The sequence below is a fragment of the Enterovibrio sp. FF113 genome (assembly GCF_041439165.1).
In the GTDB taxonomy this organism is placed as follows: Bacteria; Pseudomonadota; Gammaproteobacteria; order Enterobacterales; family Vibrionaceae; genus Enterovibrio; species Enterovibrio norvegicus_A.
Map to the genome: position 1 here is coordinate 1,372 of NZ_JBGONO010000028.1, position 56,621 is coordinate 57,992.

Here is a 56,621-nt window from a genome sequence, read left to right on the forward strand (position 1 = left end):
GCGGATGGAGCTAGAGGCAGTCGCAGATACCAGGTGGCTGCAACTGTTTATTAAAAACATAGCACTGTGCAAAATCGAAAGATGACGTATACGGTGTGACGCCTGCCCGGTGCCGGAAGGTTAATTGATGGGGTTATCTTCGGAGAAGCTCTTGATCGAAGCCCCGGTAAACGGCGGCCGTAACTATAACGGTCCTAAGGTAGCGAAATTCCTTGTCGGGTAAGTTCCGACCTGCACGAATGGCGTAATGATGGCCACGCTGTCTCCACCCGAGACTCAGTGAAATTGAAATCGCAGTGAAGATGCTGTGTACCCGCGGCTAGACGGAAAGACCCCGTGAACCTTTACTACAGCTTGGCACTGAACATTGACCCTACATGTGTAGGATAGGTGGGAGCCTTTGAAGCATCGTCGCTAGATGGTGTGGAGGCAATCTTGAAATACCACCCTTGTATGCTTGATGTTCTAACGTTGGCCCCTAATCGGGGTTGCGGACAGTGCCTGGTGGGTAGTTTGACTGGGGCGGTCTCCTCCCAAAGAGTAACGGAGGAGCACGAAGGTGGGCTAATCACGGTCGGACATCGTGAGGTTAGTGCAATGGCATAAGCCCGCTTGACTGCGAGAATGACAATTCGAGCAGGTACGAAAGTAGGTCATAGTGATCCGGTGGTTCTGAATGGAAGGGCCATCGCTCAACGGATAAAAGGTACTCCGGGGATAACAGGCTGATACCGCCCAAGAGTTCATATCGACGGCGGTGTTTGGCACCTCGATGTCGGCTCATCACATCCTGGGGCTGAAGTCGGTCCCAAGGGTATGGCTGTTCGCCATTTAAAGTGGTACGCGAGCTGGGTTTAGAACGTCGTGAGACAGTTCGGTCCCTATCTGCCGTGGGCGTTGGATGATTGAGAGGGGCTGCTCCTAGTACGAGAGGACCGGAGTGGACGAACCTCTGGTGTTCGGGTTGTCACGCCAGTGGCATTGCCCGGTAGCTAAGTTCGGAATTGATAAGCGCTGAAAGCATCTAAGCGCGAAGCGAGCCTCGAGATGAGTCATCCCTGACACTATAAGTGTCCTAAAGGGTTGTTGGAGACTACGACGTAGATAGGCAGGGTGTGTAAGTGCTGCGAGGCATTGAGCTAACCTGTACTAATTGCCCGTGAGGCTTAACCATACAACACCCAAGGGGTTTTAGCGGACTCAGATAAGAACGTTGAATGTGTATTGAGAGCATATAGCTAGTCAGAATTTTCCCAGATTTAGTATCTTGCCGTTATCCATAGCGATAGCGTAGGCAGGGTTTATTCTGGCAAAGCCGCCCACGAGCTGAGCGAGGAAGTGTACGACTGTACATGACCGAGTGAAGGAGGCAGGCAATGCAGCCAGAGTGAAGCCTGACAAGCGGGATACAACAACAGAATTTGCTTGGCGACCATAGCATTATGGACCCACCTGATCCCATGCCGAACTCAGTAGTGAAACGTAATAGCGCCGATGGTAGTGTGGGGTCTCCCCATGTGAGAGTAGGACATCGCCAGGCTTCAAATTCGTTTTCATCTTTAATAAAAAGATGAAGGCAAAAAGTGTAGATACACGCATTGAACGGTGTGTATCGGATAGACACTCAGGTGTTTATCCCCGTGTGGAGCGGTAGTTCAGTTGGTTAGAATACCGGCCTGTCACGCCGGGGGTCGCGGGTTCGAGTCCCGTCCGCTCCGCCACTTATTTAGACAAAGTTAAGTCTTTAAAACAACTACAGGGGTGTAGCTCCAATTGGCAGAGCAGCGGATTCCAAATCCGCGTGTTGGGAGTTCGAATCTCTCCACCCCTGCCACTTTTGAAAGCCTCGACAGAAATGTCGGGGCTTTTTCGTATTTGTCGCTTTTTCAAAGCGATGTTGGGAGCTGGAACGCCAGCCCGGTCGAATCTCTCCACCCCTGCCACTTTTGAAAGCCTCGACAGAAATGTCGGGGCTTTTTCGTATTTGTCGCTTTTTCAAAGCGATGTTGGGAGCTGGAACGCCAGCCCGGTCGAATCTCTCCACCCCTGCCACTTTCGAAAGCCTCGACAGCAATGTCGGGGCTTTTTTGTATTTTTCGCTTTTCAAAGCGATGTTGGGAGCTGGAACATCAGCCCGGTCGAATCTCTACACCCCTGCCAGTTCTATTTGCTCATGCCAAAACTAAAGCCTTACACTGGGCGTTCCTGAAACAATGCTGAGGTTTCATTCGTCTAGTTGAAGCTCAACAAGTCATAGTGGGATGTATAGCGTATTAAAGTGTCAGGCTTTATCAACAAGCTGAAGTGGTGATGAGATTTTGCAATAAGGACAAGCTCTACACTCAGTGTTTGGGCTAAATGATCGATGGCTTTTCCAACTGGGCCATCGACGACGTACACATGCTCTTTTGATAGTTCGGTTCCCAATAGCAATGCTTCCAGCTTATTTTCGAGCTCTTTTTTTTTGCTATCAACGACCTTGTCGCCATCTGCCTTGCCGAAATAAATCTCGTCATCTGTGTAGTCTTCACCCATGTAGGTAGCATATCCGACGTAAAGTTCCGCGTTGAGTTGCACCGCAATAGCGAGAGCTTTGTGTAAATGGGGTTTAGAGTCCAGATCAAGTGCGTAAAGTATTTTGCTGTACATAGCCTATGCCTTCTTCGGTTTGTTGACCCATGCATACTCTAATCGCGATACAAAACCGTGATAAATCAGAGCAACAATCACGATGACACATGCACCTGCTAGCACAGGGTAAAGCGCAAACGTGAAACTTGTGTGTCCACCCAACATGATAAGCAACGGATTACCGCCGGCAGGAGGATGAGTGACATTAAACAGAATCATAAAGAAAATCCCTGTACCTACAGCTAACCCGAGTGACCAAAATTCAGGAGGAAAGAGATTGGCAAAAATGACGCCGACGATGGCTGTTGTTAGGTGGCCTAAGATGACATTGGGAGGTTGTGCTAGGGGGCTTTGGGGCAATCCAAAAACCAGAACCATGGTTGCTCCGAAAGGTGCCATTAGGACATAATCACCTTTCGCACTTTCATCAATTAATGCCAGCAAGGCGATACAAATGGAAGAGCCAATCGCTGCAACGAAGGCAATCATCCAAGGTTTTTGAGCTGGGTGTAAAATACGGTAATAGATGCCTTTCGATTCATTAACCATTTTTTGCTCCTGAATGTGCGAGTCGAGAGAGTATAGGGGCAATTGAATGTTGCACATGTGAATTAGAGCGCCGTGTCCCGCTATTGAAACGACTGTTATGAGTTCATCGACAATATTGATCAGGGGAGAGCGAAATACCCTTGCTCTTAGATAGATCGATCGAATGTTAAACTAATAAATAAGGTGCCGCTTTTTATGAGACAACTTAGATCCCGATGGGCAATCCTTGGCGTATTATTATTAATCAGCGGCATTCTAACGGTCTATATGGTTGTTGATGTACCGGCGGAGGCGAGTTTGGCATCAGGAGAGGCAAGCGTTCGCTGTCGTGACTATTCAGAGGCCGAAACGATTGATGTGACCAAACCACTAAATATCGCGGTATGGAATATCTTCAAACAACAATTAGATGGTTGGGAGGCTGAGCTTTCGGATTTATCGAAAAAAAATTCACTGATATTACTTCAAGAAGCTCAATCTAAACCTCAGCTTCTCAGCTACATTGAGCGAGAAGGGTGGCACAGTAATCAGGCATACGCATTCGCGATCAATGGTGAAATTGCTGGCGTGATGACTTTGTCTGAAGTGAAGCCATCAAAAGTCTGCGCCTATACCAAAGTTGAGCCATACCTGCGCTTACCGAAAAGTGCTCTTTACAGTGCATTCTCCTTGTCTGATGGAAATACTCTGTCTGTTATTAACCTACACAGTATTAACTTTACTTTTGGAGTGGAAGAATACCGAGAGCAGCTTCAGTCGCTGGTTGATGCGGTGAGCGATATCAGTGGTTCACTCATCATTGCTGGAGACTTTAATACTTGGAGCGATGAACGTCTGAATGTGGTTAAAAAAGAACTTGATGAGCTTGGACTGAAAGAGGCTCAATATAGCAGCGACGATCGACTGACAGTTTTTGGTCATCCACTTGATCATTTGTTCTACCGAGATCTTGAACTTAATGTATCTTTGTCAAAAAAGACAACGGCGTCTGACCACGCATTCATTGAAGCGTCACTGACATTTCTTTCTCAATAACAAAAGGGCAGTATTGCTACTGCCCTTCATGTCTTTAAATGGCTTTTGCTACTTCAACTAACGGCTCGTTTTCATAAAGTGGTCTTAATGCCTGCAGCACATCAGATCTTGAAATCACACCGACTAAGCGGCCATTAGTGATAACCGGCAAAATATGCGGTTTACTTATTTTAGCCTCTTTAACTCGCTCTTTTAGCGATAAATTGGAGAAGCTTGTTGCGATACCCATCGGAGATACAGGGAAAACCTTTTCTTTGTCCATGACTAAGAATTCAGCGACGTCAACTAAGCTTTCTTCTGCATTTAACGCCGTCACATCATCACACATCAACTCGCCAACGACTTGTTTCGCATCAGGTAGATAGTCCTCACACCAAAGATTAACCATCGCATCATGTACTGAGAAAAAACCTACAACCTGCATTTGACTGTCGCAAACTGGCGCACCAGTTATGCCATTAGAAAGCAAGGTGTCAATGGCTTGAGCCGTGCGGTCACTTGCTTTCAAGACGATAGGGTTTGTATTCATTAGATCTTTTACTTTCACGGAGTTAATCATGGCAGAGTCCTTACTGGCTTTAGCGATAGTCACTGGCGTGTTAATGCTCAGCATGTCGGGTTGTTGCATTTGTTTTCGGTAGATCCCCCAGTTAGCTAGACCGACAAGCACGGCGCCGCCAACAATATTGCCTAAGGTAACGGGGATCAGGTTGTTGATGATGAAGTTGTTGAAGGTGAGGTCAGCATAGTTTGCTGCATTAGCGCCAAGTCCAAGCCAAAAGGTATCTGGAGAAAAATTGGCGATGACGATGCCTAATGGCACCATGAACATATTGGCAATACTGTGTTCAAAACCGCTAGATACAAACATTGCGACAGGCAACATTGTCATTACAGCTTTGACAATGGGGTTGGCAGAACAAAAAGTGAGCCAAATAGCAGTACAAACTAAAATGTTACACAAAACGCCTAAAGTGAAGGCTTCGAGCCAAGTGTGGTGAAGTTTATGCTGGGCAATATTAAGCGCATTTAAGCCCCATTGACCGCCATCAAGCTGGTATAAGCCTGCCGCGGTTACCATGATGACAAGGAGTGTTGCCCCTAAGAAATTGCCAAGGTAGACCTTTCCCCAGGTTGAAAGCAGCTTGCTGATGCTTACCTGATTATTGGCCCATGAAATACTCGACAGCACTGTGCTGGTAAATAGCTCGCCTTCAAAAATAACAATCAAGATCAGTCCCATGCTAAAAGCGAAACCGCCGATCAGTCGATTAACGCCCCAGTTTGTGCTGTCATTGCCTGTAGTTACTGTGATGTAAAACAGAAAGGCGAGACCGATAAAGGCACCAGCCAGAATGGCTAAACTGAGTGTGGCACCGCTGCGTTTGCTAATTTTCTTTAGCGCATAACGTTCCGCTTCATTCATCATTTCTGATGCAGAAAAACCTTTGACTGAAACGAATTCGTGATCAGAGTAGGCCGTCGTCATCGCAATGCCTCCCATATGTATTCATGTCATTCTCCTTGTGATTTAGCTTGGCGATTGCCTTGCTTCTTAATCAGCGTAATGGGGAATGGTTGATCAAGTACAATTGATAATTCTTTGAATTATATTCAGATTTATTGATGATTTTTCCGTGGTAGGTACAATGGAGACATGATGTCTTTAGGGTTATTTCAGTGACTCTTTTTAGGGAAGAAAAGCGATGCGATATTCACTCAAACAGTTAGCAGTATTTGACACTGTGGCAGATACTGGCAGTGTTAGTCAGGCCGCTGAAGTGCTGTCTCTGACACAGTCGGCAACCAGTATGTCACTGGCACAGTTAGAAAAAATGCTTGGTAGGCCATTATTTGAACGTAAGGGGAAACGGTTACTCCTTACGCACTGGGGAAGTTGGTTGAGACCTAAAGCCAAACGTCTTTTGAGAGATGCTCAACACATTGAAATGGGGTTTTATGATCAGCACTTACTGAGTGGTGAAATTCGCTTAGGAGCAAGTCAAACCCCCGCAGAGCACCTAGTTCCGGACCTTATCAGTATTATTGATAATGACTTTCCGGAAATTCGCATTTCGCTTGGTGTTCATAGTACCAGTTCAGTTATATCTGGTGTCCTCGATTACCGCTATGATTTGGGTATTATTGAGGGGCGATGCGATGACAATCGCCTTCATCAAGAATCTTTGTGTACAGATCACCTGAAAATCGTCGCCTCTGCTCATCACCCTTTTTCGCGTTACGATCGCGTTAGTATTGCGCAATTAGAACAAGCGAAATGGGTATTGCGAGAACATGGTTCAGGCACGCGAACCGCGTTTGAAAGTGCGATTTCCAATCACATTGCAGACTTGGATGTTTGGCGGGAATACGAACATGTCCCCGTCATTCGGAGCCTTGTCGCGAATGGCTCATATTTAACCTGCTTGCCATATCTAGATGTGGAACGTTACATTGAAAACGGTAAATTGGTTGCGCTGAATGTACCTGAACTCGATATTTCACGTTCATTATCGTTTGTTTGGCGAGTCGATATGGCAGAGAACCCGTTAGTCGATTGTTTCAAGCGGGAAGGGATAAGAATGATGAAACGTCACCCTATGGTGATGTGATATAAAAAACGCGTTGTATCAATACAACGCGTTTTTTATATTTTTCAATGTAGATGCCAGACGTGTTATGCGCTGACTTTAGTCACATCGATATGCAGCTTCAGTTTTTGCCCTGGCTTGATATAAGCGCTCTTTTTCAGAGCGTTCCATTTAACAAGGTCCGTCACTGACACGCCATAGCGTGAAGCAATACTGCTCAATGAATCACCTTCGCGGATTTTGTAAAAAATAGTGCGGATACGTGCTCCATCTTCCCCTTTCTTCCAAACCACCAGGTCTTGGCCGATACGTAATGGATCTTTCGGGCTCATGCCATTCCAACGTGCGAGTTCTCCATGAGAGACACCATGCTTACGCGATATGGTCCAAAAGCTGTCACCTCTGGCAACGGTGTGTGTGAGTTTGTAATCTCCGCGTTTTTTACTGGTCATTTTGGCTAGACGTTGCGGTGCGCTTAGGGCGTATTGGCTTTCGTCTTGAAGTGCGACAGGGATTATAAGGTGTTGTCCAACACGAATACTGGTTCCTTTAATGCTGTTGGCACGTTGTATCAATTTTACTGTTGTATTGTGACGCTGTGCGACCAGACCTAAAGAATCACCACTTTTAACTTTGTAACGGGTAACTTTGATACCTTGGTTATTATTCTCTGCTAGCTGAGCATTAAAGCGAGCTATGTTTTCTTTTGGCAACAGAAGATGAGTCACACCATCAGGCGCTGTAGCCCAATGGTTGTATGCAGGGTTTAAGCTCTGAAGTTCAGAAAGAGACAGTCCCGCATAATTCGCAGCAAGGGCTAAATCCATTTGAACGTTAGGCTCTACCAATTCAACCACTGGTTTGTTGGCAACCTCAGTTATAGACAAGCCGTATTTGTCTTTGTTTTTAATCACGTCAGCGACAGCAATCAGCTTAGGAACATACCCTCGGGTTTCTTTCGGTAGCGACAGTGACCAAAAATCAGTCGGCAGGCCTTTGGCTTTATTGTTTCTAATGGCGCGAAATACTCGCCCTTCGCCGGTGTTGTATGCCGCTAGTGCGTGTAGCCAATCACCATCAAATTTTTTGTGAAGATATTCCAATAAATCTAACGCTGCGTCAGTCGATGCGACCACATCTCGACGACCGTCATACCACCAGTTTTGCTCTAGTCCAAATCGACGACCTGTATCCGGCACAAATTGCCACAAACCTGCCGCACGACCATGTGAGTATGCAAACTGATCGAATGAGCTTTCCACGACTGGAAGCAAAGCAATCTCGAGCGGGATTCCGCGCTCTTCGACTTTTTCTGTGATGAGGTGGAGGAAAGGTTCTGCGCGTTTAGCGACTGTTTGTAGATGCAGAGGGTTTTTCAAATACCAGTTGCGGTAATATTGCACCCGCTTGTTTTCTGGTACGGGCATTTCCAACTGCATGGTAATCCGATCCCAGACATCCTCCTGACTTTGCGGGGTGATGACAGGTGTTACGACCACCGCTTCAACCTGAGTGTTTTCAGCTTTCTCGTGGGTCAGCAACGCTTCCTGCTGTTCTGGCGTATTAGTCGTTGTCGCGACGTCATCTTGCCCAGTCAATTGGCATCCTGCGAGGAACATCGATCCCACTAATACATAACGGAACTTCATTAATAACCTAACCTTTCAAAAATTGGCCGATGATAGTAATCGGCCTTCAATGCTGCTTACAAGTGACTTGCGTCAAAATTCATCTTTCCAGCGTCTGAGCGCTGCAAACGTTTCTGTTTCTGAGCTATCCGTTGCACGATGTTGAACTGCCGATTTTATTGAGGCTTGGTCAACGCGCAAAAATGGATTGATATTTTTTTCTTTTCCAATCGTTGATGGCAACGTGATCTTGTTGTTAGATCTCAACACATCAACGCTCAAAGAATAATCCTTAAGCGCAGTATTGCTGGGTTCAACGGCTTGAGCAAATTTTAGGTTTGATTGTGTGTATTCGTGCGCGCAGAACACCAATGTATCGTCAGGCAGAGACGACAGGAGTGATAACGACTTGTGCATCTGAGCCGGGCTGCCCTCGAACAATCGGCCACAACCGCCTGAAAAGAGAGTGTCACCGCAAAACAGCATATCCTCAGAATAATAGACAATATGATCAAGGGTATGCCCTGGCACTTCGCGCACAACGAACTCACTACCGAAAAGGGTAAATGTTGATTTGTCCTTCAGGGGGTGAGTAACTTGAGGGAAGCGAGCGGTCGCTGGGCCATAAACCGTGGTGTTCGGGTAATGCGATGTGAGCTCAGGCACACCACCAACATGATCGTCATGGTGGTGGGTAATCAATATTGCGTCTAAGATAAGGCCGTGGTTCTCTAAGAACGCAAAAACGGGCGTGGCATCTCCTGGGTCGACAACAACACAATGATTGTCATCATTTTTTATCAGCCAGATGTAATTGTCATTTAATGCGGGTATGCTTGATACAGATAGCATTTAAACTCTCCAGCTATAACTCAAATACACTATGAAACCAGCACGCAGTCAACGTCCACTGGAATACCCTTATACATGGGATCAATTCGCTCATGGCGAGTGGGCGTGCTCACACATACAGACACGGCTGGATGAATGGCTCCCTCGCTTCTTCGGCTATCACATGCTCAAACTGGGTGGCTTAAGCATCGAATTAACCAGTGGGCATTGTAACATTCATCATCAGGTCTGCATTGATAAGTTAAATCCTCTGCGAAATGTTGAATCTGAAAGTTACGAATTGCCGTTTGTTGATAAAGCTTTCGATGTTTGCATTCTCGCCAATCAACTCGATTATTCGGATGATCCCCACCGGCTTCTGCGCGAAATCGATAGGGTAATGATAGATGATGGCTATTTAGTCATATCGGGAGTGAATCCTAGCAGTTTGATGGGGATCGGCCGCATAATACCGTGGCGGAAGAATCAACTGCCGTGGAATGGGCGAATGTTTTCTCCGCTTCGAGTGCGAGATTGGTTAGGGCTGCTGAATTATGAGTTGGTCGAAATGTCCTGTTTCGGGCTTATTCCGGTTACAAAGCATCGTACTTGCGGGGTTTGGTTTGAAAATGCATGCTCTGGGTTGTTGCCAGCGATGGGGTCGCTGTATTTCATCGTGGCACGAAAACGCACTTACCCTTTAAAACTGATAAAAGCAAAGTTGAAACTAAAGAAGCAACTATCGCCAGTGGGTATCAATTACCGAACTGGCGGCGCGTAAGACGCTATTCGCTAGGTTGATAGCCTGTGTCCGGGCCTGTTGGGTTCTCTGCCCCCGTTCTTGCTAGTTCATCACAACGTTCATTTTCTGGGTGCCCAGTATGGCCTTTCACCCATTGCCAATCAATCGTATGACGTTGTGCTTCCAAGTCCAATTTCTGCCAAAGGTCAGCATTTTTCACTGGTTTTTTATCGGCTGTTTTCCATCCGCGCTTTTTCCAGTTATGTATCCATTGTGTAATGCCCTGACGAACGTATTGGCTGTCGGTGGTGAGTACCACCGTGCAGTGCTCTTTCAGACTGGCTAGCCCCACGATGGCAGCGAGCAACTCCATGCGGTTATTGGTGGTCAGGTCAAAGCCTTCGCTTAGTTCTTTTTCGTGCTGTTTGTAGCGTAAAACGACCCCATAACCACCCGGGCCCGGATTACCGAGACAAGAACCATCCGTGAAAATTTCTACCTGCTTGACCATATTTGTTAGTATCTACTTAAATTAATCAATAAGTCTGACACAAGTGACGTCATGAAAGCCAGTTACGACAGAATAATCGTTCTCGATACAGAAACCACGGGTATGAACCGTGAAGGTGGCCCTGTTTATGAAGGGCACAAAATCATTGAAATTGGCGCCGTGGAAATCGTTAACCGTAAGTTAACGGGGAGACATTTCCACGTCTACATCAAACCCGATCGTCAAATAGATCCTGAGGCAATTTCTGTCCACGGTATTACTGATGAATTTTTGGTTGATAAACCTGACTATGCAAAGATCCATCAAGACTTTCTTGAGTTCATTAAAGGCGCCGAATTGGTAGCACACAATGCGCCCTTTGATGTCAGCTTTATGGACAATGAATTCCAGACATTAAACCCCAAAATTGGCAAAACCACGGACTACTGTAAGGTCACGGATACCCTTGCCATGGCAAGGAAAATCTTCCCTGGGAAACGCAATAACCTTGATGTGCTTTGTGATCGTTATGGCATAGACAACTCACACCGAACGCTGCACGGCGCATTGTTGGATGCTGAGATCCTTGCTGACGTTTATTTGCTGATGACAGGCGGCCAGACAACCTTGGCATTCAGTGGAAGAGACTCAAATGATCAAGATGCCAATGGCGAATCCATTCGTCGTGTCGAAGCCGGTACGAAAAAGCTAAAGATCATCCATGCATCTGCCGATGAACTAAAAGAACATGAAGCGCAGCTAGACGTTATTGCGAAAAACGGTAGTTGTCTCTGGCGGTGACAGGAGAAGGTATGAAAACTGGGTGGATTGGCGTGCTGCTTGCGCTGTTGACGGTATTTAACGTCGCAGCGGAACAGACATCTGATCGTGATATTCGTTTGCTCAACAACCGTTTTCGGATCGACTCCACCATCACTCAGGTCGCCTTTGTTATCTATCGGCAGAATCCAAGCCAACCTGTTGTGCTGGTTCAGCCTGATGGCACTAAGTTATATGCGTGGAGACACCCAGACAGTGTCTCTTGGCATCAAGAATCAGATATGGATATTGTGTCTGTTCTTAATCCGATGCCCGGCCCTTGGCAGGCCATTGGAAAAGTCACGCCCGAGAACAAGATCCGCATACTTTCCGAACTCAGCATGAAAGTAGACACTTTCCCTAGTCGGCTCTATCAGGGAGAAACCCTCAAATTTACTGCCCGTCTGATGCAAGCAAATGAACCCCTAAATCTGCGGGATTTCCTTGATCGTGTTGAGTTGACGGTCACCTTTACTGAATACATAGAAAGCGTTGATGACATTCCGGTTGACCAACGTCCTCAGGAAATGTCTCTTGGGCTATTTGTGGATGACGGATCAGGACTTGATGAAACTGCGGGTGATGGCATTTTCACTGTTGAATTGCCCGTTAACGCGCCTCCAGGGAAATACCGTGCTCGGGTGACATCGGGCAACGGCGTGTTCTTCCGCACCCTTGAACAGGAAGTGCTGGTTTACCCAACGCCGCTGATGGCTACTTTTACGCAAAGTCGTAAAAAAGCCCTGCCACATCATTTGCTGGTGGAATCTGACAGCGCCAGCATTGAAACTGGCACCATCGCAGCGCACGCTGAATTTACGGATACCAACGGTAAACTTTCGGTTTATCAGGGTGTATCCGGTGAAGAATACACCGCGCTGAATGTTGAGATAGATAACTTTGGCGAACCTGGACGACACAAATGGTTTGCTTGGCTTTACGGAACGGACAAATTATCAGGGCGTCCTCTTGTCTTCCATTTACCAGAGCAGACTTTTGCGGTAGCGGATTATGAAGCGATAGAGCAGGCGAAGCTTGAGCGCGAAGAGCGTGAGGCTGAGCGTGCGCGTATCGAAGAAGAAAAACGCCAAGCCATACAGCGTGAAGAAGACCGCAAGATGGCGATGATCACCATCATTGGCGGCAATATTTTGCTGTTGATACTGGCGATATTGACGTGGTTCATCATTCGTAAGATTAAAGCCAAGAAGCTAGCCGCCGAAACGGAAGAAGAGTTAGAAGCGCCGCCACCTGAAGAGCCTGACAAAGCAGCGTAGTACGGTGGGTGCTCTGCGTTAGTCACACAGCTAGCGACAACGGTTAACTACAGATACGACACGTTGAGGGGAGACAAAAAAGGAGAAGCGAGGCTTCTCCTTTTTGGTTTTTGCTTGTGTGGCCGGTTATGCCGCGTGAGTCACTTTATCTAATGCTTTGCTTGCCGCTGCAAGTTCATCAGACTCAAAATCATCGACGTTGATGGTTTCCAATCGACCTTCTTCTGCGATGCGCAGAATATCAGCTTCTTTTTCAGTGATAACACCTTCACTCAAACCCACATCCGCCACTTTATCCAAGAACATGAACGGTAGTTTTTTACCGGTTGCGTCACAGACCTTTTTGTAAACAGGTTCGGCCGCCAAGATATCGAGGAGCGCTTTCTCAATCTTACCGACGGGATTGTGCTCTGAGGCCTCAAGGAACTGACCACGACCGATACGGCTTCGTGTGTCGCATGGTGTTTGCAGGATTTGAGCAACTTTGCCATCGAGCTTGTCACTTGGTTTGGTGCGACGTGTACCAAATGGGAACAACAAGACACGCAGTGGTGCAGCTATCCAACGGCTTGGGAAGTTTGCTAGAAACTCGATGAGCGCTTCTTCGGTTTGGTACAGAGCGTCTTGCATACCCCAATGAACCAAAGGAAGGTCGGCTTTTTGGTAGCCTTCATCGGCATAACGCTTCATGGTAGACGATGCCATGTAAAGCTGACTCAACACATCTCCAAGGCGTGCAGAAAGGCGCTCTTTACGCTTGAGGTTTCCGCCCAGCACTGCCATCGAAATATCGGCTAGAAGCGCGAGGTTTGACGCATAGCGGTTCATTTGCTGATAGTAACGAGCCGTTTCGTCTTTACGTGGTGCTTTCGAGGTACGACCGTCAGTCAGGCCTAACCATACTGAACGAACTAGATTGCTGATCACAAAGCCCACATGGCCAAACAAAGCTTGGTCAAATGCAGTGAGTGCTTCACGTTCGTTTTCATTGTATGCCGCTTCCATTTCCGTCAAGACGAAAGGATGACAGCGGATTGCGCCTTGACCGAAGATGATCATTGAGCGCGTTAGAATATTGGCACCTTCAACGGTAATCGCAATCGGCGAGCCTTGGTAGCCGCGAGCCAAGAAGTTCTTTGGCCCTAAACAGATACCTTTTCCGCCCACAATGTCCATGGCATCAATCACGGCACGTTGGCCGCGGTGAGTACAATGGTATTTCACAATGGCCGAAATGACGGAGGGCTTCTCACCCAAATCAATACCCGTCACGGTTAGCGCACTGGCTGCATCCATGACGTAAGCATTGCCGCCGATACGTGCTAAAGGCTCTTCAATCCCTTCCATTTTACCGATAGGTAATTTGAATTGACGACGGATACGTGCATACGCGCCTGTTGCCAATGCAACGGATTTAAGGCCACCTGTCGAGTTTGAAGGCAGCGTAATGCCACGACCCACTGACAGACATTCAACCAGCATGCGCCAGCCTTGTCCTGCCATATCAGGACCACCAATGATGAAGCTCAATGGGACAAAAATGTTGTTACCGCGCGTTGGGCCATTTTGGAACGGCAGATTCAGTGGGAAATGGCGACGACCAATTTCCACACCGTCAATATCGGTCGGGATCAGCGCACAGGTAATACCTAGATCTTCTTTGTCGCCGAGTAAGCTATCAGGGTCTTTCAGTTTAAATGCCAGACCAAGAACGGTGGCAACAGGTGCAAGGGTGATATAGCGCTTGTTCCAAGTAATTGACATACCCAGAACTTCTTCGCCTTGCCACATGCCTTTAGTGATAAAACCTTCATCAGGAATCGAGCCTGCGTCAGACCCTGCTTCTGGGCTAGTCAGTGCAAAGCACGGGATTTCCAGGCCTTTTGCTAAGCGTGGAAGGTAGTAGTCTTTTTGATCGCCAGTACCGTAGTGTTGCAGCAACTCACCAGGACCGAGACTGTTTGGTACGCCAACCGTTGAAGACAGTACGCTAGAAACGCCAGTCAGCTTTTGCAGCACTAAAGACTGCGCATAGGCGGAGAATTCCAGGCCGCCATATTCTTTTTTAATGATCATGGCGAAGAACTTGTGATCTTTCAGGAATTGCCAAACATCTTCAGGAAGATCAGCAAGCTCGTGTGTCACTTGGTAGTCATTCACCATTCGGCACACTTCGTTCACGGGGCCATCAAGAAAGGCTCGTTCTTCCGCACTCAGACGCGGTGCTGGGATATCGTGTAACTTATTCCAATCAGGGGCGCCTCGGAAAAGATCGGCTTCCCACCATACCGTGCCTGCATCAATCGCTTCTTTTTCGGTTTGTGACATTTCAGGCATCACGCCTTTAAACATCTTAAGTGCAGGTTTGCTTAACCAACTTTCGCGGAAAGAACGCACGTTTAGGGGGATTGCCACGGCAAAGAAAACTAGCCAACTAAGCTGGCCAATATTGCCCATTAGAGATCCAACGATTAACAAACTCGCGGCTGCAGCGGTGAACATCTTCAGTCCTGCGCGGTGATACGCCAAAAGCGCCAGTACTGCTAGGAACGTTGTAAGGTACAGGGTTGTTGCCATGTCAGGTTCTCCTTCTCCATCAACCCAATCTTTTAAATGGTAAGAGGTCATACCACTTAATTGTAAGCAGGTTTTTAATGGAATGTAAAATGATGACCAGCAAAAATGTGCACAATGCTTCACACTGAGAGACAATTAAACGCCGTGCAATTATTAGGCATCTGTTTTTATGAAGTAATCAGAAGGTGAGCCTGATTATCGACAGCTTCTGGCTTTTACAGGTACACTGCTTCGATAGGCCAGCGGCTTGCTCCGCAAACAGTCAACAATCAATAAAGAGAATTGCCCATGTACCAAGATCTGATTCGCTCCGAGCTCAATGAAGCAGCTCACGTGCTAAATGCGTTTCTTAGTGACGACAAAAATATTGCTGATATTGAAGCGGCGGCAACTTTGCTGGCAGATTCATTCAAAGCCGGCGGAAAAGTGTTGTCATGTGGTAACGGTGGCTCGCACTGTGACGCGATGCACTTTGCTGAAGAGTTGACCGGTCGTTACCGTGAAAATCGCCCAGGCTATCCTGCGATTGCGATTTCTGACCCAAGCCATATTTCTTGTGTGAGTAACGATTTTGGCTACGAATTTGTTTTTTCACGCTACCTAGAAGCTGTTGGTTCGAAGGGTGATGTGTTGTTTGGTCTATCGACGTCTGGTAATTCAGGTAACATCCTGAAAGCGATTGAAGCTGCAAAAACCAAAGGCATGAAAACCATTATGCTAACGGGTAAAGACGGCGGCAAAATGGCGGGTTTGGCGGACATTGAAATCCGCGTCCCTCACTTTGGTTATGCTGATCGTATCCAAGAGGTACATATCAAGATTATTCATATCTTGATCCAGTTAGTTGAAAAAGAAATGGAAAAATAATCCAAGGAAAGCGTGACGGAATATGTGTGAACTTCTTGGTATGAGTGCCAATGTACCCACCGATATATGTTTTAGTTTTACGGGTCTAATTCAGCGAGGGGGCAATACAGGCCCTCATCGTGATGGCTGGGGTATCGTCTTTTATGAAGGCAAAGGCTTTCGTACGTTTAAAGATCCCAACCCAAGCTGTAATTCGAAGATTGCTGAGTTGGTGCAGAGTTATCCGATCAAAAGCTGTGCGGTGATTAGTCATATTCGTCAAGCGAACCGTGGTGATGTGAATTTGGTGAACACTCACCCATTTACTCGCGAAATCTGGGGCAGTTATTGGACCTACGCGCACAATGGGCAGCTGACAGGATATGAAGATTTACCGACAGGCCATTTCAAACCTGTTGGTGAAACGGACAGTGAAAAGGCATTTTGTTGGCTGCTGTGTGAGATCGAAAAGCACTATCCGGACAAGCCTGAAGACATGACGGAAGTGTTTCGCTTTATCGCGAGCCGTTGTGACACACTCCGTGAACTGGGGGTATTCAACATGCTGTTCAGTGATGGTGATTATGTCATGGCGTATTGCACCAATAATCTGCACTCGATAACGCGCCGCGCACCCTTTGGCAAAGCCAGTTTAATTGACGAAGAAGTGACGGTGGATTTTCAGCAAGAAACCACGCCGAATGATGTCGTCACGGTGATCGCCACTCAACCACTGACCAACAATGAAACCTGGCATAAAATGCAGCCGGGTGAATATTGTGTGTTTCATTTGGGTGAGGTGATTACCTGTAATCAGGCAGAAATCGCGCAGAAGATGAGAGCAGTACAAAACGCTTAGGGAACTTTGATAGAAAACCTGAGATATAAAAAAACGCGCCACTGAATGGGCGCGTTTTTTTATTCGCTAATTTTCGCTGAGCACGGCGTTATTGAAGAATAAAATAGCTTCAGTTACTCAAACGCATAGCCATGCAGGCCGAGCGTTGCACTGTCTAACACTGCATTACCTTCGGTCATTTCAAGCCTACCTTGGCAGAACCATTCAATGACAAGAGGGTAGATGCGATGCTCTTGCTCTTGAATACGAGCAAAGACATTGTCTGCATTGTCGTCTTCAAAGATAGGTACACGCGCCTGAAGAATAACAGGGCCACCATCTAGCTCTTCGGTAACAAAGTGTACTGACGTGCCATGTTCGGTATCGCCTGCATCAATCGCGCGCTGGTGGGTATTTAACCCCGGGTATTTGGGTAACAGTGAAGGGTGGATGTTTAACATCTTGCCTTCATAGTGACGAACAAACTCCGGTGTCAAAATACGCATAAAGCCCGCAAGTACGATTAAATCAGGCGCGTACTCATCAATGGTCGCCATTAACTGGTTGTCGTATTGACTGCGATCAGTCATGCCTTTACTGGCAACCACGACTGCATCAATACCCGCATCCGTTGCGCGTGTTAGCCCATAGACCTCTTCTTTGTTCGCAAGCACCGCCGCGATATGCATGTCATTTCTGTCATGACAGCGATCGATAATTGCTTGAAGGTTAGAACCATTCCCTGAAACCAGAACAACCAGCTTTTTCATGGTTACCCCTTGATCTCTACCTGTTCTTCACCAGCGGCAGCGTTTTCAATGTTGCCTAACAACCACGCGTTTTCGCCTTCTTGATTCAGAATATCGATCGCTTGTTGAGCTTGTTCTGCTGGTAGAGCAACAATCAGGCCTACACCACAGTTGAAGGTGCGGTACATTTCATGATCCGTTACGTTGCCGTTTTCTTGTAGCCACGTGAAGATCGCTGGCCATTCCCAGCTGTTGCCGTCGATAACGGCTTTAGTGCCTTGCGGCAATACGCGAGGGATATTTTCCCAGAAACCACCACCGGTGATGTGAGAAATCGCATGCGCATCGCAGGTTTCCAACATCTTCAAAACAGGCTTCACATAAATGCGGGTAGGCTCTAGCAGATGCTCACCTAGCGTTTTACCGTCCAGCTCTGCATTGACATCGGCGTTAGACACTTCGATGATTTTGCGAACCAAGCTGTAACCGTTTGAGTGAGGGCCTGATGAAGCGATAGCAATGATGGCATCGCCAGCGCTGACTTTCGTCCCATCAATAATGTCTTCTTTTTCCACAACGCCGACGCAGAAACCTGCCACGTCGTAATCTTCACCTTCGTACATACCTGGCATTTCAGCGGTTTCACCACCGATCAGTGCACAGCCTGATTGCAAGCAACCTTCACCAATACCCGTAACAACACTTGCTGCGGTATCAATATCCAGCTTACCTGTTGCGTAATAATCAAGGAAAAATAGCGGTTCTGCACCTTGAACAATCAGGTCGTTGACACACATCGCGACCAAATCAATACCAATGGTGTCGTGTTTTTTCAGATCCATCGCTAGGCGAAGTTTGGTGCCTACACCGTCAGTACCTGATACCAGTACCGGATGTTTGTATTTCGTAGGCAGTTCACAAAGTGCGCCGAAGCCACCGATACCACCCATCACTTCAGGACGACGAGTGCGCTTAACTACGCCTTTGATTCTGTCGACCAGGGCGTTGCCTGCATCGATATCTACACCTGCATCTTTGTAGCTTAGAGAAGACTTATTATCGCTCACTGGGGATCCTTACCGAGTTGTGGACTTAAAAGCCGCGCCATTTTAACAGCGACATTCTAAAAAGGAAAACGTTTGCGTAAGGCAAATTGCAGCAAAAAACCGCAACTGGTTGTATGTAACTATTCCACCCATTTTTCTTGTGTATAATGCGGGGAATTTGTTTTTTTCAGGAGTCTGTCATGAAAGTCGTTGAGGTTAAGCACCCACTGGTTAAGCATAAAATCGGTTTGATGCGTGAAGGTGATATCAGCACCAAACGTTTCCGTGAATTAGCGACCGAAGTTGGCAGCCTGCTAACGTACGAAGCAACATCAGATTTCGAAACGGAAAAAGTCACTATTGAAGGCTGGAACGGCCCGGTTGAAGTTGACCAGATCAAAGGTAAGAAAGTGACGGTTGTGCCAATCCTGCGTGCAGGTCTGGGCATGATGGACGGCGTATTGGAGCACATTCCAAGTGCACGCATCAGTGTTGTTGGTATTTACCGCGATGAAGAAACGCTAGAGCCTGTGCCTTACTTCCACAAGCTCGCAAGCAACATCGAAGAGCGTATGGCGCTGGTGGTTGACCCAATGTTAGCAACCGGTGGCTCAATGATCGCGACGATCGATCTGCTGAAAGAAAATGGTTGTGACAACATCAAAGTATTGGTTCTGGTTGCGGCACCTGAAGGTCTTGATGCCTTGGAAAAAGCGCACCCAGACGTTGAACTGTACACCGCTGCAATCGATGAAAAGCTGAATGACAAAGGCTATATCGTTCCTGGCTTGGGTGATGCAGGCGACAAGATTTTCGGTACTAAGTAATCGTGCGGTAATCGAAAGCGGAAACGCGATATGTAAAAAAGGCTTCCCGAGGGAAGCCTTTTTTGTGCTTAGTGAAATGCGCTCAGAGGCTTAGTCTTCCATCTGGGCATTATCAACAACGTGGGTTTCACCCATGTCATGCGGCAGAATAAGGTTCAGCAAGATAGCGACGATACCGCAAAGGCTGATGCCTTGTAGGCTGAATTCACCAATACCAAATGCCATGCCACCGATACCAAATACCAGCGTGACCGCCACAATGGTCAGATTACGGGCTTTGTGCAAATCGACCTGATTTTTGATCAAGGTGTTAAGACCGACAGTGGCAATTGAGCCAAACAGCAAGATCATGATGCCGCCCATGACAGGAACTGGAATAGTTTGCAGCACTGCGCCCAATTTACCGACAAATGCCAAGATAATGGCGGTAACTGCTGCCCACGTCATGATGGCTGGGTTGAATGCACGTGTCAGCATGACCGCGCCAGTCACTTCACTGTAGGTAGTATTTGGTGGAGCGCCAAACATGGATGCGGCGATAGTTGCTACACCATCGCCCGCCATGGTGCGGTGCAGGCCTGGTTTTTTCAGGTAGTCTTTACCGGTGACATTCGATATTGCCAGCATGTCACCCACATGTTCAACGGCAGGGGCAATGGCAACAGGGATCATGAACAGAATCGCGTTAATGTTAAATGCAGGCGCGGTAAAGGCAGGCATGGCGAGCCAAGCGGCGTTCAGTACAGGTGAAAAGTCGACCACGCCAAAGAATAATGCTGTCACATAGCCTGAAATAATACCGGCCAAAATAGGCACTAGCCTGAAGAAGCCTTTGGCGAATACAGACATCGCAATGGTCGTTGCCAGTGAAATACCTGAAATCCAAAGCGCGACTGACCCATCAACTAACTGAAATGCGCCGTCACCTGATTTCCCCAGTGCCATATTGACGGCTGCTGGGGCTAAACCAAGGCCAATGACCATGATCACGGGGCCAACCACTACAGGTGGAAGTAGTTTGTGGATAAAGCCAACACCTCTGACTTTAATGATGCCACCCATGATGACATAAACCACCCCAGCTACCATTAGGCCGCCCATGGTGGCAGGAATACCCCAAGTTTGAACGCCAAACATGATAGGTGCGATGAAAGCAAAAGAGGACGCGAGGAAAATGGGGACGGAGCGTTTTGTCACGAGTTGGAAAAGCAGAGTGCCGACACCAGCACCAAACAACGCGACGTTAGGGTCTAGTCCGGTGAGTAGCGGAACCAGTACTAACGCGCCGAAGGCTACAAATAACATTTGTGCTCCGAGTAAGAATTGCATCATGACGCTCCTTCCTGAAATATAAAAATCGGCGGATACTATCATGAAGAGTAAGGGCACTGCAGCATCACTCGTCATCTTGTCGACGAGTTGCACCTATTGTTGCTAACTTTTTGCTCAGTATGCGGTCAATGAATATGTGCGAGGTATTGAGCCCATCGTCGGTGGTTTGGGTATATCACTCAAATTCGGTGTTTTGCCATTGCTGACAGTGTGGCTTCAATTTATGATCAACGTTTAAAAATCGAGTTATCTGGCAAATATATGTTACGGATCTTCTTTTTCGTTTTAGCGTTAGCGTTTGGGCAAACCAGCGCAATGGCCGCGTCTCTATTCAGTACAGAAGTGGTGCTGGATGATAGCGACAGAGCAACGGAGCAAGCGGCAAAACAAAAAGCGTTTGTTGATGTGCTGGTACGCACGTCGGGCGAATCTGCGTTGGGTGACAATGCTGTTATTCAAAAAGCGCTGCCGTCTGTGAATCAATACATTACTCAGTTGGGTTATGGCGAGTCAGAGGGATTACGCACATTGGTGCTGGCATTTGATGATGCCAAAATTCGTACCTTACTGACACAGGCGCAGGCTCCTTACTGGGGCTTACCGCGTCCAGAAGTCTTGTTCTGGTTGGTGGAAGACAATGCGTCGCAGCGTAACGTGGTGTGGGAACAATCGGGCTCTGCGCTTATTGATACCCTAAAAGCGGAAGGTGAGCGCCGTGGTTTACCTGTGCTTATGCCTGTGGGCGACTTTGATGATGTGGTCGCGGTGTCTATTCCAGATCTGTGGGGTGGCTTTGCGGCGCCTATTTCACAAGCCAGTGCGCGTTATAACCCAACTGGCGTAGCTGTGGTGAAAGTGCGCGATAATCGCCTGAGCTGGCAGTTGTTCCCAAATGCTGCAAGCATTGGCAATGATGCGCCGATAGAAGGTCAGGCTGCGGGTGCACCTGCACAGGCTTTTGCAAAAATGATCGACGATATCTCGGATTATTATGCTGATCGTTTGGCGATTAACTTGGGTGTGGCAGATAGCAGTGCCAAAGCGCTGCGAATCTCCGGCTTAAATGATGCTGAAGATTTCTTCGTGGTTGAACGTACCCTCAAAGGGCTTAATTCTGTTGCAGCGCTCCGTTTGGAGTCAATCGAGGAAGGGACGGCAACGTTCCGTATCAGCTTGTTGGCGAATGAAGAGATCTTTCACAATGAGATGATGACAGATCGTCGTTTACGTCGTGTTGAAGTGTTACCTGAGCCGTCAGTGATTCCTGCGCCTACACAGCCTGCAAGTATCGAGTCGGGTGAGATGATCGATGGCGTTGTTGTTCCGTCACTGGTTGTTCCTGATGCTGTTGTGCCAGTAACGCCAGCAATCACTTATCAGTGGATTGGCTAGCGGAGTCGTTAAACTAAGCGAAAAAAAAAGCAGATGATTAGTCATCTGCTTTTTTTATGTCTATTTGATTGCTAGTTACAATTACTTCTCAAATCGCGCCTTTTCCTCGCGTTCAACTTGAGACAGCTTTTTCAGACCCAATCCTAATTCTTGCCCTTTGCGTTTGGCGAAATAGATGTTGCTGACAAATGAAATAGACGTCAGAAGCAACTCCACCAATGCTAGCCAGCGCTCCCCTTGATCGACCCAAAGGATTGTTAATGCGTGGATGAAGTAAAACATCAAAATGAAATTTGCCCACGCATTGGTGTAGGGTTTACCCGTGAGAATCCCTTTCAATGGCAAAAGCAAAGGCAATAGCCACGCAATGGTTACACCATAGGGGTTCACGTGCACATGCGGCGATAACACGCCGTGCCAAAGGGCAACCCAGACAAACAAACCGAGATAGGAAGAAAGTGCAGTCGCCCTGAGGCGAGAGGTAGAAGAGAACAACGGATAACTCCTTTTATCAATGTTGCAGCTTGGTGGCGATATCGGCTAATCGCTTACCTGCTGCCATGGCGAGTGCTTTTTCATCACTGTCGGGTTGACGACGACCTTCGCCCGTCACGTGAGATGGGCCGTAGGGTGAACCACCGCCTGATGTCGTGTGTAAGGCAGGTTCTGAATGCGGGAGACCCACAATGATCATGCCGTGATGCAGCAATGGCAACATCATTGATTGCAGTGTGGTTTCTTGTCCACCGTGAAGCATTGAACCTGAACTGAACACGATGGCAGGTTTGCCAATCAAGGTGCCTGCTAGCCATGCTTTGCTGGTGCTGTCGATAAAGTACTTCAGTGGCGCTGCCATATTGCCAAAACGCACGGGGCTCCCCAGTGCCAACCCATCACAAGCCGTCAGATCATCAAGGGTAACAAACGGGTCATCAGGTTCAGAAAATATCGGGTCTTCACCTGCAGTAGCCAGTTCTGGCACGGTGCGTAGTCTCGCGACAGCGCCCGTTGACTCGATGCCTCGGGCAATGAGACGCGCAAGCTTTTTTGTTCCGCCATGGCGGCTGTAGTAGAGCACCAATATGTCAGTCATTAGAGGATATCAAGCACGCTTTCAGGTGGACGTCCCATTGCGGCTTTGCCATTAGCAACCACGATTGGGCGCTCAATCAGTTTCGGGTTAGCTGACATCGCAACGATTAACTGCTCGTCGGTCACGGAAGCATCGCCTAAATGGAGTTCTTTATAGATATCGTCCTTGGTGCGCATCATTTGGCGTGGAGAGTCAAAACCTAGCTGAGACAGCAGAGTTTTGATGGTTTCAATTGAAGGTGGTGTATCCAAATACGCCACAATCTCAGGTTCAATGCCTCGCTCGGTAAGAAGTGCAAGTGTTTGACGGCTCTTTGAGCAGCGAGAGTTGTGATAAATGGTGACTGACATGAAAGCTCCTTTTTACTGCGTTCGTCGTCGCAATGTTTATTGTTATTATCTTAGTGTTAGCGCTGAAGTGCAGCATATCGCGCTTCTTCAACCCTAAGCTGGTCAATACGTGCATCGTAACGAGCTTGATCAAGACTGCCAAGATCGACGAGCTGGCTAGCTTGTGTGTAATTGTTAATGGCTTTGTGCCAGCGTCCTTGTAACGCGTATAGCTCGCCTTGCGCAGCTAGAGCGCCATGACGTATCCCTTGATTGTCATACGCTTCTTGAAGCAGCGACCAGCCATTGGTGTCATTAGGGTAGCGATGGGTATATTGCATGAGCCCAGACGTGGCTTGTTTATATTTTTCCGCTTTCACCAGCACGTAATCCCGATTTAATAACAAAACAGGATTATTGGGTTGGCTTTCCAATGCGGTGTTAAGGCGTTTCAATGCTTGGTCAAAATGTTTCTGGCTAACATCAAGGTCGGTCATTGCATCGAGGAAAAAGCGGTTGTTTGGCTGCGCTTTATAAAGTGGCGTCAGTAGTGCCCCTGCTTTGTCAAATTGGCGGCTATCGATATAGACCAGCGCCTTGCCGTAATTTAATGATTGCGCTTGTGCGGGTGAGGCTTTCTTCAAATCACGATTAAAACCATCTAACGCCGCGCTTGCATCGATACCGGCATACCTTGCAATAACGCGCGATCGTGCCAGTTGATATTCCGGCGAATAAGGGACCGTTTTTTGCGGATACTGTTGCGCCCGTTCACGAGAATCTGTGATACGCGCGTCAGGCATTGGGTGCGTGAGCAGAAACTGGGGTGGTTTTGACGCAAAGCGATATTGATCAGACAAACGTGTGAAGAATCGCGGCATGGCATTTACGTCGAACCCAGATCGAGAAAGGGTTTCGATACCGACGCGGTCCGCTTCTTTTTCATTGCTTCGCGTGTAATTGATTCGGCTTTGAATGGATGCTGCTGTCGTGGCTTGTGCTGCCGCGATACCCGCTTGCGGTGCCGCGATCGCGAGCATGAGTGATCCAACGAGGGCTGCCATGGTGAGCGGTGTTTGTCTTGCTTGCTCTTCCATCGCGCGAGCAAGGTGGCGTTGGGTTAAGTGTGCGATTTCGTGAGCGACAACCGAGGCTAATTCACTTTCGCTTTGAGCGTGAAGAAACAGACCCGTATGCAAAGCAACATGACCACCAAAGAATGCGAATGCATTAATGTCACGATTGCGAATTAGAATGAATTCAAACGGTGTTTTTACATCATTCGCATTTGCAACTAATGTCGCACCGAGCGATGAAATATACTCCGAAAGAAGAGGGTCGGTAACGATCGGTTGGCTACCACGCAACATACGCATGTAGGCATTACCGTATTCTATCTCTTTCTCGACCGATAAAGTGCCTGCCGCTACGGTGCCAATATCCGGCAGTTCGCTGTAGCTTGTTGCCATAACCGGTGAAGACAGCGAGAGAGATGCGACAAGCAGGCTAGTCGTCATTTTTTTGAACAGCTGCATAACTGACGTGAGTGCCTCCAGCACGCGGAAAGGTAAGAATGCGATATCTTAGAAGTAGACACCAAACCTATTGAGAGGTTCTGTATTGTTTACCCAAATTACCCCAATGTCACTATTACCCAAACTACTTCTCCGCGCCGTTTGAGTATACAATGCGGTCGATAATAGCGATCAGTGAGAAAGAATGGAAATTCAATCCCTTGATTTGCGTGAGCAACGTTGTCCTATGGCGTTGCTTATGGCCAAAAGAGCCTGTGCAACGTTGGGGCAGGGAGAGCAAATAGCGCTATATGTATCGGACAGCGGTGCATTGAAAGACATTCCTCGCTACTTGAACAGTAATGGGTTTGATTTCGAACAGCAGATTGTTCATGGAGTGACGGTGTTTTGCGTCACCAAACTTTAAACGGGAATTTACATGCTAGAAATGCTTAACCGCTGGTACCAAAGACGATTTTCTGACCCCCATGCGGTCAGCCTGATCGCTTTGCTTGTTGTGGGCTTTGTTGTCATTTACTTCTTTGGCAATTTGTTAGCGCCGCTGCTGGTGGCTATTGTATTGGCGTATTTATTGGAATGGCCTGTGTCAAAGATGGTGTCATTTGGCTTGCCTCGTGTTGCCTCTGTCATTCTTGTACTAACAATTTTTGTTGGCTTGATGCTATTGGCCTGTTTCGGTCTGGTGCCTACCATTTGGACGCAGGTGATCAATCTGATTGCCGATATTCCTACCATGTTCAACGATTTACAGAATTACATTTCCCACTTGCCGGAAGCCTACCCAGACGTTATCCAGCCACAGATGGTCAAAGCTTTCATTGATACGTTGCAAAGTCGCGTGCTTGGCTTAGGGGAAACGGCAGTGAAAGGCTCATTGGCATCACTAGTGAGTTTAGCAACGTTGGCGGTATATCTGATTCTGGTGCCATTATTGCTGTTTTTCTTGCTCAAAGACCGAGATCAAATGCTGGCGTCATTCAGCACGGTGCTGCCGCGAAATCGTCGCCTGACCAATCGTGTTGGGACAGAGATGAACGAGCAGATTTCCAATTATATTCGTGGCAAGGTGACAGAAATCATCATTGTTGGCATCGCCAGCTACATTACCTTTTCGCTATTAGATTTGCGTTACGCCGCGTTGCTGAGCGTGGCAACAGGATTGTCAGTGTTGATCCCCTATATCGGTGCTGCAGCGGTTACGCTACCGATTTTCATGGTGGCCTTGTTCCAATGGGGGATCAGCCCCGAACTCGGGTATTTGATGCTTGCCTACGGCATTATTCAAGCCCTTGATGGCAATGTGCTGGTGCCGGTTCTGTTTTCTGAAGCGGTAAACCTGCATCCTGTCGCCATTATTGTGGCTGTTTTGGTGTTCGGTGGTCTTTGGGGGTTCTGGGGGGTGTTTTTTGCGATTCCTCTGGCCACATTGGTTAAGGCTGTATGGAATGCATTGCCATCGAATGATCTTGAAGATGATGCAGTGGAAGAATCTTCCAACTAAAATGATCCGTAATGGTTAGAACAAGGTAATAAGTAGAGACCTTTAAGGGTCTCTTCTTGTTTACGCAGATAAACATTAATAACAATTAAAATGAGAGTTTCGATCTTGATGGGTAATGAGCGTTCAGGGTTGGCGACGACAAAAGCGCCGTTTAAAGTCGGTATTGTCGGAGGCGGCGTTGCAGGTGCGACTGCGGCATTAAAAATGGCAGGGTTGGGCATTGAAACGCTTTTGATTGAAGCGGGAAAGAGCTTGGTCAGTGGTCCGCCGATTTGCCATTTACATGCCGGCGGTAATCTCTATCGTGAGATTTCCGAAGCGCAGTGTATCGCCTTACTGGAGCAATCTATTGCGACAGTACGTGCGTATCCTCACTCTGTGAATCGTCGCCCTACCGTTATTGCTATCCCAACGACAGATGCAGGAGAGCCAGATGCCATTTTGAGCCGTCTTGCACTGCTTACTGAACATTACCGTACGCTTATTGAATGTGACCCAAACAACGCTGTTTTGGGGGAGCCTGACCAATATTTCACGCTCTACGAGAAAGAGGATCTGGTACGTTTGGCGCAGCGCCCACTGCCAGAAACCCCTCAAACGCCTGACGACTGGTTGATCCCTGTGGCGAAGTTTATGCCACATGACAAATTCAAGTTTCCTTTGGTCGTAGTGCAAGAATATGGACTCAGTGTGTTTCGTATGGCTGCGACTGCTGATCTTGGTTTAGCGCAATCGCCCAATTGCCAAGTACACCTCAACCAAAAAGTGACAGGTCTTGATAAGTCGCAAGACAGTTGGACGATTCGAACGCAGGATACTGATGGCAATGCACTGGCTCATCAGGTCGATTTTGTGATTAATGCTTGTGGCTTTCGTACTGGTGTATTGGACGACCTAGTATCGCTTCCGCGCCAGCGCTGGGTGGAATACAAAGCTGCCTATGTGGCGCATTGGCCATCGCAGCCGGGTATGTGGCCAGAGGTCATCGTACACGGCGAACGTGGCACACCGCAGGGTATGGCGCAACTGACACCCTACGCCCAAGGGTTTATTCAATTGCACGGCATGAGCCAAGACATCACGTTGTTTGAAGGTGGTTTGGTGTCGAGCACTGCTGAGTCAGCACAACCGAATTTGCCAGAACATATGGTGGTGAAAGCCGATGGTGGCTGGGAGTGGGGCGACATTCGTCAACGAACAGAACGCGCTATTTCCCATTTCAGTCAATGGTTGCCTGATTTTGAACATGCAGAAGTGGGTGGTAAACCACTTTGTGGCGCTCAGCAGATACCGGGTAACGACCCTAGTTTGCGCGCCGCAGATGCAACATTTGAGGGTGAGCGTTACGCGCGGGTCGAGCTAGTCAAAGCCTCGTCGGCGCTTCAGGCTGCAGACCGTATTATTGCTCATTGTGAAGCTAAGGGCTGGGTTTCATTGCCCGTCGGTTGGCAAACACCGTCTTTGATACTCACAGCCTCGCTGCAACAAGATGCGATTGTAGAGAAAGCTAAATTGATTGCGCGAAATCGCGAGTTTCCTGATGCACTAGCGCTTCCTTTTCCTGCTGAGCAATCAATTTTTCAGCGGTCATGAGAGAGTAAGCGACAAGCTATGATAGAAAAGAGAAAGCCGACAATCGTCGGCTTTCTCTTTTCTATCAGTTGGTAACACCGCGTTTGGTGTTATTCGCCTTTGAGATAACCAATGACGACGTCGTGGTGATCTTTGGTTTTGAATTTGTTGAACACGTGCTCAACGTTACCGTCTTCACCAATCAAGAAACTCAGGCGATGGATGCCATCATATTCACGACCCATGAATTTTTTCGGTCCCCAAACACCAAAGGTATCGGCCACCGCGTGGTCTTCATCACTCAGCAGCGTAAAGTTAAGCGCTTTCTTCTCTTCAAAGCCTTTCAGTTTTTTTACTGGATCAGGGCTAATACCTAAAACAACCGTGTTTAACGCCTCTAACTCACTTTTGCTGTCACGCAGTGAACAGGCCTGAGTGGTGCAACCTGGCGTCATCGCTTTTGGATAGAAATATACCAGCACCTTATTTTTGCCTTTGAACTGGCTTAGCGAAACGGTGTTTCCATTTTGGTCTTGCAGCGAAAAATCCGGTGCAGCTACACCCGCGGTTAACGTTTGCATGTGTCTTCCTTTTTCATTTTTATCATTCGTGGCTCATTGATCGACAATGCCAGTCAATGCCTGATCGTTACGATGCATTTTGGCATGGAAACGCGATGTTTTTTGACCCAATCTCTCATGGTGCAGCAATAGCATTGAGGCAAGAAATTCGTGTTTTCTGCTTCAACTGCACCGAAAATGCGACTATAAGAAAAAACGCATTTAGTCATTTAGAGAAAAGGTATACGTTTCAATGAACAATATCGTTCATTTTCACGGTGATCAACCGCGCAAACACAAGGAATAGGCCTACTCTATACGCTTGTTTTTGCCCTGCGCCAAAAGTACCATGGTCGAAAACGCATTTTTGGAGAAGGAAATGTTTTCAGGAAGTATCGTGGCACTTGCCACGCCGATGGATAGCTCTGGTGAGATTGATTACGCCAGTTTAAAAAATCTCGTTGATTTTCACGTTGATGCTGGAACTGACGCCATTGTTTCTGTGGGAACAACGGGTGAGTCTGCAACTGTCACCGTCGAAGAGCACATCAAGATTGTTCTGAAAACACTGGAGTTTGCAGATGGCCGTATTCCTGTCATTGCAGGGACAGGTGCAAATGCAACGCATGAAGCCATTACTTTTAGCAAAATGTTCGCAGGCTCAGGCATTGCGGGTTGCTTGAGCGTGGTGCCTTATTACAACAAACCTTCACAAGAAGGTTTGTATCAGCATTTTAAAGCCATCTCTGAGTCTAGCGAACTGCCACAGATTCTTTATAACGTGCCAGGTCGTACCGTCGCAGACATGCTGCCTGAAACCGTGGGTCGTCTTTCTGAGTTCAAGAACATCATTGGCATCAAAGATGCGACCGGTGATCTCGATCGTGTGCGTCAACACCGTGAACTTTGTCGTGAAGATTTTCTCTTATTAAGTGGTGATGACTTCACTGGCCTTGATTTCGTCGCAGCGGGCGGTCATGGCGTGATTTCTGTTACGAACAATATTGCTGCCGCGCAAATGGCGAAAATGATGAAGCTAGCGCTGGCAGGTGAAATGGATGAAGCCCGTTCAATCAATGAAAAGCTGATGCCGCTGCACAACGATCTTTTCGTAGAAGCGAACCCAATCCCTGTAAAATGGGCATTGCATGAAATGGGCTTGATTGCTGATGGTACGCTGCGTTTGCCTCTCACTGTTTTGAATGCTGACTTACAGCCTCGAGTGAAACAGGCATTGCTTGATGCAGGCATACTGTAACGCTTCTTTGGAGATTTAATGAAACCTGTTTTTAAACTCGGCTTGAGTGTAGTACTGGTCGCCTCATTGGCGGCTTGTTCAAGTGCCGATAAACGACGCCAAGCGTCGGATGATTTCGAGTATCTCGATACATCTGCATTGTCTCAGTGGGAAACATTGCCAGATCAGCAACCAGAGTTTTCTGGCGCTTATCGTATTCCAGAGCGTGAATTCGATGGCCCAATTGGGCGTGATATTGATATTCGACCACCTCAGCAAATTCTAGAGTTGATCCCTGGCGCACGTTACGAACAAGATGCTGAAGGTGTCACCGTTTGGATGCCGCGCGCTGAGCAAGCACAGCGCTTGTGGCAAACGATTGAAGAAATGGCTTCGTTAACCCAAATTCCGGTTCGCTCTGCATCTGCGGACAGCATCGAAACCGATTGGATTGTGTGGACCATTGAAGATGATGAGGAAGTGATCGAAAGTCGCTATATCCTCACGCCAATTGAAGAGCGTGCTCGTTACGGTTTCCGCATCGAAATGGTGGAATGGAAACGGAACGGCGAAGCGGAGAATCTGCGTTTGGCTTCCCGCGAGCGTTACAACGTTCAAATGACTAACTTGATCACTGCGCGTTATGACAACGACTTGCGTGAAGAAGCCCGTTTGAAAGCACAGGAGCTGGTGAAGAATATTCCGATCAGCTTAGGTAAAGACCGCAGTGGTCTGCCTGTTATCATCGCACGTGCTCCATACGATGTGTTCTGGGAGCGTTTGCCGAATATTCTCAATGAACTTGGCTTTACCATTGAAGATCGTAACCGATCTCAGGGTACCTTGAATGTGGCGCTTAAAGATCAGGATGATGAGTTCTGGCAAGATTTGGGTGTTCAACCGCTTCAGTTAGAGCGTAAGAATTACAGTATTCTGCTCGGTGATTTGGGCAACCGTACGTCAATTAATGTGACAGACAGTGCAGGTAAACCTGTGCCAGAAGAGCAACTGGCAAGCCTTAACCCGGCACTGGTTGCAGCTGTTGAGCGTTTGAATCGTAACTAGTTTGCTTACTGATTACTGATATGAAAAGAGAGGACGCCTTGGCGTCCTCTCTTTTTTTGTTAGGTCACTCGGCGTAAGTTCAATCAACCAAACCGTAATCCGCTTTCAAGATAGCAACAATTTCTTGCTTAGGATTTTCACTTAAATGGATCGGATGACCGACGATTTTCTCAGCAATACCAATATAGGTGCGAGAAATATCCATCAAGGCTTCTTCAGGCAAGATGTTGTCGCGAGCCAATGCTTCACGCTCAGGCATACGGTTTTTATTCAACAGAATGTCTGGGTCAGGGAAGTACTTGAGCAAGAACTGTCGAAACCCTTCTTTTGAGTTTTCAACAATCTTGCCAGCGTTGTATTCTGCCGTGTCCCAGATGCGTGATGAATCAGGCGTGCCTACTTCGTCCATATAGATCAGCTTCTCCTGACCTGTAGCATCGGTGACGTAACCAAATTCAAACTTGGTATCGACAAACGTTTGCCCCACTTCTTCCAGCGCCTTGCTGATCACGCCAAAGCCTTCTTTCAGCAACGTCTCATAGCGGGCTATATCATCCACGGATGAGAAATTAAACGCGGCGATATTGTTTTCAATGTTTTTGCGGGTGATATTCACGTCATCGGCCTCTGGCACGCCCGGAATCCCTTTTAGAATTCCTTTGGTCGATGGCGTGATCAAAAGCTCAGGCAGTTTCTTGTCTCTTGCCAAGCCTTCTGGCAATGCGATACCGCAAAATTCACGTTCGCCTTTTTCATACGCACGCCACATAGAGCCCGTGATGTATTGACGGCAAATGGCTTCCACTTTAATGGGTTTGGCTTTTTGCACGATCCAGACAAAAGGATGGGGAATATCGAGAATATGGCTGTCTGCTAAACCATTTTCTTTAAACAGCTTGAACCAATGATTGGAAATCGCATTGAGTGCTGCGCCTTTGCCTGGCACGCCTTTTAAACCACCTTCACCTTGCCAAATGCAATCGAATGCTGAGATACGGTCGCTGATCACCATGATCGCGAGCGGCGCATCAGGGGCGACATCGTAGCCTTTCTCTTTGATAAGACGCTGACTGTCTTCTTCAGTCAGCCAGTAAACTGAACGTACTTTTCCGCTGTGAACAGGCTGGTGGGTACGAATGGGAAGATCGTCGTTAACGGCGAGAACTTGATCCGCAAGGCTCATTGAGACATTCCTATCTAGGGTTATACGGCAAAACACAAAGTGATGAGAGAGCTCACATCACCCATTTGTTGGCATCATACCAGAACTCTTTTGTGCTGTTAGTGAAAAAGCAAACGTTTGCCTAAAAAATCCATGTGCGGAATGTACGTAGAGTGGGGATGAACAAATGAGAGTGAAAAGGCGACCTTAGGTCGCCTCATTGAACGTGATCATCAGGGTGAAGACTTGTTATCACGATCATGGTTATCGTCGTCAGTTGGAGCGCTTTTCTTTTGCTGTTCTTTGCCAACCATGACGTCTTTTATCTTGTCTTTCTGTCGCATACCAAATTTGGATTTTGCGGTGTACTTTAACGCCATGATATTGCTGACCACCACCGCGACCACGATAAAAATGATGAAGTAGGGGTTAGTGAGAATGTCCATGTCAGGCCTCGCACACATTGGCAATGTACTTTGAATATATCCCTTTGAGTGACAAAAGGATAGCGTCACGCCCACCGATGTCAGACGTTGCGATAATGTCCCGTAAAACCTCTTCCGTTAACGAGTCGAGCAATCCAGAGGTGACGACCTGATGGCTGATATGCCATGGCTCAAAGGCAACGCCGCCTCTGTCTTCACGATAGGGAAAGAAAAAGCCAAAGCTGGCTAGGTTTGCTTCCAGCCATGCAAAAAAAGGAGCTTGATGACCGGATAGATACTCCCAAGGTTCAAGCTGAATGCTCACGCCTTCTGGTAGCAAGTTTGCCGCATAGATATCCATGTCTGTGCCCCAATGATGACGGCTAGCACCGGGTAGCGCAGACCAGCGTAAAATGGCCTGCACTTTTTCATCATCGGTCAGCGTGCTTGGTTCAAGAGTATTACCGTTATCATCCAAGATCGGGCGATCACCTGAAAATTTGCTGTTCCAAATCAGTTTCTGACGATCAAAATCGCGAAAGCTGCTGGCAATGACAAGTTCAAAGCCGGCGGCTTTTGCGCTTTCTTGTAGGCGAACAAAATCATCCACAATGTCGCGGTGCAGCAAGCGATCATCCAGCTCTACCAGATGATCGCGTGTTTGGCCTGTCAGAGACGAAATGGTCCAACTCATTTGGCGAAAAGTTTCTCCAGCACTTTTTGGTACATATCGGTCAGCTTCTCAAGATCCGCCACTTTTACGCACTCGTTCACTTTGTGAATGGTGGCATTGACGGGGCCAAGTTCAATCACTTGTGTGCCCATTTGTGCAATAAATCGACCATCAGATGTGCCGCCAGTGGTCAAAAGCTGGGGTTTTTGATGGTTAACTTCATCAACCGCATCGACAACTGCAACAAGCAAAGAGCCCGTGTCTGTCAAAAAGGGATGACCGCTAAAGGTCCAAGCTAGATCGTAGTCTAAGCCGTGCGCATCCAACACGGAATGAACACGCGCTTTGATATCATCAGCGGTTAATTCTGTGCTGAACCTCAGGTTAAACTGCACCTTGAAGTCACCTGGGATCACATTGCTTGCGCCAGTACCTGATGACAGGTTTGGGATCTGAAAACTGGTGGGCGGAAAGTATTCATTGCCTTCGTCCCACTGAATAGCCGCAAGCTCTGTGAGTGCAGGTAGTGCCTGATGGATAGGGTTTCGTGCCAGCTGCGGGTAAGCAACGTGGCCCTGAATCCCTTTAATGGTGACATCGCCTGTAATAGAGCCACGACGGCCATTTTTTACCACATCACCAACGGCGTGTGTGCTTGATGGCTCACCCACTATGCACATGTCGATAATTTCATTGCGCGCCATTAATGTATCAACCACGCGGGTGGTGCCGTTGATAAACGGGCCTTCTTCATCTGACGTGATCAGAAAAGCAATCGAGCCAGTGTGATCAGGGTTATCAGCAATAAAACGCTCCACAGCAACGACCATGGCGGCCAGTGAGCCTTTCATGTCCGCTGCGCCGCGACCATGTAGGTAGCCATCAATCAAAGTCGGTTCAAAAGGAGGCGTGTGCCATTGCTCTAAAGGACCCGCGGGTACGACATCTGTGTGGCCTGCAAACGCAAACAGCGGCGATGCGGTGCCACGGCGTGCCCATAGGTTGGTGGTGTCTTCAAACACGAGGCGTTCAATGGTGAAACCGAGTGCTTCAAGACGCTGAATCATCAGCTCCTGACAACCTTCATCGATGGGGGTAACGGAGGGGCGGCCGATTAAATCCTTGGCCAAAGACAATACAGCGCTGTCTGTCATGAGTAGAAGTGTCCTTACTTTCGATTATTCGCTAAAAATGGTGGTGTATTCGTCGGGCTTAAAGCCAAGGTAGTAATTGCCATTGTGCGCCAGAAGTGGGCGTTTGATCATCGCAGGATGCACCAACATCAGTGCAACGGCATTGGTCTCGTCGAGGTTGCTTTTCTGCTCTTCAGACAAGGCACGGAAAGTGGTGCCACGTTTGTTCAACATCGCTTCCCAACCTAGCACTTCGACAAACTGTTTCAGCATGTCTTGGTCGATGCCATCTTTACGGTAGTCGTGAAAGGTGAAAGCTTTATCTTCCGCCTCGAGCCACTTCAACGCTTTCTTGATGGTGTCACAATTTTTTATCCCGTAAACCATGGTGGTCATTGACGGCTTCCTCTTACTTGTCGTCTTTTGCCGTAGATTGACATTCCAACGTTTTGAAAGCAAGGCACTCTCAGTTATCGATTCAGAAACAATCCTTTCGTTAAAACAGCAATATCGAAAGTGCTACATTAGGTTTGACTAATATAGTTAACTTTAGTTAAATCTAATGTAGTGACGTTTTGAGTGAGAAAGAAAATATGGCGCAAGAATTTTTAGATGAAGCAACGGAAGCGGCAAAAGTGCTGCGTATTTTATCGCATCCTGAACGGCTGATGGTGCTTTGCCAATTGCGCGAAGGGGAGCGTAATGTTTCCCACTTATTGCAAAACAGTGCATTGAGCCAGTCAGCATTCTCTCAGCACCTAACCGTGTTACGCCAAGCGGGACTCGTGGCGACGCGTAAATCTTCTCAGTCAGTTTTCTACCGCATTGATGACCCAAGAGTAGAGAACCTGATCAATGCCATTCAAGGCGCTTGGTGCGGAGAGCAGGGATCGGTCACTCAAGGTGGTATGAGCACTCAGGGAGTACAAACGATAGTGGTGTAATTTTGTGAGTCGATAACTATTGGTGGTTTGCCCCTTTGCGGGTGGCAGTTTCTGTTTTCTGTTGAGCGGAACGAAGGAGAACGGGTCGGAGTTCTCTAAGTGACGAGTGCGTCCCCGTGAATGCGCATTCATATTGATCAAGCGCAATACGTCAAATGCTATTCATTGAATAATGGGGAAAGTCATATTAGGAGGTCTCAATGGAACTGAATCCGGTTTTTGCAAGAAGACTGTATCTCGCTTTCTTGGTAGAAGAAATGGAACGCCCGAACGTTCCGCGTTTGATAGAAGCGACCGGTTGGCCGCGTCGTACCATTCAAGACGTGATTAAGTCGTTAGCTGGTTTAGGTATCGAGTTGGCATTTATTCAAGACGGACGTCGTCATAACGATGGCTACTATCGTCTGACTGATTGGGGTCCCTTCAAGCGCGAATGGGTAGAAAACCGTAAAAGAGATATTGTTGGCACCCTCGCAGGCTAAAAGAGAAACGCAGTGAACAGACTGCGTTTTTTATGTTTTAACCGTGATGGCTGTCGTTTTGCCGTAACGCCTTTTGAACGTATTTTGGTAATTTATCAACCACCAAATCCCACGATCGGGTAATGATACTCTCTATCTCCGCATTGGGCAGAGTGCACTCAAGGCCAAACTCAATCCACCCGACTCTCGCTAAATGCGGTGCTGGACGACATCCCGGAATTTCGGCCATCATCAAAAATAAGTCGTCAGGGACTTTGCACGCCATTTTGTTGCCATCATAAAAGATGCATACCATTTTGGTTTGATGCACGCTGTAAACATCGACGCCGCCCCATTTCACGTCATGGCGGACTCCGACCAACGCCTCACAATGGCGACGCAGCGCGATCACGTTCATTTATTGGATGAATCCTTTTTCTTGCAACAAGGTACGAAGCGCTTCCACGCGTTTGCGGTTAACGCCAAAATCGGAATAACCCACACGAGATTCTGAGCGAACGATCAGGTTTTCACCGTCAATTCTTAATTCAACATCATCGACGAATCGCATGATACTGCTGACAAATTCAATACGCGCATAACCCGGTTCTTGGGTACCGACTCGTGCGCCAGGCAAAGTCAGAACTGCGTCGACCAGGCGTGGCATTGATACCTCATCTGAGACCAGAACAAACGGAGCGACAGCATATTCTTCACGGGGATCGATACTTGATACGCAATTTGGCTTGTCGCCACATGGCGTTCTTGATTTGTCATTCACTGTTCCATCTCCTTGTGCGCACCCTTGCATGACCAGCAACGCAGCGCCACTTAATAATGCGATAAGTGATTTGTTCATTGTTTACTCCCAGTTTTTCTATTGCACCATCAATAGGTAGGCAGCAAACCCCACCCAACTTAACACCAGTAACACCCATGGTAGACTATTACGGCCTGACGTAGACTCAGGCGTTGATGACTCTGTCACATCGAGGTCACCCTGGCTGGTATGATGTTCTTTGTGTCGCAGTTGTTTTTTCCTGTCTTTGTCGCGTTCACGGGCTTTTACTTTTTGCTGCTTCTTATAAAGCGCGATACCTTTCTCGATGCCTTGTGCAACCCGCTTAGTTTGTTCTTTTGTTTGATTCGATTTCTGGGTGGCTTTGGCGATTTGCATCGCTTCGTTTTGGGTTTCAGGCGAAGGTGTTGGGTTTGTCATGGTTTATCATTCTTTCGCGATCAGTGCGTTTGGTGCAATTATACCGTTGATAAGGAATTGTCACGAAACCTAAAAGCGGTAAATGTGTCAAAGTTCCCGTAATCCAAATAGGGAGAATAGAAAATGATCATAACCACGACACCGGCAGTACAAGGACGAGACATTACCCACTATCATGGCGTTGTTGTTGGCCGTTCTGCCGCGTATGAGCGCGAGTCAGCAAAAGCGCGGGAAATTGCGTTTGAAGAATGACGGGAGCGATCAGTGGAAGCTGGCGGGAATGCCGTTGTCGGTATCGATCTCGATTGTGAAGTAGTAGGGCCAAACGGTGGCATGTTGATGGTAAGCGTGAGCGGAACGGCGGTAACATTGGGGTAGCGCATGGTGAGGATAAGTGTGAACTCACTAGAATCTCGTTGCGAAATTTACTGAGCTACTCCGCAATTATTCGTGCTTGGGCTTTGCGCCGGCATCGAATACTGAGACATTTCGGCTATGGGTTGTGAACAATGTTTTATTACTCTCAGCCCCTGACAATGATAGATATAGATGAATACGCACTTGTACCAATCACCTGATTATTTCGATAAGCACGGCAATGCAAAGCCAAACCTCCTTTTCTGGTTGAGCTGCGTCTTTTTAGCAAGAGCTTGGCTGGTGTTTGTGATTGCAGGTGTAAGCAGAGAGCAGGGACAAGATCTCCTTGCCTTGTTCTACCCAAGCCACGATGCCCTTTATATAGGCTTAGGTGTTGGATTTCCCGCAGTGGTGTTGATGCTGCTAGCTGGCAACCTTCACCGCTATCCGGCGTTTTTTGATCGGATATGGTTTTGGGGTAAAGCCTTTTTAATCACGGCGTTTTTTGCTGACTTGATACTGCAAATCAAGCACTTGATGATGTTGCATTGGCGTTTCCATTGGAGCAGTGCCGTGACCTTACTGATTGCGCTTTGGCTGGTTATTTACCTTTTTAAAAGTCGCCGCACTCAGTTTTTATTCAAAGCGCCAATCTTAAGAGAAGAAAAATGAACGAGTGGAAGAAAGGACTTGTCCTGTTTAGCGCCATGCTGAGTCCATTGGCGATGGCGGATTGGCAAGTTGATGTGAATTTTGAAATGGATCGCGCAGGCAAACAGCACCGCGCCCAGACCTCGGTGTCACTCATTCCCGGTGAAGAGACAGTTATATTTGATAACGACACCTCGGGCCGATCTCTTGTCGGCACCGCTCAATTGTTAGAGGTAACGGCAGATGAAGTGAAGATATCATTGGTCGTTCAAGAGCAATGTCCAGATGGCGAATGGCGAACCATTATGGCACCGACCATATGTGCAGGGCTAAATACACCGGCATCGGTCAATTTAATTAACGAATTTTTGGACGAATCTGCATCACTTCAGGTGGAAATTACGTCGGTTTAATCATCTCTTGGATATCTTTACAGATCTGAGACAAAGTCTGAGTACAATGTTGGCAGTATGCTTAGACTTTTCTTTCTATCAGACATAACAAGCTGATCGATCTGTATTTATCTGGAGGTAACAATGGCGGTTTCACAGCCAGCAATCGTGGCCGATGCTGGGCCGTTTGCAATTTACACTGTGTTGAAAGTCACAGGCTCAACATCAGCGGTACTGAACAAATGTCGCGTAATCCACTCGCTGGTTGACGAGATTAACGCGAACCAACCCGGTGCTAACCTGAAAGCGGCACTGTCGTTTTCAGCGGCTTTTTGCCAAGAAAATGGCATTGTTACTCCTGAAGACTTCGTTGATTTTCGCGCTCTAGGTCAGGGTGATACTCAAGCGCCTGCTACCGATTGCGATATCCTGCTGCACGCGCACTCTACCCGTCACGATTTGAATTTCTTCCTACTGCGTAAGTTTCTTTCTGACATCTCGTCTGACGTGAGCGTTGTGGACGAAACCTACGGCTATCGTTACCTCGATTCGCGCGACATGACTGGGTTCATAGATGGCACTGAAAACCCTGACGGTGATGACGCACGTCGTGATGTGGCGATTATTGCTGACGGCGACTGTGCTGGTGGCAGTGTGGTGATGATGCAACGTTATGTGCATGATTTGAATGCATGGGAGCCAATGTCTGTAGCTAAGCAAGAGAAAATCATTGGCCGCACCAAACCCGATTCGATTGAGCTGGAAGATGTGCCTGCAACATCACACGTTGGCCGTGTTGATATTAAAGAAGATGGCAAAGGGCTAAAAATGGTGCGACACAGCCTGCCTTATGGCTCAGTGTCGGGCGATCATGGTTTGCTCTTTTTGGCGTATTGCCATACTCAGCATGTCCACAAGACGATGCTAGAAAGCATGTTCGGTGAGCGCGATGGAAAAACAGACATGATGCTGCGTTTTACCACTGCAGTGACAGGGGCTTACTTTTATGCGCCTTCAATGGCTGAGATGGGTAATATCATTTAGTTCAATGATTTAATCAGCACTTGTCACATGAGTGAATTGTAAAGCACCGCAAGTCGGTGCTTTTTAGTTTGTCAGAATGTGATGAGAGTAATGCTCTGTAATTACTAATTTTTGACCCAGATTTCGGTTTTGAAATTTGGCTTTCTTCTTCTATCCAAACTCGCTCGACGGCACGGTTTTTCTGTGTTTTTCTCTCCGACAGATGATACACATTGACGGAGTCGCTGAATGCGCGTGTTATCCAATAACGCTAGCAATACCAATCAAAAAGAACCCTACGCACTCTCTATTTTTGCAATAGGAGAGATGCCATGTCGCAAATAACACTCGATGGTGAATGGACGCTTTCATCGCTGTCAGACCTTTCCATTTCAGTGCCTATTAAGATGCCGGGCGATGTTCATAGCGCCTTATTAGGGGCAGGCGTGATCCCCGATCCTTATCTCGGTTGCAATGAGACCGACATACAATGGGTTGGCGAGCACGACTGGCTGCTTGAAAAGCAGTTTGAGGTCGAAAGTACACTGCTCGAATCAAAAGAAGTCGATTTGATCCTCAGCATGGTCGATACCGTGGCAACCATCACCCTCAACGATGAAGTGGTGATGCTTTGTAGCAATATGTTCCGAAACTATCGCTGCAATGTACGCCCATTTTTGAATGCTGGTATCAACACACTTCGCATTACGCTAAAACGCGCCGACCTAGAAGCCAAAGCCAGAGCCGAGCGCTTGCCGTTTCCAGTACCATGGGCTGAAGGCAACAACCAAATCCCGCACATGAATACGCTGCGAAAAATGCAATGCCACAGCGGATGGGATTGGGGAATTTGCCTCATGGCAAGCGGGGTGTATGAGAGCATTCGCTTACAGCCCATCTCTAATGTGCGCTTAAACAGCGTGAGAACCTCACAGCAATGGCACAGTGACGGAAGCTGCGAAGTGATTGTTACGCTCGCCTCAGAGCGATTGACGCCTGATTCTGATGCTATCGCTGAGTGTGTGTTGGAAACACCGAACGGTGAGCGGATCAGTCACGCGATCGCGCTTGATAGCGACAAGCTTGAATGCCGCTTTATGATTTCTCAACCTGATCGCTGGTGGCCCGCAGGTTACGGTGAGCAGCCGCTGTATTCACTCACAGTAATCGTCGACGGACAGCGTGTTGAAAAGCGACTTGGTTTGAGGGAGTTACACCTCGATACGCAAGAAGATGATGCCGGCTCAGCGATGACATTTGTTGTTAATGGCAAACCTATTATGGCAAAGGGCGCAAACTGGATACCGCTTGATGCTATGCCCGGCAAACAAACACCGGAGCGCTACCGCCAATTACTGGAAGATGCGAAAGCCGCGAACATGAACATGATCCGTGTCTGGGGCGGTGGTATGTATGAACGTGGTGTGTTCTATCGCCTCTGTGATGAACTCGGTTTACTGGTATGGCAAGATTTGATGTTTGCTTGCGCGCTATATCCGTCAACGCCAGCGTTTCTAAAAGACGTTTCACAGGAAGTACAAGAGCAAGTCAGGCGTCTCAGCGATCACCCCTCGTTGGCATTATGGTGTGGTGACAATGAAGTTATCGGTGCGATTGGCTGGTATCCCGAATCTCGTGAGAATCGAGAAAAATACGTGGTGAATTATGATCGTTTAAACCGCGTATTGCAGGAAGTGGTAGAGCGAGAAGATCCAACGCGTCGTTTTTGGGCGAGCTCACCGTGTAATGGTGAACTCGACTTTGGCGACGCATGGCATGACGATAACAAAGGCGACATGCATTTTTGGGATGTTTGGCATTCCGGTAAGTCGTTTGATGCTTACCAAAAAGTGAAACCGCGTTTTTGCAGTGAGTTTGGTTACCAGTCATGGCCGTCATTACCTACGGTAAAGACCTTTGCGGCGGAAGATGAGTGGAACGTCACCTCCCCAACCTTTGAACAACATCAAAAAAATGGGCGAGGAAACAGCATCATCACCGAGATGTTTACCCGCTATTTCCGATTCCCGAAAGACTTCGCGCAAATGCTGTATCTCAGTCAAGTTCAACAGGCACTGGCAATCAAAACTGCCAGTGAATATTGGCGTGCAAATAAACCTTTGTGCCGCGGCATATTGTACTGGCAACTCAACGATTGTTGGCCGGTGAGCTCATGGTCGAGTATTGAATACAATGGTCGATGGAAGCAACTTCACTACCATGCAAAACGCTTTTTTGCACCGCAGCTTGCAGTGTTTGTTGAAGAAGAGAATACGTTAAGTTTACGTTTCATCAATGATGAACACCGACGTGTAGCGGCTACAGGGCAAGTTACATGGTATGACTGGCATGGCGAAGTGATTGATACTTGGCCATTTGAGACCAAACTGTCAGAAGATGATAACCAGCTGGTTTGGCATTGTGATCTGGATATTATCAATGAGCGCAAGCATCAGGGTTTTTTCTACGTTGTGATGGATTGTGAGGGGAAAACCGCAACCAATGTTTGGTTTGATGATGCGTACAAACGTCTACCATTGCGCAAGTCAGATATCTGTACAGAAGTGAAAACGCATGCCGATGGGCGAATTGTCGTTACCTTGTCGAGCAGTGTACCAGCATTCTTTGTGCATCCAGAGTTTAGCGGGGAAGGGCGGTTTAGCGATGCCAGTTTCACCTTAATGCCTTGTTCTCCGGTCACTGTCGAGTACATTGGCAATGCCACAGCTGATCAGCTAGAAGCGGGATTGACGGTTTATCAATTGGCGGGAACCTATTGATAGAAAAAGGCAGAATGTAACAGAAATAAAAAAGCGCAGCCCAAGGGCTGCGCTTTTTCTTACACACAAAGAATATTACTTCTTAATGCGCAGTACTGGAGTTTGACCAACAACAACAGAACCAGAAAGCTTGTTCAGCTCTTTGATCTCGTCCATGTTAGAAATAACAACAGGAGTCAGGGTCGATTTCGCTTTTTCTTCTAGCATAGCCAGATCGAATTCGATGATCGTGTCACCCGCTTTAACTTCTTGGCCTTCTTCAGCGATACGCTTGAAGCCTTCACCTTTCAGCTCAACAGTGTCGATACCGAAGTGAACGAACATCTCGATGCCGTCTTCAGATTCGATAGAGAAAGCGTGGTTGGTTTCGAAAATCTTACCAATGGTACCGTTAACTGGTGCAACCATTTTGTCGCCAGTTGGTTTGATTGCGATACCGTCACCAACGATTTTCTCAGCGAAAACAACATCTGGCACATCTTCGATGTTTACGATTTCACCAGAAAGTGGTGCGATGATTTCAATGACACCAGCATCGCTGCTGTCGTCAGAAACCAGCTTCTTCAGTTTGTCAAACAGACCCATAGTGTATGCTCCTAAGCGTTATCAATACTTTGCTGCCGTATTCTAGCAGACAGTTTTCTCAGCAATGAATTTATCTACATGCGCAGTGATTTCATCTGCGGTAGGCATCGCCAGTGCTTCTTCTGCCATCGCTTTAACATCAGCAAAGTTAGCATTGCGGATAATTTTCTTGATGCGTGGAATGGAAATACCACTCATGCTGAATTCATCCAGACCCATACCCATCAGCAGCAGAGTTGCACGCTCGTCACCTGCAAGCTCACCACACATGCCAGTCCATTTCCCTTCTTTGTGAGAAGCGTCAATGACTTGCTTGATAACGGTCAGCACTGCTGGAGACAGTGGGTTGTATAGGTGCGAGATCATCTCATTACCACGGTCAACCGCAAGAGTATACTGGGTTAAGTCGTTTGTACCAATGCTAAAGAATTCGACTTCTTTTGCTAGGTGGTGAGCAATCGCGGCAGCCGCTGGCGTTTCAACCATTACACCGATTTCGATGTTCTCGTCAAACGCTAGGCCTTCAGCACGTAGTTCTGTTTTGTATTCCTCGATGGCTTTTTTCAGCTCACGGATTTCTTCTACTGAGATGATCATTGGGAACATCACACGAAGTTTACCGTGGGCAGAAGCACGCAAAATTGCACGCAGTTGATCGCGTAGAATGTCACGACGATCAAGACTGATGCGAATTGCACGCCAACCCAGGAATGGGTTCATTTCTTTTGGCAGATCCATGTATGGCAGATCTTTGTCACCACCAATATCCATAGTACGGATAATGATTGGGTGACCTTGCATTGCCAATGCAACATCTTTGTACGCTTTGTACTGCTCTTCTTCAGTAGGCAGTGCGTCACGATCCATGAACAGGAATTCGGTACGGTATAGACCAACACCTTCACCGCCGTTACGGTTGATGCCGTCACAGTCTTTAACAGTACCGATGTTGCCGCAAACTTCTACCTGATGACCATCAAGAGTAATTGCTGGCAAATCTTTCAGTTTTGCCAGTTCTTCTTTCTCAGCAATAAATTCATCACGGATCGCTTTGAATTTGTTCAGCTCTTCTTCGCTAGGGTTGATGACAATCTTGTTGTTGATTGCATCAAGTACCAGCATATCGCCATTGTTCACACGCTTAGTGATGTCGTTGGTGCCAACGATCGCAGGCAGTTCCAAAGAACGCGCCATGATAGAGGTGTGTGAAGTACGGCCGCCGATGTCGGTAATGAAACCTAGAACGTAGTCGAGATTGATTTGCGCAGTTTCAGAAGGAGTTAGGTCGTTAGCAACCAGAATCACTTCTTCATTGATAGCGCTCAAAGACACGATGTTGATACCTAGTGCGTTCTTGATGAAACGTGAGCCAATGTCACGGACGTCAGTAGCACGTTCTTTTAGGTATTCGTCATCCAGAGATTCAAGCGTTGTTGCTTGTTCTTCGATAACGCTGTAAATCGCGTATTCAACAGATGCTTTGTTGTCTTTAATGAAAGCTATGATTTCTTCTTCTAGCTCTTCATCTTCAAGCAGCATGATGTGACCTTCAAAGATCGCTTCTTTCTCTTCACCGAAAGTTACGCGAGCTTTTTCTTTAATCACTTCGAGTTGCTGTTTGGTTTTTTCGCGCGCTTCGAATAGGCGCTCGACTTGCGCGTCTAGCTGGTTAGCTGGAAGCGGATTTTTGTTGATGACGATGTCATCTTCTTGAAGTAGCAGCGCTTTGCCAAAAGCAATACCAGGAGATGCCAGGATACCTGAAATCATAGCCTTACCCTACATTTGATCAATGGAAATAACTAATGGATAGAAAAAGAGCCGGATTATTCCAGCTCGTCCATCAGCTTAACTAGGTGATCAACTGCTTCTTGAGCTTGTGCACCTTCAGCTTTGATAGTAACCACAGTACCCTTGGTCAGACCCAGAGTTTGCAGTTTGAACAGGCTAGTCGCACTAGCTTCTTTACCACTAGATTCCACAGTGATTTTTGCTTCAAAGCTTTTTGCTTCTTTAACAAACTGAGCAGCAGGACGAGTGTGCAGACCGTTTTCAGCAGTGATTTCTACTTGCTTTTGATACATGTTTTACCCCGATACATTATTTATTTAGGTTTATGTATTAAATCTGTGGATAGCTTAAACTGAATGACCAGTTTTGGCTATCGATGGACGTTAAACTAACCAAGATTTGAGTGCCCTAGCTTAATCCAAGTCAATTTTTTGTGACATTTTCCTCCAAATCGACATATGGCTCATCATCGAGGCGGGGATTAATTTCGAGCTGGAAAATAAAGGGCGGGGAATTTTTACTAGAGCAGACTGGAAAAATCAAATAAAAAAGCCCAAACAGGGCTTTTTTGTTGTCAATCATGCGATTGTATCTGAGCTGAGAAAGCCTGTTACTGTTGGTTTTCTAGGTCAGTAAAGATGCCTGCAAACAGTGCAGTACTTAGATAACGCTCACCAGAACTTGGGAGAATGGTAACGATGGTTTTGTCGGCAAATTCAGGCAATGCGGCAATTTTGTTAGCAGCCACAACAGCAGCACCTGATGAAATACCAGCCAGAATGCCTTCTTCTTCCATCAAGCGACGCGCCATTTCAATCGATTCTTCAGAAGTCACCAGTACGGTTTTGTCTACCAGCGACAAATCCAAGTTGCCTGGCACGAAACCCGCGCCGATACCTTGAATCTTGTGCGGGGCCGGTTGCACATCGTCACCGTTAACGGTTTGAGTAATGACGGGTGATTCTGCTGGCTCGACGGCAACGGTAGTAATCGCTTTGCCTTTGGTGTTTTTGATGTAACGGCTAACACCGGTCAGTGTTCCACCCGTACCTACACCTGCAACAAACACATCGATTTCGCCATCAGTATCTTCCCAGATTTCTGGACCTGTGGTTTTCTCGTGGATTTCTGGGTTTGCTGGGTTGTTGAACTGTTGTAGCAACAGATATTTACTTGGGTCTGATGCAACGATTTCTTCTGCTTTTGCAATTGCGCCCTTCATGCCTTTTGCAGCTTCGGTCAAAACAAGGTTTGCACCCAGAGCTTTAAGAAGCTTACGACGCTCAAGGCTCATTGACTCAGGCATGGTTAAGGTTAGCTTGTAACCGCGAGCTGCAGCAACGTATGCCAGCGCGATACCTGTGTTACCACTGGTTGGTTCAACCAATTCAACGCCAGGTTTTAGTTTGCCGGTTTTTTCTGCATCCCAAATCATGTTGGCACCGATACGGCATTTCACGCTGAAGCTAGGGTTACGCGCTTCAATTTTCACCAACACTTTTCCATTCGATACGCGGTTTAGGCGCACAAGAGGGGTGTTGCCAATGGTGGTTGTATTGTCTTCGTAAATCTTACCCATCTTCTTCGTTCCTTCGGTTTGTAAGGGAGTACGACTAAGAGAATAACTTTCTTTCGAAAATTGCAAAGGAATCGTTAGTTATATCTTATTGTTATCGATTTGGTTTCAGATGAAGTTCTCAAATTTAGCGTGAGCAATAGCGAAAGCTTCTGTTGCCGTCATGCATTCCGCTCTCCGGCAACAGCGCTTGTAAAGCAACGGTTTAGTAGCGGGCGAGATTATTGCGGTACTTATCCACCCACATGGCGGTTGCACCACAAACGGCGGCGGGCATGACAAACAAATTCAGAATGGGCGTCATGGTAAACACCATCACTAATGCGCCAAAGCTCATTGTTGCGCCTTTTTGTTCGCGTAATGTGGCCTTCATGTTGTGGAAAGAAACACGGTGATTATCGAACGGGTAGTCACAATACTGTATGCCCATCATCCATGCGCTAAACAAAAACCACAGCACAGGACCCAATGTTTGACCGATGACAGGGATCCACATCAGCAAAAGTAAACCGAGTGCTTTTGGTAGGTAGTACCAAAGCTTCTGCCATTCGCGTTTAAATACGCGAGGAAGATCTTTAATAATGTCGGCAATACCGTCATCGGGTGGACGTTTTCCGGTGAGTTTTGCTTCTAAATGCTCCGCGAGTAACCCATTAAATGGCGCAGCAATCCAGTTGGCGACCGTGCTAAAAAAGTAGGAGCAGATGACAAGGATGGCGATGGCAAGTAGCGGCCATAGTAAATAAGACAGCCAGTTCAACATGTCAGGTAGGAATGCCAGCCAGCCATTGATCCAGTCGCTCAGTTGTGACAATACAACGCCAATCAGTGCACCCATTAGTAGCAGATTTACTATCAACGGAATAACAACGAAGCGACGGATACCTGGCGTAAATGCCAGCGAAAAGCCGCGCAGAAAATAACTCGCGCCAGAAGCGGGTTGTTTAGCTAATTGGTTAGGTGTCATAGTCTCTCCTCGATTTTGCTCGCTCAATGTTAACGGTTTCACGATGAGATTGGCAATTTACGAATGAGATGAATTTTTGGGTGAGCTGACTGTCAAAAGCTCGAAAGAACAGTGACTTTTTTAGTGTTCTCACGGTATGGACGTTAACTTTCATACGCTTTTTGGTACAGTAGTCAGCAAAATGTATGTGCGACATTGCCAAAGGTTGTACCAAGGTGTTAGATAGGTACGCCATTCGTCGTTAATTGGATAGATGCTGAGATTAAATGATGCAGGAATTGCGCCTTGTTTTAATCATTTTGGGAGCTGTAGCTATTGCAGCATTGTTGTTGCATGGACTATGGACCAGTAGAAAAGAAAAACCTGCTAAGTTCGGTGAGAAGCCTATTGGCAAGTTGACCGATCCTGCTGATGCTGGATTTGATCAGGATGGTATTGGTTCCGTCCGCGTTATTAAAGCTGGCAATGAAGAGAAACCAAAAGCTGATCGTAAAGAGCCTGGTTTGAGTTTTGGTGATAAACCAGATGTTGATCCTCTGTTCGCTACTCATTCTGATGTGGGCTCTAGTGTTGAGAAAGAACACGAGATCGACTTGCCGACGTTTTCAGCGTCGGACACCGATGAGGCTGACTCTTCGACGGCAGAAATGACTGAACCTGTGAAAAAGTCGTCGCCCGTGGACTTTTATCAATCTGATGCAGATGATGAAGACGATGCCAATATCAACCATAGTGTTGAAGCGACAAAGGTTGAGTCAAAAGCAGAAGAAAGACCGCAGTCTGATGACGTGATTGAAGCTGTGGATGAAGAGCCTGCTGCTGCGCCAATTGATGAATCGCCAGAAGCGCCCCAACAGCAGGTGCTAATACTTAATGTTCAGGCGGGTACTAACCAAGAGTTTAATGGTGAAGAACTGATCAATTGCCTTGAGCAACATGGGATGATTTTTGGTGAGATGGAGATTTACCATCGCCATGCGGATCTCGCAGGAACGGGCCAAGTGCTGTTCAGTGCTGCCAATATGTTTAACCCGGGTAGTTTCCCGTTGGCAACGATTCACCAGTTTACGACGCCAGGTATTACGTTGTTTATGACGCTACCGTGTTATGGCGAAGCGGAGCAAAACTTCAAGCTGATGCTGCAAACGGCTCAACAAGTGGCTGATCAGCTTGGGGGGCTAGTGACCGATGATAAGCGCTCGATGATGACGCCTCAGCGTTTAGACAGTTACCGCGAGAAAATTAAGCAGTTTCATTCCCACGCTTAAACCTGACACCTAGGTGTAAACACAAAAACGCCCCAACACATCTGGGGCGTTTTGCTATCTACAGTTTGATTTGTCTGACTTAGATTAGTTTACTTCTGCCCAAGGGCCGCCATTGGATGGTAAGTCCCCTTTCGTCCACCACTTGGCTTTAAAGCTTTTTCCTTTAAATGTGACGAGATCACCGCCCGAATAAGCGAGGCTTTTGCTCCAATCTTGGCTTGCACCGCTTTCTGCTATCCAGGCTGATGATGCGCCTGGCTCTTCGCCTTTGTTCCACCATTGTGCTGTGTAGGTGATACCTAGGTGTAAAACACTGTCTCCTGCCACATAGACCTTGGCTAACGCCCAATCACTATCCCCGATAGGGCCTGAGCCTTTTACGTTTATGGTGATAACAGCTTGTGAGGTGGTTGTTCCATCTGAAGCGATCACTGTGATTTGATCCATGATATCAGTGGTGGTTTTTGGCGCTAGATAAGAAATGGTGGCTGTATTTCCATTACTTGTGAGCGTACCAGTGCTAGTTGTGAATGAGATCGCGTCATTTTCAGCATCAGTGGCAGATACCGAAACGCTGACTCGCTGTTCGCTATCAACATTGACTGCGCTTGGCGCATTGAGGGTCGGCGCGGTATTGGTGGCTGGTTTCTTTACTTCTAATTGGAAGCTCGCATTTTTGTCTTTCACGTAAACCAAGTTTCCGTAAAGATCTGCGCTATCCCATTTGACCGTCCCGTCTTCGGCTTGCTTACCAATTTGTGCAGAGGCTGATGCCGCGTTAACAGCTTCGGCAATTTGCGCTGCCCATACTGACTCAGCCGCGTTGCTTGTATCAATCGACAGTTTTTCAAATACCGTTTCTGAGCCATTTCCGTCAAACACACGGAACCAAACGGTATCTCCTGCTAAGGCGTCGTCCGTCGATTTTACGAAGCTGCCGATGCTGGACCACGTCGGTGCAACTACATCACCACCAAAGCTAATGTCGCTACAGTTATAGAAACCTTCACCTGCTGCATCATCACGTTGCCAGCGTGAATACAATACGGCGTTGCCTGAGCGGTCGGTCGGTAGCGTGACTTGCATTTGGTAGTACTTTGTATCGTTTATAACAACGACGGGAACATTGTCGAACTCTGCAATGAGTTCTAAATCTGTCCATGCTAGTGCATCTGCGGCTGGACTGTAGCCAGGGTTTGACAGGTAGATTTTCCAAAAACTCGGATTGTGTGGTGTGGAAGCGCGGTAGAGTAGGGTGAGTTTCCCGTTAGCTGCTGGATCAATGGGGGTGGTTTGCCATTCCGCTGAGGGAATGTCGATACCGGCTTTTTTAGCGTCAGCTGCTGCACACAATGTACCATCAGGAATAGCGGCTTCGACTGCACCTTGGCTGTTGAAATTGGATACGAGCTTGGCAAATTCAGGCTTTTGAACAAACGGATACCAGCCAGATTCCTGAAACGCAGTGCGACACGCGGCATTGGGAATCGTGGAGCCGCTTGTTGAATCCCAATAGCCACCATCACGGGCACACACTTCTTGACGTGCCGGCGGGTAATCCATGTATCCATGCGCAGATACTATCTGTGGAACCATCACTGATGACACCGCGGATGCAACGGCGACATAGGGTAAAAGTCGAGTTCGTGACATCTTATTTCCTCTTGTTGTTGGTTGTTTTTAGTATTTTTATGTTTGTGCACTAGAGGTTTTGTCATTTTTTTGGCGCTGTTCCATTGGTGTATTGCACAAATGGAGGGTCACTCGAAAAAGAAAATGCAGATTTTCAAAGGCATGAAAAAACGTGAAGCGATAAGGAAGCCAAATCACTAAATAGGGAAGGCGGATAAATCAGAGAAATACGCGAAGGTGCTTGAGCAGAAAAGAGATTTTTAACAAAGAAAGGGAAGCATGGCTTCCCTTTCTTTCGATTGTTTTTAGCGCGTGGATGTCAAGGTAACCAAAGGCGCGCTAACAAACCTGGCGGTGTGGTAATCCCCGTCGTGATGGATGTGATTTCCCCGTCTTTCACAATGACAATCGTAGGCGTCGATCGGATCCCCCATGCTTGGCCTAAGCGACCTTGCTCATCGTTGACCGTTTCAAAAGAGATATCATGACTGAGTAGGTAGCCAGCAACACGCTCACGGCTGCCTGATGTCATAGCAATAGGAACAACCTTGTAAGAATCAGACAGCCAATCTACTGTGGGTGTGACAAACTTGCACGCAGGGCACCACGTCGCCCAGAAATACAACACCACAGGTTCATCTTTGCTGGCAGTGGCAAGATCAAAGGTGTTACCGGATAAGGTTGTCAAAATGGTATGTGGGACATTGCCGTTTGGCATATCTCGGCTTTGCCACCAATCCAACGCAAATGTGATCACGATAAATAGCACGATGATTGTTGCGATTTCTTTTAGCCACCAGACGGGATTACGCCACTTACTTTTGGTCTTGCTGATTTGTAATTCTGTTTTTGGATCTTCTGGCAACGGTGATTGAGAGGGATCACTCATTCGTCTTTCCTTTCGCTAATTCAATCGCGTTTAAAACCACGTCGCTAGATAAAATGACGGGTAGTGGTATTCCTTGCGGTGCGCCGGGTCCATAAACAATGTTAAACGGTACGCCAAATCGGCCATATTTTTGTAAATACTGAGTGACAGATGGGCTGGCCACTGTCCAATTGCCTTGCATCGCGATCATGCCATCGCTGCCCAAGGTACTATAGACAGGGTCTTGCAGTAGAACACCGATTTTGTTGGCTTGACAGGTAATACACCAATCCGCAGTGACATCGATAAAAACCGTTTTTCCTTGTGCCACTTCTTTGGCGATTCGAGGTTCAGATAACCTTTCCCATGCAATATCAGCAGGTAATGGCGTTGCCCAGCGCGATGCCGTCAAGCTTGCTGCTACTAAGGAAACAGCGGAGGAAAGGATCCCAATGGCAACAATGATCGCGACGACTTTTTTGCCGTAAACAGACGACGTTCGCCGTAGCAACAACATGGCGCCTAACAAGACAAGCGAGACAACCCATCCCGATGATAAATGGTTTGCTAGTAGCGATAACAGCCATGTGGCAGTTGCTAGCATCATGAAACCAAAGACTATTTTTACCACTTTCATCCAGTGACCGGGTTTGGGTAACCGCTTGGCAACAGAAGGGAATAGGGCAACAAGTAGCCAAGGTAGTGCCATCCCAATAGCCAATGCAGTGAAAATCACAAAAAGCATGAGGGTGTTGGTGGTTAGTGCAAATGCAACGGCAGTACCGAGAAATGGCGCGGAGCATGGGGTTGCTAGAAGTGTGGCGAACATCCCTTGAATGAAATGACCTGCATAGGAATTGTTGCCTTTGCTTGCCATCCATGTGTTTACATTTGGCGGCAAGCGGATTTCAAACAGACCCAACATGTTGGCGGCAAACAACGCCGTGATCGTCACCATCAAGCCAATAAAAAGGGGGCTTTGGAATTGAACTCCCCAGCCAAAGGCGTGCCCAGTTAATTTCAGTACGCTAAGAAACGCTGCGATCAGCCAAAAGGAAAATAAAATACCTAATGCCGACGCGATAAATTGGCGTCTAATTTTCGTTTTCTCTAACCCTTGCGCGGTAACAACACCGCTGAGTTTTATGCCTAATACAGGCAACACACAAGGCATGATGTTAAGGATTAACCCGCCGAGCAGCGCGAAAAGAATCGCGGAGGATAATGACAAGGTTGTTGACGCAGTCACCATGCCACTTTTGGGGACACTACTCTGTTCTGCAAGGAAATTTTCATCAATAAAGGTCACATTGAGAGCGGTATGACTAAGGTTCGGTTTGCCCATCCAACTGCTGGCATCAAACGTTGCCTGAAGCGTATTGCCATTGACGACGACTTGAGGAACCGAGAAAAAAACATCTGCAACAGCCTGTGACTCACCATCAATCAACACGTCTGGCGATGTCCATCCCATCTTTTTTTGCGCAATGACTTCTAACCGCTGTGCGCCTTCATCCCATGTGGTTGAAAGGTGCTCAATCAAAGGAGATGGCTGTGGTACTTGGCTCATGCCTTGAGCATAGCGATGTAGGGCTTCAGGATTGATTTCCAACTCGGAAGGCGTGAAGGTCAAATTTGCTGGGTAGTCGGTCAGTACGCATATCGTTGTGCAAGATGAAAGGGTAAACGTGCCGTTGAAAAGCGTGGTTTGGTTGAAATCATCAAGGGTAAAAGTGAGTGGGATCACCACATTATGTTTGTAGCCCAGCGTATCAATACCTAATAAATCAAAACGTTCCGGTGCAGGCCAATGCCATTCAATGTTTTTGATGTTTTTTGACGCTTGCCAATTGAGACTCGGGGCGACACCGCCTTCACCGGGCGTTCGCCAATATGTTTTCCAATCACCCTCAAGCTGAATTTCTAAAAAACCATTTACCGTGCTGGAAGTGGGATCGGCAGCGCCTGTTATCACAACACGCGATGTCAATGGGGGATGATTAGCGTCAGTTAGCCAGCCCGTTGATGGGCTTTCTGATCTGGCTGGCGTAGCAATGAGCAGTGCGAGACAAAGGCTGCTAACTAGCATGAGTGAAAGTCGGTTAATGATTTTTGTTGGGTGCATCAATGATTCCTTGAGAATAAAACTAATCATCAACACGGTTGGCTAAATAACGCTGTTTGATGTGTTTACGATAAAGACACTTGGTACGACTCAATAGGCAAAGGTGAGTGCTCACTGCGCGTACATTTTATATTCGTCGCTTGTTCAGCTATGTGCTGAATGTAACGTACTATGAAGTGAGTTCGAAAGGACAAGTGCAGTTTGGTTCATCTTATTTTTGTAAAAACATCTAAATAGATGAATTCAAAGAGTGATAGAGAGCAGCCGGGTACAAAAATCAGGCCCGAGAGCCGGGCCTGATGAATGAGCAAATTTAGCTAAGTGAACGGCCTATGGCGCATCAGAGATAACGGCAGGCATATAGTGCTGCGGGTTTAGCTTGGTCATTTCAGGGATGATGGTTGCGATAGTCATGGTTGACCATGTGCCCGCAACGATACCAATGAACATGGTGATTGAGAAACCATACAAAGGCTCACCACCAAGCAGCCACAGAGAGCTGACAGAAATCAAGGTGGTTCCCGAAGTGATTAAGGTGCGAGACAGTGTGGATACGATCGCGCGGTTATTCAGTTCAGCAATGGGCAGAGTCACGTTGGCTTTTAGTAGTTCGCGTATCCTGTCCGAAATAATGATGGAGTCATTGAGCGAATAACCTAAAACTGCCAGCAATGCAGCAAGTACGGTGAGGTTGAACTCCATACCCGTGATGGAGAAGAAGCCTAGTAGCAAAACCACATCGTGGACAAGAGCTAACAGTGCCCCAGATGCCAATCGCCATTCAAAGCGCATGCTCAAGTAACCGAGGATCACGAGCAATGTAATCAGAACGGCCAAGCCACCTTGTTCAGCCAACTCTTGACCAACCTGCGGGCCAACTAAACTCACGTTAATCATTTCAACATGGTTAGAAAAACCCGTGAGTAGGGTTTTGATTTCAGGTTGATCGCTGAGTGTTTCGGGCGCGGCGTAGCGCAGTACCCACTCTCCGGGATCGCCTGCAGCAACCACAGAAACAGGTTGCTTCAGTGCCGCTTCAAGTTTGGATTGAATCTCTGTTGCAGTCAGTGATTGATCGATTTTTACTTCACTTATCATGCCGCCGGTGAAATCTAATCCGAAATTTAGGCCTTTGGTTGAAAGAAAGAAAATGGAAATCAGCATAAATACGCAGGAAAGTAAGCTGCCTGCATGGCGCCATTTGGTCATGTTTTTCATAGTAATCATGGTTAAATCCTCACTCCACGACGAGTATCTTTGCCCCAACATAGGTTAATTACTGCACGAGACGCGAAAATTCCCGTGAACATACTTGTGAGCAAGCCTAAGCCCAGTGTTAATGCAAACCCTTGAATCGGGCCATTACCGATTGCGTACAAAGTGGCGGCTGAAATTAAGGTTGTGATATTGGAGTCGAGAATGGTCCCAAAAGCACTGCTGAAACCTAAATCGATGGATTGGGCCAAGCTTCTTCCTTCGCGCATTTTTTCTTTTATTCGTTCAAAGATAAGCACGTTGGTATCGACGGCCATACCGATGGTGAGCACAAGACCTGCGATACCGGGAAGTGTTAACACTGCCCCTGGTAGTAAGGCGATCAAACCGAGCAACATGACCATATTGATGACCAAAGCAAGGTTTGCAACTAGCCCGAGTTTACGGTACCAAACGGCCATGAATAGCAAAGTTAAACCCATACCGAGTGCGAGTGCCGCAAAGCCGTTTTGGATATTCTCCGCACCTAAAGATGGGCCAATGGTGCGCTCTTCCACGATGGTAACAGGCGCTGTCAGTGAACCTGCACGGAGCAGCAGCGCGAGATCTTGTGCATCCGCCAAAGAGCCAACGCCAGTGATGCGAAAGCGATTCCCTAGTTGGGATTGAATGGTCGCTACGCTGATGATAGATGTGGTTTGTTCTGTTTTCCCTTCCGCATTGCGGCTGTATTCGCTGTAGGCGGTCGCCATTGGTTCGCCGATAGCATTGGCAGAGAAGTCAGACATTGTTTTACCGCCAGTGGCATCCAACGAAATGTTAACTTCTGGCATACCCATTTCACCCATGCTGCCGCGAGCATCGACTATGTGTTCGCCGGAAAGAACAGGTTTTCGATTGACGTAAACCGATTGTCCGTTGCTGTCTGGGAGTGCTATCGAACCGGGTTTAGCCTCACTCACCACTTCGTAAAATGCCAGGCTTGCGGTTGCACCAATGACATTTTTTGCCGATGCAGGGTCTTGCACACCGGGAAGTTCGATGCGGATACGATGTTCGCCTTGACGCTGTACCGCCGCTTCCGTAATGCCTAGCTCTTCGATTCGACTGCGCATGGTTTGCAGGTTTTGTTGAACCGTTAAGTTAGTCAGTGTTTGCTTCTCAGAGTCTTTTAGGTGCATGACGAGGGCATTATCGCCGCTGCCTTTTACATCCCATTGTGGATACTGTTCTCGAATATATTGACGAATGTCGCCGTCAGCGTTACCTGAAGGTGTGACGATGCGAAGTGAGTCATCTGCCGTGACCTGCACACGAACGCCGCGAATGCGCAGTTCTCGCGCTTCATCTCGCACTGAATCCGCAGCCTGATTGGCGTGAGCATGGAAGACTTGATCCATATCCACGTCCAGCAAGAATTGCACCCCACCGCGTAAATCCAGTCCAAGTTTTATCGGTTTAAATCCCATATCCAACAACCAACCTGGGGCGGCTGGTTCCATGGCGAGGGCTACTGTGTCGTCAGGGTTTGATGATTTTTCAAGTATGTTTTTGGCCGCATTTTGCTGCGCGACGTTATCCAATACAACCGTGGTTTTATTACCTGCTTGGTCGATGCGTTTAATCTCAATATCTTTGTTTGAGAGCGCCTTTTGGATGACAACTGCAGAAGGCGTTGTTCCTTTGTGAGAAATCAGAACGGCAGCATTTTCACCAAACCAAGAAGGTAAGGCACTGAATAGCATAATAATGAGTGTGGTGATGAGCACCACATACTTCCATGCTGGGTAATGGTTCAGCATGGTCGTTCGAGACGTTTTTGGTTTCATAGTCAAACTCTTGGCCACAATGAGGTGTGGCAAACTAGCGTCAATAATGGCGTCTTATTGGACCGAATGACGGTCTAAATTAAGACGTGTTTAATGGCTGAGTCTTTGCTCAGATATTTAGCGACGCGTCAGGCGGGAGATTGACTGATGAAACGATAGAGGAGGTTAGATTCTTTCCATCCCGCAACACGATACGAGGTGCTAGGTGGACTTCTTGTCCAGTCACGCCAATGGGTTAGCGAGACTCGATAATGAGGATGAAATGCAGATGGCAGTGCGCTGGTGAGGTCTATCACCAATTCATATTTGGGCTCAACATTGTTGATGCGATCTGGAAGCCAAGATCCAGTACGAAGTAACTGCGCCAAGTTAGGGGCAAGCGATTTGGCAGGTAAGCGATTTTCGCTATGCAGGGACGGTAGCGCGTCTTCGGATTGTGGATTTTCAACATCA

The 56,621-nt window shown here is 47.4% G+C and carries 55 protein-coding genes, 2 tRNA genes, 2 rRNA genes and 1 pseudogene (2 of these 60 only partly in view); 26 read left to right on the top strand and 34 right to left on the bottom strand.

Going from position 1 to position 56,621, the window contains the following annotated elements:
- The 4 genes from ACED36_RS18950 to ACED36_RS18965 form a co-directional block, all read left to right on the top strand.
- Positions 1-1,174 (top strand): 23S ribosomal RNA (locus tag ACED36_RS18950); its annotated part reaches 1,371 nt to the left of the window's first position; the annotation flags it as partial.
- 250 nt (positions 1,175-1,424) lie between these two features.
- Positions 1,425-1,540: ribosomal RNA gene (rrf, locus tag ACED36_RS18955) — 5S ribosomal RNA — on the top strand.
- A gap of 104 nt (positions 1,541-1,644) precedes the next feature.
- Positions 1,645-1,721 (top strand) — tRNA-Asp (locus ACED36_RS18960).
- 36 nt (positions 1,722-1,757) lie between these two features.
- Positions 1,758-1,834: transfer RNA gene (locus ACED36_RS18965), tRNA-Trp, on the top strand.
- Between the two features lie 398 nt (positions 1,835-2,232).
- Here the strand turns inward: ACED36_RS18965 and ACED36_RS18970 are convergent.
- Both ACED36_RS18970 and ACED36_RS18975 read right to left on the bottom strand, forming a co-directional pair.
- Complete coding sequence (locus tag ACED36_RS18970; RefSeq protein WP_016960032.1) at positions 2,233-2,649, bottom strand: universal stress protein; 417 nt, start codon at positions 2,647-2,649, stop codon at positions 2,233-2,235.
- Positions 2,650-2,652: 3 nt separating this feature from the next.
- Entirely contained in the window at positions 2,653-3,180 is a 528-nt protein-coding gene (locus tag ACED36_RS18975; protein ID WP_016960033.1) for an HPP family protein, read from the bottom strand.
- 195 nt (positions 3,181-3,375) lie between these two features.
- On the opposite strand from ACED36_RS18975, the gene ACED36_RS18980 reads away from it, so the two are divergent.
- Positions 3,376-4,215 carry an endonuclease/exonuclease/phosphatase family protein gene (locus tag ACED36_RS18980; protein ID WP_371733693.1) on the top strand — a complete coding sequence of 280 codons (840 nt, stop codon included), beginning with the start codon at positions 3,376-3,378 and terminating at the stop codon, positions 4,213-4,215.
- A 34-nt stretch (positions 4,216-4,249) separates the two neighbouring features.
- Here ACED36_RS18980 and focA read toward each other — a convergent pair whose 3' ends face one another.
- Complete coding sequence (gene focA, locus ACED36_RS18985) at positions 4,250-5,704, bottom strand: formate transporter FocA (RefSeq protein ID WP_026023993.1); 1,455 nt, start codon at positions 5,702-5,704, stop codon at positions 4,250-4,252.
- 217 nt (positions 5,705-5,921) lie between these two features.
- Here focA and ACED36_RS18990 point away from each other — a divergent pair, with 217 nt between their 5' ends.
- The gene (locus ACED36_RS18990) at positions 5,922-6,827 is read left to right on the top strand and encodes a LysR substrate-binding domain-containing protein (RefSeq protein WP_016960036.1); all 906 of its coding nucleotides are present in this window, start codon (positions 5,922-5,924) and stop codon (positions 6,825-6,827) included.
- Positions 6,828-6,892: 65 nt separating this feature from the next.
- Here ACED36_RS18990 and ACED36_RS18995 read toward each other — a convergent pair whose 3' ends face one another.
- Positions 6,893-8,455, bottom strand: coding sequence for a LysM peptidoglycan-binding domain-containing protein (locus ACED36_RS18995; RefSeq protein WP_371733694.1), 1,563 nt, complete (start codon positions 8,453-8,455; stop codon positions 6,893-6,895).
- 72 nt (positions 8,456-8,527) lie between these two features.
- Positions 8,528-9,286: a hydroxyacylglutathione hydrolase gene (gene gloB, locus ACED36_RS19000; protein WP_016960039.1), complete on the bottom strand. Its 759-nt coding sequence runs from the start codon at positions 9,284-9,286 to the stop codon at positions 8,528-8,530.
- A 31-nt stretch (positions 9,287-9,317) separates the two neighbouring features.
- Here gloB and ACED36_RS19005 point away from each other — a divergent pair, with 31 nt between their 5' ends.
- Positions 9,318-10,046, top strand: coding sequence for a methyltransferase domain-containing protein (locus ACED36_RS19005; protein ID WP_026023991.1), 729 nt, complete (start codon positions 9,318-9,320; stop codon positions 10,044-10,046).
- Positions 10,047-10,050: 4 nt separating this feature from the next.
- On the opposite strand, the gene rnhA is transcribed toward ACED36_RS19005, so the two are convergent.
- On the bottom strand, positions 10,051-10,518 hold the full coding sequence (gene rnhA, locus ACED36_RS19010) for a ribonuclease HI (RefSeq protein WP_016960041.1): 468 nt from the start codon (positions 10,516-10,518) through the stop codon (positions 10,051-10,053).
- A gap of 51 nt (positions 10,519-10,569) precedes the next feature.
- Between rnhA and dnaQ the strand changes: the two genes are divergently transcribed.
- Both dnaQ and ACED36_RS19020 read left to right on the top strand, forming a co-directional pair.
- Positions 10,570-11,298: a DNA polymerase III subunit epsilon gene (gene dnaQ / locus ACED36_RS19015; protein WP_016960042.1), complete on the top strand. Its 729-nt coding sequence runs from the start codon at positions 10,570-10,572 to the stop codon at positions 11,296-11,298.
- An 11-nt stretch (positions 11,299-11,309) separates the two neighbouring features.
- Positions 11,310-12,593, top strand: coding sequence for a TIGR03503 family protein (locus ACED36_RS19020; RefSeq protein WP_371733695.1), 1,284 nt, complete (start codon positions 11,310-11,312; stop codon positions 12,591-12,593).
- 126 nt (positions 12,594-12,719) lie between these two features.
- On the opposite strand, the gene fadE is transcribed toward ACED36_RS19020, so the two are convergent.
- Complete coding sequence (fadE, locus tag ACED36_RS19025; RefSeq protein ID WP_016960044.1) at positions 12,720-15,170, bottom strand: acyl-CoA dehydrogenase FadE; 2,451 nt, start codon at positions 15,168-15,170, stop codon at positions 12,720-12,722.
- 288 nt (positions 15,171-15,458) lie between these two features.
- Between fadE and lpcA the strand changes: the two genes are divergently transcribed.
- Positions 15,459-16,037: a D-sedoheptulose 7-phosphate isomerase gene (gene lpcA, locus ACED36_RS19030; protein ID WP_016960045.1), complete on the top strand. Its 579-nt coding sequence runs from the start codon at positions 15,459-15,461 to the stop codon at positions 16,035-16,037.
- A gap of 22 nt (positions 16,038-16,059) precedes the next feature.
- Positions 16,060-16,875 carry a class II glutamine amidotransferase gene (locus tag ACED36_RS19035; protein WP_016960046.1) on the top strand — a complete coding sequence of 272 codons (816 nt, stop codon included), beginning with the start codon at positions 16,060-16,062 and terminating at the stop codon, positions 16,873-16,875.
- Positions 16,876-16,988: 113 nt separating this feature from the next.
- Here ACED36_RS19035 and purN read toward each other — a convergent pair whose 3' ends face one another.
- Together purN and purM are read right to left on the bottom strand one after the other, a co-directional pair.
- Positions 16,989-17,624 carry a phosphoribosylglycinamide formyltransferase gene (purN, locus tag ACED36_RS19040; RefSeq protein WP_016960047.1) on the bottom strand — a complete coding sequence of 212 codons (636 nt, stop codon included), beginning with the start codon at positions 17,622-17,624 and terminating at the stop codon, positions 16,989-16,991.
- Positions 17,625-17,626: 2 nt separating this feature from the next.
- Entirely contained in the window at positions 17,627-18,670 is a 1,044-nt protein-coding gene (gene purM / locus ACED36_RS19045; RefSeq protein ID WP_016960048.1) for a phosphoribosylformylglycinamidine cyclo-ligase, read from the bottom strand.
- A 179-nt stretch (positions 18,671-18,849) separates the two neighbouring features.
- Here purM and upp point away from each other — a divergent pair, with 179 nt between their 5' ends.
- Complete coding sequence (upp, locus tag ACED36_RS19050; protein ID WP_016960049.1) at positions 18,850-19,476, top strand: uracil phosphoribosyltransferase; 627 nt, start codon at positions 18,850-18,852, stop codon at positions 19,474-19,476.
- Positions 19,477-19,566: 90 nt separating this feature from the next.
- Here upp and ACED36_RS19055 read toward each other — a convergent pair whose 3' ends face one another.
- The gene (locus ACED36_RS19055; protein WP_026023989.1) at positions 19,567-20,808 is read right to left on the bottom strand and encodes a uracil-xanthine permease family protein; all 1,242 of its coding nucleotides are present in this window, start codon (positions 20,806-20,808) and stop codon (positions 19,567-19,569) included.
- A gap of 210 nt (positions 20,809-21,018) precedes the next feature.
- Between ACED36_RS19055 and ACED36_RS19060 the strand changes: the two genes are divergently transcribed.
- On the top strand, positions 21,019-22,200 hold the full coding sequence (locus ACED36_RS19060; protein ID WP_371733696.1) for a DUF2066 domain-containing protein: 1,182 nt from the start codon (positions 21,019-21,021) through the stop codon (positions 22,198-22,200).
- Between the two features lie 81 nt (positions 22,201-22,281).
- Here the strand turns inward: ACED36_RS19060 and ACED36_RS19065 are convergent, their stop codons facing one another.
- The 4 genes from ACED36_RS19065 to ACED36_RS19080 are packed head-to-tail and all read right to left on the bottom strand — an operon-like array spanning position 22,282 to position 25,157.
- Positions 22,282-22,695 (bottom strand): DUF2069 domain-containing protein, encoded by a 414-nt coding sequence (locus ACED36_RS19065; protein ID WP_371733697.1) that lies wholly within the window; start codon positions 22,693-22,695, stop codon positions 22,282-22,284.
- Positions 22,696-22,711: 16 nt separating this feature from the next.
- A complete protein-coding gene (wrbA, locus tag ACED36_RS19070; RefSeq protein WP_371733698.1) occupies positions 22,712-23,293 on the bottom strand; it encodes an NAD(P)H:quinone oxidoreductase in 582 nt (193 codons plus the stop codon).
- A complete protein-coding gene (gene arsC, locus ACED36_RS19075) occupies positions 23,293-23,643 on the bottom strand; it encodes an arsenate reductase (glutaredoxin) (RefSeq protein ID WP_017006713.1) in 351 nt (116 codons plus the stop codon). The genes wrbA and arsC overlap by 1 nt, the downstream gene beginning before the upstream one ends.
- 56 nt (positions 23,644-23,699) lie before the next feature.
- Positions 23,700-25,157, bottom strand: a complete 1,458-nt coding sequence (locus ACED36_RS19080; protein ID WP_016960055.1) for a M48 family metalloprotease — start codon at positions 25,155-25,157, stop codon at positions 23,700-23,702.
- A 184-nt stretch (positions 25,158-25,341) separates the two neighbouring features.
- On the opposite strand from ACED36_RS19080, the gene ACED36_RS19085 reads away from it, so the two are divergent.
- The 3 genes from ACED36_RS19085 (at position 25,342) to ACED36_RS19095 (ending at position 28,251) form a co-directional block, all read left to right on the top strand.
- The gene (locus ACED36_RS19085; RefSeq protein ID WP_016960056.1) at positions 25,342-25,563 is read left to right on the top strand and encodes a sulfurtransferase TusA family protein; all 222 of its coding nucleotides are present in this window, start codon (positions 25,342-25,344) and stop codon (positions 25,561-25,563) included.
- A gap of 12 nt (positions 25,564-25,575) precedes the next feature.
- Entirely contained in the window at positions 25,576-26,658 is a 1,083-nt protein-coding gene (locus tag ACED36_RS19090; protein WP_016960057.1) for an AI-2E family transporter, read from the top strand.
- A gap of 108 nt (positions 26,659-26,766) precedes the next feature.
- On the top strand, positions 26,767-28,251 hold the full coding sequence (locus ACED36_RS19095) for an FAD-dependent oxidoreductase (RefSeq protein WP_016960058.1): 1,485 nt from the start codon (positions 26,767-26,769) through the stop codon (positions 28,249-28,251).
- An 89-nt stretch (positions 28,252-28,340) separates the two neighbouring features.
- Here the strand turns inward: ACED36_RS19095 and bcp are convergent, their stop codons facing one another.
- The gene (gene bcp / locus ACED36_RS19100; protein WP_016960059.1) at positions 28,341-28,811 is read right to left on the bottom strand and encodes a thioredoxin-dependent thiol peroxidase; all 471 of its coding nucleotides are present in this window, start codon (positions 28,809-28,811) and stop codon (positions 28,341-28,343) included.
- A 358-nt stretch (positions 28,812-29,169) separates the two neighbouring features.
- On the opposite strand from bcp, the gene dapA reads away from it, so the two are divergent.
- Positions 29,170-30,048 (top strand): 4-hydroxy-tetrahydrodipicolinate synthase, encoded by an 879-nt coding sequence (gene dapA, locus ACED36_RS19105; protein ID WP_016960060.1) that lies wholly within the window; start codon positions 29,170-29,172, stop codon positions 30,046-30,048.
- An 18-nt stretch (positions 30,049-30,066) separates the two neighbouring features.
- Positions 30,067-31,092 (top strand): outer membrane protein assembly factor BamC, encoded by a 1,026-nt coding sequence (bamC, locus tag ACED36_RS19110; RefSeq protein WP_016960061.1) that lies wholly within the window; start codon positions 30,067-30,069, stop codon positions 31,090-31,092.
- Between the two features lie 79 nt (positions 31,093-31,171).
- On the opposite strand, the gene ACED36_RS19115 is transcribed toward bamC, so the two are convergent.
- From ACED36_RS19115 to ACED36_RS19135, 5 genes are all read right to left on the bottom strand, one after another.
- Positions 31,172-32,275: a phosphoribosylaminoimidazolesuccinocarboxamide synthase gene (locus ACED36_RS19115; RefSeq protein WP_016960062.1), complete on the bottom strand. Its 1,104-nt coding sequence runs from the start codon at positions 32,273-32,275 to the stop codon at positions 31,172-31,174.
- Positions 32,276-32,487: 212 nt separating this feature from the next.
- On the bottom strand, positions 32,488-32,700 hold the full coding sequence (locus ACED36_RS19120; RefSeq protein ID WP_016960063.1) for a DUF2897 family protein: 213 nt from the start codon (positions 32,698-32,700) through the stop codon (positions 32,488-32,490).
- Position 32,701: 1 nt separating this feature from the next.
- Positions 32,702-33,373, bottom strand: coding sequence for a M15 family metallopeptidase (locus ACED36_RS19125; RefSeq protein ID WP_016960064.1), 672 nt, complete (start codon positions 33,371-33,373; stop codon positions 32,702-32,704).
- Complete coding sequence (gene dapE / locus ACED36_RS19130; protein ID WP_016960065.1) at positions 33,370-34,506, bottom strand: succinyl-diaminopimelate desuccinylase; 1,137 nt, start codon at positions 34,504-34,506, stop codon at positions 33,370-33,372. Before dapE ends, ACED36_RS19125 begins: the two co-directional genes overlap by 4 nt.
- A gap of 24 nt (positions 34,507-34,530) precedes the next feature.
- Positions 34,531-34,881 carry an ArsC family reductase gene (locus ACED36_RS19135; RefSeq protein WP_016960066.1) on the bottom strand — a complete coding sequence of 117 codons (351 nt, stop codon included), beginning with the start codon at positions 34,879-34,881 and terminating at the stop codon, positions 34,531-34,533.
- Positions 34,882-35,078: 197 nt separating this feature from the next.
- On the opposite strand from ACED36_RS19135, the gene ACED36_RS19140 reads away from it, so the two are divergent.
- Both ACED36_RS19140 and ACED36_RS19145 read left to right on the top strand, forming a co-directional pair.
- On the top strand, positions 35,079-35,429 hold the full coding sequence (locus ACED36_RS19140) for a helix-turn-helix transcriptional regulator (RefSeq protein WP_016960067.1): 351 nt from the start codon (positions 35,079-35,081) through the stop codon (positions 35,427-35,429).
- Between the two features lie 200 nt (positions 35,430-35,629).
- The gene (locus tag ACED36_RS19145; RefSeq protein ID WP_016960068.1) at positions 35,630-35,911 is read left to right on the top strand and encodes a helix-turn-helix domain-containing protein; all 282 of its coding nucleotides are present in this window, start codon (positions 35,630-35,632) and stop codon (positions 35,909-35,911) included.
- Positions 35,912-35,948: 37 nt separating this feature from the next.
- Here ACED36_RS19145 and ACED36_RS19150 read toward each other — a convergent pair whose 3' ends face one another.
- The 3 genes from ACED36_RS19150 to ACED36_RS19160 are packed head-to-tail and all read right to left on the bottom strand — an operon-like array spanning position 35,949 to position 37,109.
- Positions 35,949-36,308, bottom strand: coding sequence for an MmcQ/YjbR family DNA-binding protein (locus ACED36_RS19150; RefSeq protein ID WP_016960069.1), 360 nt, complete (start codon positions 36,306-36,308; stop codon positions 35,949-35,951).
- Positions 36,309-36,749 (bottom strand): DUF1499 domain-containing protein, encoded by a 441-nt coding sequence (locus tag ACED36_RS19155; protein WP_016960070.1) that lies wholly within the window; start codon positions 36,747-36,749, stop codon positions 36,309-36,311.
- 18 nt (positions 36,750-36,767) lie between these two features.
- On the bottom strand, positions 36,768-37,109 hold the full coding sequence (locus tag ACED36_RS19160; protein ID WP_016960071.1) for a DUF2956 domain-containing protein: 342 nt from the start codon (positions 37,107-37,109) through the stop codon (positions 36,768-36,770).
- Between the two features lie 123 nt (positions 37,110-37,232).
- Here ACED36_RS19160 and ACED36_RS19165 point away from each other — a divergent pair.
- The 5 genes and pseudogenes from ACED36_RS19165 (at position 37,233) to ACED36_RS19185 (ending at position 42,312) form a co-directional block, all read left to right on the top strand.
- Positions 37,233-37,487 (top strand): annotated as a pseudogene (locus tag ACED36_RS19165) (heavy metal-binding domain-containing protein).
- Between the two features lie 171 nt (positions 37,488-37,658).
- On the top strand, positions 37,659-38,138 hold the full coding sequence (locus ACED36_RS19170) for a DUF2919 domain-containing protein (RefSeq protein WP_017004436.1): 480 nt from the start codon (positions 37,659-37,661) through the stop codon (positions 38,136-38,138).
- Complete coding sequence (locus tag ACED36_RS19175; protein ID WP_016960074.1) at positions 38,135-38,530, top strand: hypothetical protein; 396 nt, start codon at positions 38,135-38,137, stop codon at positions 38,528-38,530. The genes ACED36_RS19170 and ACED36_RS19175 overlap by 4 nt, the downstream gene beginning before the upstream one ends.
- Before the next feature lie 123 nt (positions 38,531-38,653).
- Entirely contained in the window at positions 38,654-39,553 is a 900-nt protein-coding gene (locus ACED36_RS19180; RefSeq protein WP_016960075.1) for a Dyp-type peroxidase, read from the top strand.
- 311 nt (positions 39,554-39,864) lie between these two features.
- Entirely contained in the window at positions 39,865-42,312 is a 2,448-nt protein-coding gene (locus ACED36_RS19185; RefSeq protein ID WP_371733699.1) for a glycoside hydrolase family 2 protein, read from the top strand.
- A 75-nt stretch (positions 42,313-42,387) separates the two neighbouring features.
- Here ACED36_RS19185 and crr read toward each other — a convergent pair whose 3' ends face one another.
- From crr to cysZ, 5 genes are all read right to left on the bottom strand, one after another.
- Positions 42,388-42,897: a PTS glucose transporter subunit IIA gene (gene crr / locus ACED36_RS19190; protein WP_016960077.1), complete on the bottom strand. Its 510-nt coding sequence runs from the start codon at positions 42,895-42,897 to the stop codon at positions 42,388-42,390.
- A 42-nt stretch (positions 42,898-42,939) separates the two neighbouring features.
- Positions 42,940-44,667 (bottom strand): phosphoenolpyruvate-protein phosphotransferase PtsI, encoded by a 1,728-nt coding sequence (gene ptsI, locus ACED36_RS19195; protein WP_371733700.1) that lies wholly within the window; start codon positions 44,665-44,667, stop codon positions 42,940-42,942.
- A gap of 56 nt (positions 44,668-44,723) precedes the next feature.
- Positions 44,724-44,981 carry an HPr family phosphocarrier protein gene (locus tag ACED36_RS19200; RefSeq protein ID WP_016960079.1) on the bottom strand — a complete coding sequence of 86 codons (258 nt, stop codon included), beginning with the start codon at positions 44,979-44,981 and terminating at the stop codon, positions 44,724-44,726.
- Positions 44,982-45,298: 317 nt separating this feature from the next.
- Complete coding sequence (cysK, locus tag ACED36_RS19205) at positions 45,299-46,267, bottom strand: cysteine synthase A (RefSeq protein ID WP_016960080.1); 969 nt, start codon at positions 46,265-46,267, stop codon at positions 45,299-45,301.
- A gap of 202 nt (positions 46,268-46,469) precedes the next feature.
- On the bottom strand, positions 46,470-47,231 hold the full coding sequence (gene cysZ / locus ACED36_RS19210; RefSeq protein WP_016960081.1) for a sulfate transporter CysZ: 762 nt from the start codon (positions 47,229-47,231) through the stop codon (positions 46,470-46,472).
- Positions 47,232-47,497: 266 nt separating this feature from the next.
- Between cysZ and zipA the strand changes: the two genes are divergently transcribed.
- A complete protein-coding gene (zipA, locus tag ACED36_RS19215) occupies positions 47,498-48,499 on the top strand; it encodes a cell division protein ZipA (protein WP_371733701.1) in 1,002 nt (333 codons plus the stop codon).
- A gap of 84 nt (positions 48,500-48,583) precedes the next feature.
- On the opposite strand, the gene ACED36_RS19220 is transcribed toward zipA, so the two are convergent.
- The 6 genes from ACED36_RS19220 to ACED36_RS19245 form a co-directional block, all read right to left on the bottom strand.
- The gene (locus tag ACED36_RS19220) at positions 48,584-50,152 is read right to left on the bottom strand and encodes a lytic polysaccharide monooxygenase (RefSeq protein ID WP_016960083.1); all 1,569 of its coding nucleotides are present in this window, start codon (positions 50,150-50,152) and stop codon (positions 48,584-48,586) included.
- Between the two features lie 298 nt (positions 50,153-50,450).
- Complete coding sequence (locus tag ACED36_RS19225) at positions 50,451-51,020, bottom strand: protein disulfide oxidoreductase (RefSeq protein ID WP_016960084.1); 570 nt, start codon at positions 51,018-51,020, stop codon at positions 50,451-50,453.
- Entirely contained in the window at positions 51,013-53,124 is a 2,112-nt protein-coding gene (locus ACED36_RS19230; RefSeq protein WP_371733702.1) for a protein-disulfide reductase DsbD family protein, read from the bottom strand. Before ACED36_RS19230 ends, ACED36_RS19225 begins: the two co-directional genes overlap by 8 nt.
- Positions 53,125-53,454: 330 nt before the next feature.
- Entirely contained in the window at positions 53,455-54,351 is an 897-nt protein-coding gene (gene secF, locus ACED36_RS19235) for a protein translocase subunit SecF (protein ID WP_371733703.1), read from the bottom strand.
- 2 nt (positions 54,352-54,353) lie between these two features.
- Entirely contained in the window at positions 54,354-56,168 is a 1,815-nt protein-coding gene (gene secD, locus ACED36_RS19240; protein ID WP_371733704.1) for a protein translocase subunit SecD, read from the bottom strand.
- Between the two features lie 128 nt (positions 56,169-56,296).
- Positions 56,297-56,621, bottom strand: the 3' portion of a protein-coding gene (locus ACED36_RS19245) for a hypothetical protein (protein ID WP_371733705.1). The gene runs 137 nt beyond the window's last position; only the last 325 of its 462 coding nucleotides appear in the window; the start codon falls outside the window, past its right edge; the stop codon is at positions 56,297-56,299.

Excerpts from the sequence above, each read along its gene's own strand:
- ACED36_RS19035 (WP_016960046.1), top strand. The coding sequence starts at position 16,060 with ATGTGTGAACTTCTTGGTATGAGTGCCAATGTACCCACCGATATATGT.
- ACED36_RS19220 (WP_016960083.1), bottom strand. The coding sequence starts at position 50,152 with ATGTCACGAACTCGACTTTTACCCTATGTCGCCGTTGCATCCGCGGTG.
- ACED36_RS19055 (WP_026023989.1), bottom strand. The coding sequence starts at position 20,808 with ATGATGCAATTCTTACTCGGAGCACAAATGTTATTTGTAGCCTTCGGC.
- ACED36_RS18975 (WP_016960033.1), bottom strand. The coding sequence starts at position 3,180 with ATGGTTAATGAATCGAAAGGCATCTATTACCGTATTTTACACCCAGCT.
- ACED36_RS19090 (WP_016960057.1), top strand. The coding sequence starts at position 25,576 with ATGCTAGAAATGCTTAACCGCTGGTACCAAAGACGATTTTCTGACCCC.
- ACED36_RS19135 (WP_016960066.1), bottom strand. The coding sequence starts at position 34,881 with ATGACCACCATGGTTTACGGGATAAAAAATTGTGACACCATCAAGAAA.
- ACED36_RS18995 (WP_371733694.1), bottom strand. The coding sequence starts at position 8,455 with ATGAAGTTCCGTTATGTATTAGTGGGATCGATGTTCCTCGCAGGATGC.
- gloB (WP_016960039.1), bottom strand. The coding sequence starts at position 9,286 with ATGCTATCTGTATCAAGCATACCCGCATTAAATGACAATTACATCTGG.
- cysZ (WP_016960081.1), bottom strand. The coding sequence starts at position 47,231 with ATGACACCTAACCAATTAGCTAAACAACCCGCTTCTGGCGCGAGTTAT.
- secD (WP_371733704.1), bottom strand. The coding sequence starts at position 56,168 with ATGAAACCAAAAACGTCTCGAACGACCATGCTGAACCATTACCCAGCA.
- zipA (WP_371733701.1), top strand. The coding sequence starts at position 47,498 with ATGATGCAGGAATTGCGCCTTGTTTTAATCATTTTGGGAGCTGTAGCT.
- dnaQ (WP_016960042.1), top strand. The coding sequence starts at position 10,570 with ATGAAAGCCAGTTACGACAGAATAATCGTTCTCGATACAGAAACCACG.
- ACED36_RS19080 (WP_016960055.1), bottom strand. The coding sequence starts at position 25,157 with ATGCAGCTGTTCAAAAAAATGACGACTAGCCTGCTTGTCGCATCTCTC.
- ACED36_RS19230 (WP_371733702.1), bottom strand. The coding sequence starts at position 53,124 with ATGCACCCAACAAAAATCATTAACCGACTTTCACTCATGCTAGTTAGC.
- focA (WP_026023993.1), bottom strand. The coding sequence starts at position 5,704 with ATGACGACGGCCTACTCTGATCACGAATTCGTTTCAGTCAAAGGTTTT.
- wrbA (WP_371733698.1), bottom strand. The coding sequence starts at position 23,293 with ATGACTGACATATTGGTGCTCTACTACAGCCGCCATGGCGGAACAAAA.
- fadE (WP_016960044.1), bottom strand. The coding sequence starts at position 15,170 with ATGGCAACAACCCTGTACCTTACAACGTTCCTAGCAGTACTGGCGCTT.
- purN (WP_016960047.1), bottom strand. The coding sequence starts at position 17,624 with ATGAAAAAGCTGGTTGTTCTGGTTTCAGGGAATGGTTCTAACCTTCAA.
- arsC (WP_017006713.1), bottom strand. The coding sequence starts at position 23,643 with ATGTCAGTCACCATTTATCACAACTCTCGCTGCTCAAAGAGCCGTCAA.
- ACED36_RS19085 (WP_016960056.1), top strand. The coding sequence starts at position 25,342 with ATGGAAATTCAATCCCTTGATTTGCGTGAGCAACGTTGTCCTATGGCG.
- cysK (WP_016960080.1), bottom strand. The coding sequence starts at position 46,267 with ATGGGTAAGATTTACGAAGACAATACAACCACCATTGGCAACACCCCT.
- ACED36_RS19150 (WP_016960069.1), bottom strand. The coding sequence starts at position 36,308 with ATGAACGTGATCGCGCTGCGTCGCCATTGTGAGGCGTTGGTCGGAGTC.
- ACED36_RS19155 (WP_016960070.1), bottom strand. The coding sequence starts at position 36,749 with ATGAACAAATCACTTATCGCATTATTAAGTGGCGCTGCGTTGCTGGTC.
- dapE (WP_016960065.1), bottom strand. The coding sequence starts at position 34,506 with ATGACAGACAGCGCTGTATTGTCTTTGGCCAAGGATTTAATCGGCCGC.
- lpcA (WP_016960045.1), top strand. The coding sequence starts at position 15,459 with ATGTACCAAGATCTGATTCGCTCCGAGCTCAATGAAGCAGCTCACGTG.
- ACED36_RS19225 (WP_016960084.1), bottom strand. The coding sequence starts at position 51,020 with ATGAGTGATCCCTCTCAATCACCGTTGCCAGAAGATCCAAAAACAGAA.
- ACED36_RS19160 (WP_016960071.1), bottom strand. The coding sequence starts at position 37,109 with ATGACAAACCCAACACCTTCGCCTGAAACCCAAAACGAAGCGATGCAA.
- ACED36_RS19200 (WP_016960079.1), bottom strand. The coding sequence starts at position 44,981 with ATGTATCAAAAGCAAGTAGAAATCACTGCTGAAAACGGTCTGCACACT.
- ACED36_RS19175 (WP_016960074.1), top strand. The coding sequence starts at position 38,135 with ATGAACGAGTGGAAGAAAGGACTTGTCCTGTTTAGCGCCATGCTGAGT.
- ACED36_RS19095 (WP_016960058.1), top strand. The coding sequence starts at position 26,767 with ATGGGTAATGAGCGTTCAGGGTTGGCGACGACAAAAGCGCCGTTTAAA.
- ACED36_RS18980 (WP_371733693.1), top strand. The coding sequence starts at position 3,376 with ATGAGACAACTTAGATCCCGATGGGCAATCCTTGGCGTATTATTATTA.
- bamC (WP_016960061.1), top strand. The coding sequence starts at position 30,067 with ATGAAACCTGTTTTTAAACTCGGCTTGAGTGTAGTACTGGTCGCCTCA.
- dapA (WP_016960060.1), top strand. The coding sequence starts at position 29,170 with ATGTTTTCAGGAAGTATCGTGGCACTTGCCACGCCGATGGATAGCTCT.
- ACED36_RS18990 (WP_016960036.1), top strand. The coding sequence starts at position 5,922 with ATGCGATATTCACTCAAACAGTTAGCAGTATTTGACACTGTGGCAGAT.
- ACED36_RS19170 (WP_017004436.1), top strand. The coding sequence starts at position 37,659 with ATGAATACGCACTTGTACCAATCACCTGATTATTTCGATAAGCACGGC.
- secF (WP_371733703.1), bottom strand. The coding sequence starts at position 54,351 with ATGATTACTATGAAAAACATGACCAAATGGCGCCATGCAGGCAGCTTA.
- ACED36_RS19005 (WP_026023991.1), top strand. The coding sequence starts at position 9,318 with ATGAAACCAGCACGCAGTCAACGTCCACTGGAATACCCTTATACATGG.
- ptsI (WP_371733700.1), bottom strand. The coding sequence starts at position 44,667 with ATGATTTCAGGTATCCTGGCATCTCCTGGTATTGCTTTTGGCAAAGCG.
- ACED36_RS19125 (WP_016960064.1), bottom strand. The coding sequence starts at position 33,373 with ATGAGTTGGACCATTTCGTCTCTGACAGGCCAAACACGCGATCATCTG.
- ACED36_RS19185 (WP_371733699.1), top strand. The coding sequence starts at position 39,865 with ATGTCGCAAATAACACTCGATGGTGAATGGACGCTTTCATCGCTGTCA.
- ACED36_RS18970 (WP_016960032.1), bottom strand. The coding sequence starts at position 2,649 with ATGTACAGCAAAATACTTTACGCACTTGATCTGGACTCTAAACCCCAT.
- upp (WP_016960049.1), top strand. The coding sequence starts at position 18,850 with ATGAAAGTCGTTGAGGTTAAGCACCCACTGGTTAAGCATAAAATCGGT.
- ACED36_RS19140 (WP_016960067.1), top strand. The coding sequence starts at position 35,079 with ATGGCGCAAGAATTTTTAGATGAAGCAACGGAAGCGGCAAAAGTGCTG.
- crr (WP_016960077.1), bottom strand. The coding sequence starts at position 42,897 with ATGGGTCTGTTTGACAAACTGAAGAAGCTGGTTTCTGACGACAGCAGC.
- ACED36_RS19020 (WP_371733695.1), top strand. The coding sequence starts at position 11,310 with ATGAAAACTGGGTGGATTGGCGTGCTGCTTGCGCTGTTGACGGTATTT.
- ACED36_RS19120 (WP_016960063.1), bottom strand. The coding sequence starts at position 32,700 with ATGGACATTCTCACTAACCCCTACTTCATCATTTTTATCGTGGTCGCG.
- ACED36_RS19145 (WP_016960068.1), top strand. The coding sequence starts at position 35,630 with ATGGAACTGAATCCGGTTTTTGCAAGAAGACTGTATCTCGCTTTCTTG.
- rnhA (WP_016960041.1), bottom strand. The coding sequence starts at position 10,518 with ATGGTCAAGCAGGTAGAAATTTTCACGGATGGTTCTTGTCTCGGTAAT.
- ACED36_RS19115 (WP_016960062.1), bottom strand. The coding sequence starts at position 32,275 with ATGAGCCTTGCGGATCAAGTTCTCGCCGTTAACGACGATCTTCCCATT.
- ACED36_RS19180 (WP_016960075.1), top strand. The coding sequence starts at position 38,654 with ATGGCGGTTTCACAGCCAGCAATCGTGGCCGATGCTGGGCCGTTTGCA.
- bcp (WP_016960059.1), bottom strand. The coding sequence starts at position 28,811 with ATGCAAACGTTAACCGCGGGTGTAGCTGCACCGGATTTTTCGCTGCAA.